Annotated in this window: 61 protein-coding genes and 1 tRNA gene (1 of these 62 only partly in view); 39 read left to right on the forward strand and 23 right to left on the reverse strand. The window is 63.4% G+C overall.

The window, feature by feature from the left end:
• Positions 1-123 precede the first annotated feature (123 nt).
• From PV760_RS17960 to PV760_RS17970, 3 genes are all read right to left on the reverse strand, one after another.
• A complete protein-coding gene (locus PV760_RS17960; RefSeq protein WP_018780095.1) occupies positions 124-957 on the reverse strand; it encodes an alpha/beta fold hydrolase in 834 nt (277 codons plus the stop codon).
• 64 nt (positions 958-1,021) lie between these two features.
• Positions 1,022-1,876, reverse strand: coding sequence for an alpha/beta fold hydrolase (locus PV760_RS17965; RefSeq protein ID WP_018780096.1), 855 nt, complete (start codon positions 1,874-1,876; stop codon positions 1,022-1,024).
• A 9-nt stretch (positions 1,877-1,885) separates the two neighbouring features.
• Entirely contained in the window at positions 1,886-2,782 is an 897-nt protein-coding gene (locus tag PV760_RS17970; RefSeq protein WP_018780097.1) for an alpha/beta fold hydrolase, read from the reverse strand.
• Positions 2,783-2,858: 76 nt separating this feature from the next.
• On the opposite strand from PV760_RS17970, the gene lysS reads away from it, so the two are divergent.
• From lysS to PV760_RS18045, 15 genes are all read left to right on the forward strand, one after another.
• Positions 2,859-4,388 (forward strand): lysine--tRNA ligase, encoded by a 1,530-nt coding sequence (gene lysS, locus PV760_RS17975; protein WP_039239172.1) that lies wholly within the window; start codon positions 2,859-2,861, stop codon positions 4,386-4,388.
• Between the two features lie 2 nt (positions 4,389-4,390).
• Positions 4,391-4,564: a hypothetical protein gene (locus PV760_RS17980; RefSeq protein ID WP_018780099.1), complete on the forward strand. Its 174-nt coding sequence runs from the start codon at positions 4,391-4,393 to the stop codon at positions 4,562-4,564.
• Between the two features lie 129 nt (positions 4,565-4,693).
• Positions 4,694-5,017, forward strand: coding sequence for a histone-like nucleoid-structuring protein Lsr2 (locus PV760_RS17985; protein WP_018780100.1), 324 nt, complete (start codon positions 4,694-4,696; stop codon positions 5,015-5,017).
• 358 nt (positions 5,018-5,375) lie between these two features.
• Positions 5,376-7,868, forward strand: a complete 2,493-nt coding sequence (locus tag PV760_RS17990) for an ATP-dependent Clp protease ATP-binding subunit (protein ID WP_018780101.1) — start codon at positions 5,376-5,378, stop codon at positions 7,866-7,868.
• A gap of 80 nt (positions 7,869-7,948) precedes the next feature.
• Positions 7,949-9,187 carry a glycosyltransferase gene (locus PV760_RS17995; RefSeq protein WP_354628375.1) on the forward strand — a complete coding sequence of 413 codons (1,239 nt, stop codon included), beginning with the start codon at positions 7,949-7,951 and terminating at the stop codon, positions 9,185-9,187.
• Between the two features lie 84 nt (positions 9,188-9,271).
• Positions 9,272-11,374 carry a S9 family peptidase gene (locus PV760_RS18000; protein WP_354628402.1) on the forward strand — a complete coding sequence of 701 codons (2,103 nt, stop codon included), beginning with the start codon at positions 9,272-9,274 and terminating at the stop codon, positions 11,372-11,374.
• A 273-nt stretch (positions 11,375-11,647) separates the two neighbouring features.
• Positions 11,648-12,157, forward strand: coding sequence for an amino-acid N-acetyltransferase (locus PV760_RS18005; RefSeq protein ID WP_055973749.1), 510 nt, complete (start codon positions 11,648-11,650; stop codon positions 12,155-12,157).
• A gap of 191 nt (positions 12,158-12,348) precedes the next feature.
• On the forward strand, positions 12,349-13,794 hold the full coding sequence (locus tag PV760_RS18010) for an FAD-binding oxidoreductase (RefSeq protein ID WP_018780105.1): 1,446 nt from the start codon (positions 12,349-12,351) through the stop codon (positions 13,792-13,794).
• Positions 13,795-13,808: 14 nt separating this feature from the next.
• Complete coding sequence (locus PV760_RS18015; RefSeq protein ID WP_018780106.1) at positions 13,809-13,997, forward strand: hypothetical protein; 189 nt, start codon at positions 13,809-13,811, stop codon at positions 13,995-13,997.
• 147 nt (positions 13,998-14,144) lie between these two features.
• Entirely contained in the window at positions 14,145-15,146 is a 1,002-nt protein-coding gene (gene dhaK / locus PV760_RS18020) for a dihydroxyacetone kinase subunit DhaK (RefSeq protein ID WP_018780107.1), read from the forward strand.
• Between the two features lie 2 nt (positions 15,147-15,148).
• The gene (gene dhaL / locus PV760_RS18025; RefSeq protein WP_039239179.1) at positions 15,149-15,811 is read left to right on the forward strand and encodes a dihydroxyacetone kinase subunit DhaL; all 663 of its coding nucleotides are present in this window, start codon (positions 15,149-15,151) and stop codon (positions 15,809-15,811) included.
• Positions 15,808-16,506, forward strand: a complete 699-nt coding sequence (gene dhaM, locus PV760_RS18030) for a dihydroxyacetone kinase phosphoryl donor subunit DhaM (protein ID WP_354628376.1) — start codon at positions 15,808-15,810, stop codon at positions 16,504-16,506. Before dhaL ends, dhaM begins: the two co-directional genes overlap by 4 nt.
• An 89-nt stretch (positions 16,507-16,595) precedes the next feature.
• Positions 16,596-16,772 carry a CsbD family protein gene (locus tag PV760_RS18035; protein WP_018780110.1) on the forward strand — a complete coding sequence of 59 codons (177 nt, stop codon included), beginning with the start codon at positions 16,596-16,598 and terminating at the stop codon, positions 16,770-16,772.
• A 91-nt stretch (positions 16,773-16,863) separates the two neighbouring features.
• Entirely contained in the window at positions 16,864-17,124 is a 261-nt protein-coding gene (locus PV760_RS18040) for a DUF4235 domain-containing protein (protein ID WP_018780111.1), read from the forward strand.
• 2 nt (positions 17,125-17,126) lie between these two features.
• Complete coding sequence (locus PV760_RS18045) at positions 17,127-17,486, forward strand: VOC family protein (protein WP_039239183.1); 360 nt, start codon at positions 17,127-17,129, stop codon at positions 17,484-17,486.
• Here PV760_RS18045 and PV760_RS18050 read toward each other — a convergent pair.
• Positions 17,483-17,995 carry a VOC family protein gene (locus tag PV760_RS18050; RefSeq protein WP_018780113.1) on the reverse strand — a complete coding sequence of 171 codons (513 nt, stop codon included), beginning with the start codon at positions 17,993-17,995 and terminating at the stop codon, positions 17,483-17,485. The two genes, PV760_RS18045 and PV760_RS18050, sit on opposite strands and share 4 nt — an antisense overlap.
• A gap of 166 nt (positions 17,996-18,161) precedes the next feature.
• Here PV760_RS18050 and PV760_RS18055 point away from each other — a divergent pair, with 166 nt between their 5' ends.
• Complete coding sequence (locus PV760_RS18055) at positions 18,162-18,314, forward strand: hypothetical protein (RefSeq protein ID WP_229778644.1); 153 nt, start codon at positions 18,162-18,164, stop codon at positions 18,312-18,314.
• 30 nt (positions 18,315-18,344) lie between these two features.
• On the opposite strand, the gene PV760_RS18060 is transcribed toward PV760_RS18055, so the two are convergent.
• The gene (locus PV760_RS18060) at positions 18,345-19,076 is read right to left on the reverse strand and encodes a GAF and ANTAR domain-containing protein (protein ID WP_354628377.1); all 732 of its coding nucleotides are present in this window, start codon (positions 19,074-19,076) and stop codon (positions 18,345-18,347) included.
• A 262-nt stretch (positions 19,077-19,338) separates the two neighbouring features.
• Here PV760_RS18060 and PV760_RS18065 point away from each other — a divergent pair, with 262 nt between their 5' ends.
• On the forward strand, positions 19,339-20,145 hold the full coding sequence (locus tag PV760_RS18065) for a helix-turn-helix domain-containing protein (RefSeq protein ID WP_354628378.1): 807 nt from the start codon (positions 19,339-19,341) through the stop codon (positions 20,143-20,145).
• On the opposite strand, the gene dctA is transcribed toward PV760_RS18065, so the two are convergent.
• The 3 genes from dctA to PV760_RS18080 all read right to left on the reverse strand — a co-directional run bounded on the left by dctA (position 20,105) and on the right by PV760_RS18080 (position 23,113).
• A complete protein-coding gene (gene dctA, locus PV760_RS18070; protein ID WP_052247086.1) occupies positions 20,105-21,490 on the reverse strand; it encodes a C4-dicarboxylate transporter DctA in 1,386 nt (461 codons plus the stop codon). The genes PV760_RS18065 and dctA overlap by 41 nt on opposite strands.
• 158 nt (positions 21,491-21,648) lie before the next feature.
• Positions 21,649-22,131 (reverse strand): hypothetical protein, encoded by a 483-nt coding sequence (locus tag PV760_RS18075; RefSeq protein ID WP_354628379.1) that lies wholly within the window; start codon positions 22,129-22,131, stop codon positions 21,649-21,651.
• Between the two features lie 31 nt (positions 22,132-22,162).
• Positions 22,163-23,113: an iron-sulfur binding domain-containing protein gene (locus PV760_RS18080; protein WP_018780119.1), complete on the reverse strand. Its 951-nt coding sequence runs from the start codon at positions 23,111-23,113 to the stop codon at positions 22,163-22,165.
• Positions 23,114-23,238: 125 nt separating this feature from the next.
• On the opposite strand from PV760_RS18080, the gene PV760_RS18085 reads away from it, so the two are divergent.
• Complete coding sequence (locus PV760_RS18085; RefSeq protein ID WP_354628380.1) at positions 23,239-23,940, forward strand: hypothetical protein; 702 nt, start codon at positions 23,239-23,241, stop codon at positions 23,938-23,940.
• A 35-nt stretch (positions 23,941-23,975) separates the two neighbouring features.
• Here PV760_RS18085 and disA read toward each other — a convergent pair whose 3' ends face one another.
• From disA to PV760_RS18125, 8 genes are all read right to left on the reverse strand, one after another.
• On the reverse strand, positions 23,976-25,052 hold the full coding sequence (disA, locus tag PV760_RS18090) for a DNA integrity scanning diadenylate cyclase DisA (protein ID WP_018780121.1): 1,077 nt from the start codon (positions 25,050-25,052) through the stop codon (positions 23,976-23,978).
• 304 nt (positions 25,053-25,356) lie between these two features.
• A complete protein-coding gene (locus tag PV760_RS18095; RefSeq protein ID WP_018780122.1) occupies positions 25,357-25,980 on the reverse strand; it encodes a Pr6Pr family membrane protein in 624 nt (207 codons plus the stop codon).
• Positions 25,981-26,033: 53 nt separating this feature from the next.
• On the reverse strand, positions 26,034-27,407 hold the full coding sequence (gene radA, locus PV760_RS18100) for a DNA repair protein RadA (protein WP_018780123.1): 1,374 nt from the start codon (positions 27,405-27,407) through the stop codon (positions 26,034-26,036).
• A gap of 137 nt (positions 27,408-27,544) precedes the next feature.
• Positions 27,545-28,207 (reverse strand): PIN domain-containing protein, encoded by a 663-nt coding sequence (locus PV760_RS18105; RefSeq protein WP_189076357.1) that lies wholly within the window; start codon positions 28,205-28,207, stop codon positions 27,545-27,547.
• A gap of 3 nt (positions 28,208-28,210) precedes the next feature.
• On the reverse strand, positions 28,211-29,041 hold the full coding sequence (locus PV760_RS18110; protein WP_354628381.1) for an ImmA/IrrE family metallo-endopeptidase: 831 nt from the start codon (positions 29,039-29,041) through the stop codon (positions 28,211-28,213).
• Positions 29,038-29,385: a helix-turn-helix domain-containing protein gene (locus tag PV760_RS18115; protein ID WP_179128450.1), complete on the reverse strand. Its 348-nt coding sequence runs from the start codon at positions 29,383-29,385 to the stop codon at positions 29,038-29,040. Before PV760_RS18115 ends, PV760_RS18110 begins: the two co-directional genes overlap by 4 nt.
• Positions 29,386-29,507: 122 nt before the next feature.
• Positions 29,508-30,215, reverse strand: coding sequence for a phosphatase PAP2 family protein (locus tag PV760_RS18120; protein ID WP_354628382.1), 708 nt, complete (start codon positions 30,213-30,215; stop codon positions 29,508-29,510).
• 53 nt (positions 30,216-30,268) lie between these two features.
• Entirely contained in the window at positions 30,269-31,396 is a 1,128-nt protein-coding gene (locus PV760_RS18125; RefSeq protein ID WP_018780125.1) for an FUSC family protein, read from the reverse strand.
• A 249-nt stretch (positions 31,397-31,645) separates the two neighbouring features.
• On the opposite strand from PV760_RS18125, the gene pstS reads away from it, so the two are divergent.
• The 8 genes from pstS (at position 31,646) to PV760_RS18165 (ending at position 39,161) form a co-directional block, all read left to right on the forward strand.
• Positions 31,646-32,767 carry a phosphate ABC transporter substrate-binding protein PstS gene (gene pstS, locus PV760_RS18130; RefSeq protein WP_354628383.1) on the forward strand — a complete coding sequence of 374 codons (1,122 nt, stop codon included), beginning with the start codon at positions 31,646-31,648 and terminating at the stop codon, positions 32,765-32,767.
• 136 nt (positions 32,768-32,903) lie between these two features.
• A complete protein-coding gene (pstC, locus tag PV760_RS18135) occupies positions 32,904-33,836 on the forward strand; it encodes a phosphate ABC transporter permease subunit PstC (protein ID WP_018780127.1) in 933 nt (310 codons plus the stop codon).
• Positions 33,837-34,940 carry a phosphate ABC transporter permease PstA gene (gene pstA / locus PV760_RS18140; RefSeq protein ID WP_354628384.1) on the forward strand — a complete coding sequence of 368 codons (1,104 nt, stop codon included), beginning with the start codon at positions 33,837-33,839 and terminating at the stop codon, positions 34,938-34,940.
• Positions 34,941-35,003: 63 nt separating this feature from the next.
• On the forward strand, positions 35,004-35,783 hold the full coding sequence (gene pstB, locus PV760_RS18145) for a phosphate ABC transporter ATP-binding protein PstB (protein ID WP_039239203.1): 780 nt from the start codon (positions 35,004-35,006) through the stop codon (positions 35,781-35,783).
• A 498-nt stretch (positions 35,784-36,281) separates the two neighbouring features.
• A complete protein-coding gene (locus PV760_RS18150) occupies positions 36,282-37,364 on the forward strand; it encodes a hypothetical protein (RefSeq protein ID WP_354628385.1) in 1,083 nt (360 codons plus the stop codon).
• 31 nt (positions 37,365-37,395) lie between these two features.
• Positions 37,396-37,608, forward strand: a complete 213-nt coding sequence (locus PV760_RS18155; protein ID WP_018780130.1) for a hypothetical protein — start codon at positions 37,396-37,398, stop codon at positions 37,606-37,608.
• A gap of 171 nt (positions 37,609-37,779) precedes the next feature.
• The gene (locus tag PV760_RS18160; RefSeq protein ID WP_018779706.1) at positions 37,780-38,286 is read left to right on the forward strand and encodes an RNA polymerase sigma factor; all 507 of its coding nucleotides are present in this window, start codon (positions 37,780-37,782) and stop codon (positions 38,284-38,286) included.
• 2 nt (positions 38,287-38,288) lie between these two features.
• Complete coding sequence (locus PV760_RS18165) at positions 38,289-39,161, forward strand: hypothetical protein (RefSeq protein ID WP_354628386.1); 873 nt, start codon at positions 38,289-38,291, stop codon at positions 39,159-39,161.
• A gap of 99 nt (positions 39,162-39,260) precedes the next feature.
• Here the strand turns inward: PV760_RS18165 and PV760_RS18170 are convergent, their stop codons facing one another.
• Together PV760_RS18170 and PV760_RS18175 are read right to left on the reverse strand one after the other, a co-directional pair.
• Positions 39,261-40,277 carry an inorganic phosphate transporter gene (locus PV760_RS18170; protein WP_018780234.1) on the reverse strand — a complete coding sequence of 339 codons (1,017 nt, stop codon included), beginning with the start codon at positions 40,275-40,277 and terminating at the stop codon, positions 39,261-39,263.
• 1 nt (position 40,278) lies between these two features.
• Positions 40,279-40,896 (reverse strand): DUF47 domain-containing protein, encoded by a 618-nt coding sequence (locus tag PV760_RS18175; protein ID WP_018780233.1) that lies wholly within the window; start codon positions 40,894-40,896, stop codon positions 40,279-40,281.
• Positions 40,897-41,093: 197 nt separating this feature from the next.
• On the opposite strand from PV760_RS18175, the gene PV760_RS18180 reads away from it, so the two are divergent.
• The gene (locus PV760_RS18180; protein WP_018780232.1) at positions 41,094-41,819 is read left to right on the forward strand and encodes a hypothetical protein; all 726 of its coding nucleotides are present in this window, start codon (positions 41,094-41,096) and stop codon (positions 41,817-41,819) included.
• Between the two features lie 234 nt (positions 41,820-42,053).
• Here PV760_RS18180 and PV760_RS18185 read toward each other — a convergent pair whose 3' ends face one another.
• A complete protein-coding gene (locus PV760_RS18185) occupies positions 42,054-42,713 on the reverse strand; it encodes a hypothetical protein (protein ID WP_018780231.1) in 660 nt (219 codons plus the stop codon).
• Between the two features lie 235 nt (positions 42,714-42,948).
• On the opposite strand from PV760_RS18185, the gene PV760_RS18190 reads away from it, so the two are divergent.
• A tRNA-Lys gene (locus tag PV760_RS18190) sits at positions 42,949-43,021 on the forward strand.
• Positions 43,022-43,143: 122 nt separating this feature from the next.
• On the opposite strand, the gene PV760_RS18195 is transcribed toward PV760_RS18190, so the two are convergent.
• A complete protein-coding gene (locus PV760_RS18195; RefSeq protein WP_354628387.1) occupies positions 43,144-43,749 on the reverse strand; it encodes a class I SAM-dependent methyltransferase in 606 nt (201 codons plus the stop codon).
• Between the two features lie 181 nt (positions 43,750-43,930).
• On the opposite strand from PV760_RS18195, the gene arfA reads away from it, so the two are divergent.
• Complete coding sequence (gene arfA, locus PV760_RS18200) at positions 43,931-45,454, forward strand: arabinosylfuranosidase ArfA (protein ID WP_354628388.1); 1,524 nt, start codon at positions 43,931-43,933, stop codon at positions 45,452-45,454.
• A 69-nt stretch (positions 45,455-45,523) separates the two neighbouring features.
• Here the strand turns inward: arfA and PV760_RS18205 are convergent, their stop codons facing one another.
• Positions 45,524-45,889 carry a hypothetical protein gene (locus tag PV760_RS18205; protein WP_018780228.1) on the reverse strand — a complete coding sequence of 122 codons (366 nt, stop codon included), beginning with the start codon at positions 45,887-45,889 and terminating at the stop codon, positions 45,524-45,526.
• Between the two features lie 181 nt (positions 45,890-46,070).
• Between PV760_RS18205 and PV760_RS18210 the strand changes: the two genes are divergently transcribed.
• On the forward strand, positions 46,071-47,075 hold the full coding sequence (locus PV760_RS18210) for a LacI family DNA-binding transcriptional regulator (protein WP_354628389.1): 1,005 nt from the start codon (positions 46,071-46,073) through the stop codon (positions 47,073-47,075).
• Positions 47,076-47,093: 18 nt separating this feature from the next.
• Entirely contained in the window at positions 47,094-48,194 is a 1,101-nt protein-coding gene (locus tag PV760_RS18215) for a D-TA family PLP-dependent enzyme (RefSeq protein WP_354628390.1), read from the forward strand.
• On the opposite strand, the gene PV760_RS18220 is transcribed toward PV760_RS18215, so the two are convergent.
• A complete protein-coding gene (locus PV760_RS18220; RefSeq protein WP_055973678.1) occupies positions 48,191-48,712 on the reverse strand; it encodes a flavin reductase family protein in 522 nt (173 codons plus the stop codon). The two genes, PV760_RS18215 and PV760_RS18220, sit on opposite strands and share 4 nt — an antisense overlap.
• 196 nt (positions 48,713-48,908) lie before the next feature.
• Here PV760_RS18220 and PV760_RS18225 point away from each other — a divergent pair, with 196 nt between their 5' ends.
• The 8 genes from PV760_RS18225 (at position 48,909) to PV760_RS18260 (ending at position 55,477) form a co-directional block, all read left to right on the forward strand.
• Positions 48,909-49,211, forward strand: a complete 303-nt coding sequence (locus PV760_RS18225; protein WP_018780224.1) for an urease subunit gamma — start codon at positions 48,909-48,911, stop codon at positions 49,209-49,211.
• An 8-nt stretch (positions 49,212-49,219) separates the two neighbouring features.
• A complete protein-coding gene (locus tag PV760_RS18230) occupies positions 49,220-49,588 on the forward strand; it encodes an urease subunit beta (RefSeq protein ID WP_018780223.1) in 369 nt (122 codons plus the stop codon).
• Positions 49,585-51,315, forward strand: coding sequence for an urease subunit alpha (gene ureC, locus PV760_RS18235; RefSeq protein ID WP_354628391.1), 1,731 nt, complete (start codon positions 49,585-49,587; stop codon positions 51,313-51,315). Before PV760_RS18230 ends, ureC begins: the two co-directional genes overlap by 4 nt.
• A 7-nt stretch (positions 51,316-51,322) precedes the next feature.
• Complete coding sequence (gene ureE / locus PV760_RS18240) at positions 51,323-51,799, forward strand: urease accessory protein UreE (RefSeq protein ID WP_354628392.1); 477 nt, start codon at positions 51,323-51,325, stop codon at positions 51,797-51,799.
• A gap of 198 nt (positions 51,800-51,997) precedes the next feature.
• Positions 51,998-52,669 carry an urease accessory protein UreF gene (locus tag PV760_RS18245; protein ID WP_275777357.1) on the forward strand — a complete coding sequence of 224 codons (672 nt, stop codon included), beginning with the start codon at positions 51,998-52,000 and terminating at the stop codon, positions 52,667-52,669.
• Between the two features lie 21 nt (positions 52,670-52,690).
• Entirely contained in the window at positions 52,691-53,308 is a 618-nt protein-coding gene (ureG, locus tag PV760_RS18250) for an urease accessory protein UreG (protein WP_354628393.1), read from the forward strand.
• A gap of 202 nt (positions 53,309-53,510) precedes the next feature.
• Positions 53,511-54,431 carry an urease accessory protein UreD gene (locus PV760_RS18255; protein WP_354628394.1) on the forward strand — a complete coding sequence of 307 codons (921 nt, stop codon included), beginning with the start codon at positions 53,511-53,513 and terminating at the stop codon, positions 54,429-54,431.
• Positions 54,431-55,477 carry a HoxN/HupN/NixA family nickel/cobalt transporter gene (locus tag PV760_RS18260; RefSeq protein WP_354628395.1) on the forward strand — a complete coding sequence of 349 codons (1,047 nt, stop codon included), beginning with the start codon at positions 54,431-54,433 and terminating at the stop codon, positions 55,475-55,477. Before PV760_RS18255 ends, PV760_RS18260 begins: the two co-directional genes overlap by 1 nt.
• On the opposite strand, the gene PV760_RS18265 is transcribed toward PV760_RS18260, so the two are convergent.
• On the reverse strand, positions 55,474-55,911 hold the 3' portion of the coding sequence (locus PV760_RS18265; protein ID WP_354628396.1) for a serine hydrolase domain-containing protein. The gene runs 540 nt beyond the window's last position; only the last 438 of its 978 coding nucleotides appear in the window; its start codon lies off the right edge, out of view — the gene reads right to left on this strand; the stop codon is at positions 55,474-55,476. The two genes, PV760_RS18260 and PV760_RS18265, sit on opposite strands and share 4 nt — an antisense overlap.

Below are 55,911 nucleotides of genomic sequence, written 5' to 3' on the forward strand. Positions count from 1 at the left end.
GGTGTGGGAGAGTAGGACACCGCCGGACAACCATTAACGAAGAGCCCCAACCACGGTTGGGGCTCTTCCATTTAACACACCAGCCAGGCCCAAACGGGGCTGCAGCCGGATCGCCCGCTGAAACTAGCCGGAGAAGAACTCGGACAATTCCGAGATCAGCTTGTCCGGGGCTTTGTTGGGGCCGTCGTGCCCGAAGCCGGGAAGGATGGTGTAGCTGGACCCGGACAGGACATCGTGGATCTGTCCGCAGGCAACACCGAAGTAGGCGGGGCTCTTTTCACCCACCACGATCAAGGTCTCCAGCGGCAGTGCCAGGAACGGCTCGGCGGGCATGTCGGCCGCAATGACGGCCTTGATTTCGCGGACGCCACAGGTCATGAGCTCCCGCATCTGCTTGCCGACAGGGGTGCCGGCGGCCAGCTTGTTGGCCAGCGTCAGCATCGAGAGCGGCATCCGCGCGAAAGCGCCGCCTGTCTCAACTCCCTTGATGAGGACGGCGAGGGCGCGGTCGTAGTCTCCCGCCGCCGTCGCGCGTTCATAATCGGGCGTCCAGTCGGCTTTGACGCTGTGGTTGACCGACACGGCGGGATCATAGACGGCCAGCCGCTCCACCGGGAGCGTGCGTGCTGCATGCAGCGCCACCGCACCGCCGAAGCTATGGCCGAACACGTCGGTGCTGGACGTGTGCTCCATAACCGTTTGAAGGTCCCGGATATCGGCTTCCAACGTGTAGTCCTCGGCTTGGGGCGATGAGTCGCCCCTGCCACGCCGATTGAACGTGTGGACCGGCCGGCCGAGCGCCTCACTGAGCTTCTGGGCGAAACGCGTGTAATCGGAGGCGGTCACCATGGAGGCAGGAACGACGACTACGCCGGAGCCTGCCGCTGCCAGGTCACCACCTGTGGTGAGGAGTTCGAGGTGTCCGCCGTCGTGGGTCATGATGATGTCGCGCGTCATGTCTTGAGCCTAGCCGAGCCACCCGACAGCCGGCCGCATGGCAACCCCGTATGTGGATACCGAATCAGCTCTTGAAGTACTCCGAGATATCCGAAACCAGTTCATTCACTGCCGCGGGGACTGAGCCATGGAAGCCTTTGGGGGAGACTTCCAACGTGCTCCCTGGGACGGCCCTGTTCAACCTGGCTGCGGCGACTTTGTAGAACTGCGGGCTTTTCTTGCCCACCATGAAATGGGTGTTCGACGGCAGCACAGCGAAGTCCCGGGGCGTGTCAGCGTCCTCGAAGGCGGCCTTCAGCTCGCCGACACCGGAGGGCAGGAGTTCCCGGAAGACCTTGTTCACCTTGGTACGTGAAACCACTGCCATGAGTCCTGCCAGGATGGGCTCGGGTACTCGGGCCAAGGCTGTTCCGGGCTCCATTCCACGCCGCATCCGTGCCATCGCGCGGTTGATGTCGCCCTTGTCCACAGCGTCCGCGAAGCCGGGCAGCCAATCCAGGTCCATGCTTCCATCGATGTTGACGGCGGCATCGTAGACAGCGAGTTTGCCGGGTTCGTGGCCGGTCCCGGCGAAGTCCTGTGCGGCATTCAGCGCGACGGATCCGCCCAGGCTGTGGCCAAGGATGTTCCGTGCACCGGTGGCGTCCATAACGGTGCGGACATCCTCTACTTCCGTCGCCATGGAGTAGTTGTGCGGCTGCCCTGTGGACTTTCCCCGGCCACGACGGTCGTAGACGTCCACGGCCCAGCCGTCACCCAGGCCCTTGGCCAAAGCGATGGAGAACGGCCGGTAGATGAGGGCCGTCAGAAACGCGCCCCCGATCAGCACCACCCTGCGCTCCCCGGGCGCCTCTTCGGCGCCGTAGCTGTACAAGGCGAGCCTGCCGCCGTCGTGTGTCCTGATCCCGCGTTCCTTCACCGGAACATCTTAGGTGGCTTCTGCCTGTCCTACGGGGAGGTGGTTCCCCGAGAGGAACCGGGCCACCCGTGCGGCAAGCCGCCGTCCCGGGCGCAGCGGGCCTTCGTGGAATTGCAGCGGTACCTGCGCGAACGCGATCGCGGGCACCGCGCCGGCCAGCGCCCGGGCGGTTTCGGCGAAGTATGACGGACTCCAGCCGCCGCTGAGCATGAGGGTTGGAGTGGAGATTTTTGTGAAGTCCCCAATGTGCGCGTCAGCGTCAAGGACCGCCCGCATTTCCACGACGGCGGTGGGCAGCAGGGAACGCATCTCCAGTCCCAGCCTGGTTTGGGCGGACAGCACACTCAAAGTCCGCAGGGCCCGCATCGGAAGATAGGAAATCGGGCCGGCCGTTCCCAACCCCTGTACAAGGTGTGCCCAGGCCTGGTCCAATTGGCCCGCGGTGACTGCTTCCTCCAGCTCCGGCCGCCACCGGCTGCTCAGGTTGCCGGACAACGACACCGCGGCGTCGTAGGTGACCAGCCGGTTGATGGTGGTCCGCCGCGCGGCCTGGAGCGCCACGAACCCACCGTAGCTGTGCGCTACGACGTCGGTGGATCCGCTCTTTTCCATGACTGCCTGGAGGTCCGCGATCTCAGTGTCGACGGAATAGCCCGGGGGCTGCGGGGCCGAATGGCCACGGCCGCGGCGGTTGTAGCTGTGGACCGGGCGGCCCAGCATCACGCTGAGGGTACGCGCGAACGGCCAGTACAGGGCATCGGTCACCAGGGTGCCGTGGACAAGCACGACGCCGGCCGTTTCCGCGGGCGCTTTGGAACCGGGGATTGTGGCAGCCGACGCGGGCCTGAAGCTGTGCACCTCAAGGTGCCCGCCGCCGTCGTTCGTTTCAACTGTCCATGTCTCCACCGTCCGAGTCTATGCTTTTCACCGTCGGGCGAAGTCCGGAAATGAAGGTCCGCAATCACCGGTAAACTTAAGGACTGTGACTTCCGCAAACACCCCAGCCCTGAACACCTCCGCAGAGCCCGTCGACGCCAGCGAGCAAATGCGCATCCGCATGGAGAAGCGCGCCAAGCTGATCGAGCGGGGCACAGAGGCTTATCCGGTGGGTGTCGAACGGACCCATTCCCTCGGCGAAATCCGCGAGAAATACGGGCACCTCCAGGCCGACGAGACCACCGGAGACGTCGTAGGCATCACCGGCCGCGTGGTCTTTGTGCGCAACACCGGCAAGCTCTGCTTCGCCACCCTCCAGGAAGGCGGCGTGGACGGCAAGGGCGTGCGCGTGCAGGCCATGCTGAGCCTCGCGAACGTAGGCGAAGAAGCACTGGCCGATTGGAAGGCCCTGGTCGACCTCGGCGACCACGTATTCATCAAGGGAGAGGTCATCTCCTCCCGCCGCGGCGAGCTGTCCGTGATGGCCGATTCCTGGTCCATGGCTTCCAAGGCCCTGCGCCCGCTTCCCGTGCTGCACGCAGAGTTGAACGAAGAAACCCGCGTCCGCCAGCGCTACGTGGACCTCATGGTCCGTGACGAAGCCCGCGAGATGGTTTACAAGCGTGCCGCCATCACCCGTTCGGTCCGCGACACTCTTGACCGCCACGGATACGTGGAGGTGGAAACCCCCATCCTGCAGCTGGTCCACGGCGGCGCCACGGCCCGTCCGTTCGAAACGCACATGAATGCATTCGACCAGAAAATGACCCTCCGCATTGCCACGGAGCTTTTCCTTAAGCGCGCAGTGGTGGGCGGAATTGATCGTGTTTACGACATGGGCAGGGTCTTCCGCAACGAGGGCGTGGACTCCACCCACAGTCCGGAATTCACCACGCTTGAATGCTACGAGGCATGGGCTGACCAGTTCGTCATGGCCGATCGCATGAAGGAAATCATCCTGAATGTGGCAGATGTTGTGGGTACCCGCACCATCCAGACCGAAGCCGGGGAAATAAACCTCGACGGCGAGTGGGCCTGGCTTGCGGTATACCCCGGTATTTCCGAAGCAGTGGGCGTGGAAATTACGCCGGATACCACCGTGGAGGAGTTGTTGGCGATTGCCGCCAAGCACGACGTCAAGGTGGACCCGAAATGGGATGCCGAGAAGATCGTGGTGGAACTCTTCGGCGAAATCGTCGAGCCCACGCTCCTTAACCCGACTTTTGTCTATGACTACCCGCCGTCGGCCCAGCCCCTGGCCCGCCCGCACCGCGAGGATGGCCGCCTGATTGAGGCCTGGGACCTCATTATTGGCGGAATGGAGCGCGGTACTGCATTCTCCGAGTTGATTGACCCTGTTATCCAGCGCGAACGCCTTACGGAGCAATCCCGCAGGTCTGCCGCCGGTGATGAAGAAGCCATGCAGCTGGACGAGGACTTCCTCCGCGCACTCGAATATGGCGCGCCGCCCATGGGTGGAATCGGACTTGGCATCGACCGCCTGGTCATGTTGTTCACCGGTGCCGGAATCCGCGAAACCATTCTTTTCCCCTTGTTGAAACCTGAAGGGCACTGATCATGGAGTACATCGCAGTCCTGGCGCCGTCAGTGGTGGTCGGTTTGATTTTCTGGTTCGCCATGAAGTCGATCTTCAATGCGGACAAATCCGAGCGCCAAGCGGAAGCCCGCGCCCAGGAGGAGGCCAATTTGAGAAATCAGGGTCCGGCTCCGGAAGGTCCAGCGGCTAAATAAGCCCGCAATTGGCTTCCGCTAACGGAGGAATCCAATTGTGCTTTGACGTGCATGCTTGCCGTGACAGATAATCAAGAAAGAAACCCGGGGAATTTCTGATTATCCAACCCTCCGAATGAGAGGCAACTCATGGCACAGAAAGTAAAAATCATCCTCGTCGATGACCTGGATGAAGGGGCCGCGGACGAAACTGTCCGCTTTGGCCTGGACGGCGTGAGCTACGAGATGGACCTGTCCACCGCTAACGCAGCTTCCCTCCGGAAGGCCCTGGAACCATACGTAGCCAAGGCCCGGAAGACTTCCGGTCGTGCAACGCGGGGCCGCGCTACTGCAGCCCGTAACCAGGATTCCGCGCAGATCCGGCAATGGGCCCGTGACAACGGTTACACGGTCAACAGCCGTGGTCGTATTCAGGCAGAAATTCAGGAAGCTTACCAAAAGGCCAATTCCTGATTCATCACTTCAATGCCCCGGCAGATGCTGCCGGGGCATTCGTTGTTTAAGCGGGGTTTGTTTAGGCTCCGGCGAGCCCATGGCTGGGAATATTCTGTGAATCCCCTGCCCGGGTGGAAAGGCTCCTTAGAGCCCATTTTTGATTCACCGCGATTCCAGGGGGCCCGGGTCCGAAAACCCACAGCCCGGGTTCCTCCTGCGGGCAGGGCGGCAGGGTGTCACCGCCGGCGCTTCCGGTCAAGGCTGCCAACTGGATTTATTCCGCAACGACGTCATGTTTCCCCTGTGGCGAACACGCTCCAAAAGTGTTGCCCGGGCACGTAGCATCAAAGTACGTCGTAGCTAGGAGTGTGGCGAAATGTTTGAGAGATTTACGGACCGTGCCCGTCGCGTGGTCGTCCTTGCCCAAGAAGAGGCACGGATGCTCAACCACAATTACATCGGTACCGAGCACATCCTCTTGGGTCTGATCCACGAGGGTGAAGGCGTTGCAGCCAAGGCGCTCGAGTCCCTGAGCATTTCGCTCGATGGCGTTCGCGAGCAGGTGCAGGAGATCATCGGCCAGGGCCAGCAGGCCCCGTCCGGTCACATCCCCTTCACGCCGCGCGCCAAGAAGGTGCTTGAGCTTTCGCTCCGCGAGGCACTGCAGCTCGGCCACAACTACATCGGTACTGAGCACATCCTGCTCGGCCTCATTCGCGAAGGCGAAGGCGTTGCCGCGCAGGTGCTGGTCAAGCTTGGTGCAGACCTCAACCGGGTCCGCCAGCAGGTCATCCAGCTGCTCTCCGGCTACCAGGGCAAGGAGACCGCAGGCAGCGGCTCCGGCCAGGGCCAGCCCGAAGGTACCCCCGCCGGCTCAGTGGTGCTGGACCAGTTCGGCCGCAACCTGACGCAGGCTGCCCGCGAAAACAAGCTCGATCCTGTGATCGGCCGCGAGCAGGAGATGGAACGCGTCATGCAGGTCCTCTCCCGCCGCACCAAGAACAACCCCGTGCTGATCGGTGAGCCGGGCGTCGGCAAGACCGCCGTCGTCGAAGGCCTCGCCCAGGCGATCGTCCGCGGCGATGTCCCGGAGACCATCAAGGACAAGCAGCTCTACACGCTGGACCTTGGCTCACTGGTTGCCGGCTCCCGCTACCGCGGTGACTTCGAAGAGCGCCTGAAGAAGGTCCTCAAGGAAATCCGCACCCGCGGCGACATCATCCTGTTCATCGACGAGATCCACACCCTCGTTGGTGCAGGTGCTGCCGAAGGCGCCATTGATGCTGCGTCCATCCTGAAGCCGATGCTTGCCCGTGGCGAACTCCAGACCATTGGTGCCACCACCCTGGACGAGTACCGTAAGCACATCGAGAAGGACGCCGCTCTTGAGCGCCGCTTCCAGCCGATCCAGGTCAAGGAACCCTCCGTCGCGCACGCGATCGAGATCCTCAAGGGCCTTCGCGACCGTTACGAGGCACACCACCGCGTCACGATCACCGACGGCGCCCTCGCCTCAGCCGCGCAGCTGGCCGAACGCTACATTTCGGACCGCTTCCTGCCGGACAAGGCGATCGACCTCATCGATGAAGCCGGTGCACGCCTGCGCATCCGTCGGATGACGGCTCCGCCGGAGCTCAAGGCCATGGACGAGCGCATTGCCGAAGTGAAGATGGAGAAGGAATCCGCCATCGACGCCCAGGACTTTGAGGGTGCTGCCTCACTGCGCGACAAGGAGCAGAAGCTCATTGCCGAGCGCGCGGAGAAGGAACGCAACTGGAAGTCCGGCGGCATGGACGACATTTCCGAGGTTGACGAAGACCTGATTGCCGAAGTTCTTGCGAACTCCACCGGCATCCCTGTCTTCAAGCTCACCGAGGAAGAGTCCTCTCGACTGCTCAAGATGGAAGACGAACTGCACAAGCGCGTCGTCGGCCAGGATGAGGCCATCAAGGCTCTGTCGCAGGCCATCCGCCGCACCCGTGCAGGCCTGAAGGACCCCAAGCGTCCCGGTGGCTCGTTCATCTTCGCCGGCCCGACCGGCGTCGGAAAGACCGAACTCGCCAAGGCTCTTGCCGAGTTCCTGTTCGGTGAAGAGGACGCCCTCATCACGCTGGACATGTCCGAGTACTCCGAGAAGCACACGGTTTCGCGTCTCTTCGGTGCTCCTCCGGGCTACGTCGGCTACGAAGAAGGCGGCCAGCTCACCGAGAAGGTCCGCAGGCGTCCGTTCTCCGTGGTCCTGTTCGATGAAGTAGAGAAGGCCCACGCGGACCTCTTCAACTCCCTGCTGCAGATTCTGGAAGACGGCCGCTTGACCGACTCCCAGGGCCGCGTGGTGGACTTCAAGAACACCGTGATCATCATGACCACCAACCTTGGTACCCGCGACATCTCCAAGAGCGTGGCCACGGGCTTCCAGTCCGGCACGGACACCCAGACGGGCTACAACCGGATGCGTGCCCGGGTCACGGAAGAGCTCAAGCAGCACTTCCGCCCCGAGTTCCTCAACCGCGTTGACGACGTCGTGGTGTTCCCGCAGCTGACCCAGGACGAGATCATCGAGATCGTGGACCTGTTCGTCACCCGCCTGGAGCGCCGCCTCAAGGACAAGGACATGGGCATCGAGCTCACGCCCGCAGCCAAGGTACTTTTGGCCACGCGTGGTTACGATCCCGCCATGGGTGCCCGACCGCTGCGCCGGACCATCCAGCGCGAGATCGAGGACCAGCTGTCCGAGAAGATCCTGTTCGGTGAGATCCACTCCGGCGACATCGTCGTGGTGGATGTGGATGGCGAAGGTGACGACGCCAAGTTCACGTTCGAAGGGAACGCCAAGCCGCGCATCCCGGAGATCGCTCCCACCGCGTAAGGCACATAGCCTCACAGCACAAAGCCCCGCCCGCTCCGCAAGGAGCAGGCGGGGCTTTGTGCAATCCGAGAAAGGAATTCATGCGCGTTTTGATGGTGGCTCCGGGCACGCGGGGTGACGTTGCCCCCATGGCCGGGCTAGGTAACCGCTTGCAGGGCCTGGGCTTCGAGGTTGCGATTGCGGCCAACCCTGCCTATGCGCCTTTGGTGGTGGATTCGGGGTGCGAATTCAGGCTCCTGCCCGGTGACCTGGCGGCTTTGATCAGCCACCCGGCCCCGGGTGCAAAGGCCCCGGGTGCAAATACCCCGGGTGCAAAGGCCCAGGGTGCAAGCGTGCTCGATTTCTGGAGAAACCTCCGGGAGTACATGGACGATGCCGCCACCGGCACTCTCGCGGCGGCCGAGGCTGGGGCCGACGTGATTCTGGCCAATTCGGTGGCGCCCTACGCGTATGACGTTGCGGAGGCATTCGGCATTCCCGCCCTCGGGGCACACCTGCAGCCGACCGAACCAAGCGCCGCCTATCCGCCTGTGCTGATGAACTCGGCACGCAGTCTTGGTTCGCTGGGGAACAGGATCATTGGTGAGCGCGCATCCGCTGGCCCGGCGCCCTATGACGCCCCCAGCGCCCGCCTTCGAAAGGCGCTGGGGCTGAAAAAGGAAAGCCGTGCGGCCGGAGAGCGGAGGCGGAGGAAGGCGTCGGCCACTGTCCTGCACGGCGTCAGCCCGACCGTTCTCCCGAGGCCCGCCGATTGGCATCCCGGCTTGGTGATGGCCGGATACTGGTGGCCCGCCGTCAAACAGGATTGGCAACCGCCTGCTGGCCTGGTGGATTTCCTGGCCGACGGTCCGCCGCCTGTTTTCGTGGGCTTTGGCAGCAGTGCGCACATTGACCCGGAGTTCATCCTCGAAGCCACGCGCCGCGCCGGGGTGAGGGCTGTGGTGCAGGGCGTGGAGGATTCCCTGGGTCCGGACGCGATCGGCATCGGAAGTGTTCCGCATGAGTGGTTGTTCCCGCGCATGGCTGCCGTGGTTCATCACGCAGGGGCGGGAACCACCGCCGCCGGCTTGCGTGCCGGTATGCCGACCGTGGGCGTGCCCGTTTACACGGACCAGCCTCTCTGGGCTTCCCGGGTGGCCGCCCTCGGTGCCGGACCCGGGCCAATCCCGTACAAGAAGCTCACTGCAGAACGGCTCGGAGAGGCCATCAATCTAGCCGTGAACACCCCGTCGTATGCACAGCGGGCGGAGGAACTCGCGGCGCGCATAGCTACCGAAGATGGAACCGTCGCAGTAGTCGAGGCTTTGCGGCGCCTCTGAGACCTTGGGGAATATCTGAAAGTACTGTTTCACTCTGAGTGAAAACATGTGTGATCAGGAGCACATTTCGTGTTGAATCAGAGCATGGACTCTGCTGACACTCATGCCTCGGGCGAACAGCCCGAAACACCGTTCCACGATCTGGACCACTACCTCTCCATTCCACGGGTTGCCGGCCTCACCCTAAGCCCGGACGGCAAGCGCCTTGTCACCACCGTGACGACGCTGAACGGCAAGGCGACAGAATTCGCTACGGCCCTCTGGGAGCTCGACCCCAGCGGCCGGAACCACGCACGCCGCATCACCCGAAGCGCCAAAGGTGAGGCCGGCGCCGTCTTCGCCGCCAATGGCGACCTGTACTTCACCTCGGCGCGCCCGGATCCGGAAAGCCCGGACGCCGACCCCGTCAACGCACTATGGCTGCTCCCCGCGGACGGAGGAGAAGCCCGCGTGGTGCACTCCCGGGCCGGCGGGATCAGTTCCGTCATGGCCGCGAAGGACGCAGACGCGACCTTCGTCAATGCCGAGGTCCTGGCCGGTTCCACGGACGAGGACAACGACGAAGAACGCCGCAAGGCCCGCAAGGATAAAAAAGTTTCCGCCATTCTGCACACGGGCTACCCCGTACGCTACTGGGATGCCGACCTCGGTCCCGCAGAGCCGCGGCTCTTCGCTGTGGAGCCGGGCGAGGCGAAGGAGCCCGGCAAACCTTCCACCGTGGATGCCAGCGCGCCGCTCACGCTTCGCAACTTGACGCCCGGCGTCGGCGGTTCGCTGCGCGAGGCCAAAACCGTGGTGAGTCCCGACGGCAAGACCATCTACACAAGCATGACCAAAGCGCTTGCGAAAGCAGACAGCCGCGAGGTGCTCGCCGCCGTCGACGTCGCCACGGGCGCCATCAAGGTGCTGCTGGACCATGAGGGCATGAGCTACTTCCCTGGGCCGGTCGGCCCGGACAACCGCACGCTGGTGGTGGAGAGCGAAAGCGACACGACGCCCACGCAGGCGCCCCAGGTAAAGCTTCACCTGCTGAACGTTGCGGGCGGAGAAACCACTGATCTGGAGCCCCTCGCCCACCAGTGGGACCGATGGGCAACTGCGCTCGCCTGGCTGCCGGACGGCTCTGCCATCCTTGCCAAAGCGGACGACGACGGCGCGTCGCCGATTTTCAGGATCAACGTCGCCGACGGTGGCGTTACCCAGGTGACGAAGGACGGTGCGGCGTACACCGACGTCGTGGTGTCACCCGACGGAACCACAGCGTATGCGTTGCGCAGCTCGTACGGGTTCCCGCCCGAGGCCGTGCGGATCGACCTCGCCACCGGAGAGGTGGTCCGGCTGCCGGCGCCGGCGGAACGTCCCGCCTACAAGGGCAGGCTGGAGCGTGTGGAGACGACGGCGGAAGACGGCTCACGCGTGCCCGCTTATCTGGCGCTCCCGGACAAGGCCTCCGCAGACAGCCCCGCACCGCTGCTCCTGTGGATCCATGGTGGCCCCCTGGGCTCGTGGAATGCCTGGACCTGGCGCTGGAACCCGTGGCTGTTGGTTGCCAAGGGCTACGCCGTCCTGCTGCCGGATCCCGCCCTGTCCACGGGCTACGGGCAGGAATTCATCCAGCGCGGCTGGGGTGAATGGGGAAAGAAGCCCTTCACGGACCTGATGGCCATCACTGACGCAGTGGTGGCCAGGCAGGACATTGACGAAACAAGGACTGCGGCCATGGGTGGCTCGTTCGGCGGCTACATGGCCAACTGGGTGGCCGGCCAGACGGATCGGTTCAAGGCGATCGTCACCCACGCCAGCCTGTGGGCGCTGGACCAGTTCGGTCCCACCACCGATGCGGCCCAGTACTGGCTGAAGGAAATGACCGTGGAGATGGCCATGGCCAATTCCCCGCACCTGAACGTGGGCAACATCAAAACGCCCATGCTGGTGATCCATGGAGACAAGGATTACCGGGTGCCGATCGGTGAAGGCCTGCGTCTTTGGTACGAGCTCCTGTCCTCCTCCCAGCTGCCCGCTGATGAGAATGGCCAGAGCCCGCACCGCTTCCTGTACTTCCCGGACGAAAACCACTGGGTGCTGCAGCCGCAGCACGCGAAGGTCTGGTACGGCGTGGTGGAACACTTCCTGGCCAAGCAGGTGCTGGGTGAGGACGTTGCGCCGCCGGAGGAGCTGGGAGTCTGATGCAGGCCGGCAGCTTGGCGGATCAGCTTCCGCACAACCGCCGGATGCCGGGGGCATAGGCGTCGGGAATCTCCAGTATTCCGCCGTGCTGCCAGATGCGCTTGCGGTCGTGGCCTGGCGTTGGATGAACTTTGCGAACTGGAAGCCGATTCCGTGCGTAAGAGGATTGCTGTCGTACCAACTCTTAGGCCAATAAGTCTCGGCACAGGACCGCGGCGCCCACGTTTGTGGTCACGAAGCCCCCACTTCCGCGCACCTCGTTAGGATGGGGGAGTGAATTCGTCCTTCAGCCTTCGCCCTGCCCGCACCAGCGATGTGGCAGCCATCAAGAGGTTGGTGGCACCCTTGGCCGAGGAGCGGATCCTGATGGCCAAGGAGACTGTGGCTTACTACGAGAGTCTCCAGGAATTCCGGATTGCCGAGTCCGATGCCGGCGAGGTCATCGGCTGCGGAGCCCTGCACGTGATGTGGGAGGATCTGGCAGAGATCCGCACTCTGGCCGCAGCTGACTCCTGGCGTGGCCGCGGCGTGGGTCATGTGCTGGTGGAGAACCTGCTGGAAGAGGCGAAGGCGCTGGGTGTCAGCCGGGTGTTCTGCCTGACCTTTGAAGTGGAATTCTTCAAGCGCCATGGATTCGAAGTCATGGCGGACCAGTCGGCCGTTGACCCGCAGGTCTACTCCGAGCTGCTGCGCTCGCATGACGAAGGTGTGGCAGAATTCCTGGACCTCGCCCGGGTCAAGCCCAATACCCTGGGTAACACCCGCATGATCAAGCAGCTTTAGGACGTACGCGGCACTTCCCGAAAAAATCCAGGCGAAAAGATCCACAAAAAAAGTCCACGCAACTTAGCGTGCAATCAACCCTGCCCGATTATGGGTGATTTATTAACTCTTCTCATATATCCAGTTGATGGATAAACTGGTCAAGGCTTGCTGGGGAAGCTTCCACCACTCGGTCAATTTGAGAGAAGATCATGCAGTCCCACGCGTCCTTTTCAGATGTTTCAGAACTCCAACTCAGCGTGCGCGGTCCAGTGTTCACGCCTGCCGATCCCGGCTTCGCCGCAGAGGTAGCGGCCTTTAATTTGTCCACCCAGCACCAACCGGATCTTGCCTTCGGCGCCCTCGACGCAGAGGACGTTGCGGCGGCGGTCCGTTGGGCTGCAGAACGCAGGATGCCCGTTTCCGTACAGTCCACCGGGCACGGCGCAACCAATGCCATTGAAGGCGGGCTGCTGATCAGCACCCGCCGCATGCTGGAACTCAGTATCGATCCCATCGAGAAGACGGCCCGCGTGGGTGCGGGCGTCCGCTGGAGGGCGGTGGTGGACCACGCCGCGACCTTCGGATTGATGGGACTCTGCGGTTCCACCACCGACGTCGGCGTGGTGGGTTACACGCTGGGCGGCGGCTTGCCGATCCTCGGCCGCAAGTACGGTTTCGCCTCGGACCACGTCATTGCCTTTGAGCTCGTCACCGCCGATGGCACCCAGCGCAGGGTGACCAAGGACGAGAACTCCGAACTCTTCTACCTCTTGCGCGGAGGCAAGGGGAATCTCGGCATCGTCACTGCCATGGAATTCCATTTGTTCCCAAGTTCGGACCTCTTTGCCGGCGGCCTCTACTACGACGGCGCCCATGCAGCCGCCGTCTTGCAGCAGTTCAGCGAATGGGTACCGGAGCTGCCACCGGAAGCATCGGCGTCGTTGGCGTTCCTGCGGCTGCCGGATATGGACATCGTCCCCGAGCCCCTGCGCGGCAAGTTCGTCGTGCACCTTCGCTACGCCTACCAAGGCGATGCCGCTGTGGCCACGCAGCTCCTGGAGCCAATGCGCAAGAGCGCTCCGTTCATGATGGACGGAACGGGCCCCCTGGAATCCACCCAAATGGACATGGTCCATCAGGATCCGGAGCAGCCAGTGCCCGTGCGGGAACGGGGCTTCCTGCTGGACCGCCTGGACCAGGGCGCCAAGGATGCCATCCTGCGGCACTTCGGTCCCGACGTCCCAAGCCCCGTGCTGATGGCCGAAATCCGGCTCCTGGGTGGGGCTTTGGCTGTCTGCGCTGACGGGGAAGACATGGTGGGAGCCCGCGACGCCGCGTTCAGTTTCTTCATGGCGGGCATGGCTGTCCCGCCTTTGGCGGAGCTGCTTCCGGGCGTGTTCGACGCCGTTCGCGAGGACCTGCGCGACGCCTCCAGCGGCGGGACGTTCGTCAACCTGCACGGACACTTCGTGGACGCCGAGGACCGGGAGCGTCCGTGGGGACCAAGCGTCCGTGAGCGCCTCCGCAAGGCCAAGGCCGAATTGGATCCGCACAACATGTTCAGCTTTGGGCACGTCGTAGGGCTGCCGGTCATCGACCAGACCGTCCTGCTGGAAGACGTTGCCACCGGCGGCGACGCCGTTCTGAACAGCTGAAGGGGATGCGGACAATGGACCATAGGGTCACGTTCCCGGATTTCTCCGCCTTCCAGATCGACCTCCCCCACGGGCCGTGGCCGCATGAAGTCCACTGGACCGGCGACAGGAATTCGGACCCGGACCTCTACTCGGCGTTCTGGCCCGAGTTCAATCCCAGGCCGGAGGCGGACGGAGTGACGGCTCCGCCCACCAAGGACTAGGGGCTCGTCATCGACAGCGGCAGGGACAGCTATCAGGGCTGTTCCTGCCGCTATTTAAGTACTGTTTCCCACCCGGTAAGGCCTACCGGGGCCCCGGTTGCCGGTAGTAGGGTCAGAGCACCAGCCACAGCACGCCAGGAGCATCCAATGAAAAAGCTCATCAATGATCCACGCGCCGTGGTGGACGAGTCCGTTGACGGGTTCGGCATGGCGCATGCCGACATCGTGGACGTCCACCCCGACCCCAAGTTCGTCGTCCGGAAAGGTGCACCGGTTGCGGGCAAAGTTGCCCTCGTCTCCGGCGGTGGCAGCGGCCACGAGCCCCTCCACGCAGGCTTCGTCGGACTCGGCATGCTCGACGCCGCTGTCCCCGGCGCTGTCTTCACCTCACCAACACCGGACCAGATCATTCCGGCGACTGTCGCCGTCGACTCGGGTGCCGGCGTCGTACACATCGTGAAGAACTACACCGGCGACGTCCTGAACTTTGAAACCGCAGCCGAAATGGCCCAGGCCGAAGGTGTGCGCGTCCGGTCGGTGCTGGTCAACGACGACGTTGCCGTGGAGGACTCGCTGTACACGGCCGGGCGCCGCGGTGTTGGCGGAACCGTCCTGGTGGAGAAGATCGCGGGAGCTTCCGCGCAACGCGGAGACGACCTCGACGCCGTGACGGCCATCGCCGAGAGGGTAGTTGCCAACGTCCGTACCATGGGCGTCGCCCTGTCCGGTTGCACGGTGCCCCACGCGGGAACGCCGAGCTTCGAACTGGCCGATGACGAGATCGAGATCGGCATCGGCATCCACGGGGAGCCCGGCCGGCACAGGATCGCCATGGAAAGCGCCGACGCCATCACGGACCGCTTGCTTGAACCTGTGTTGGAGGACCTTTCCCTGGCCTCCGGCGACAAGGTGTTGTTGTTCGTCAACGGCATGGGCGGGACGCCGCTGAGTGAGTTGTACATCGTCTACCGGCGGGCGGCGCACGTCCTCGCCGAGCGTGGTGCCACCGTGGAGCGCTCCTTGGTGGGCAACTATGTGACGTCCCTGGAAATGCAGGGCTGTTCCGTCTCGGTGCTGCGCCTTGACGATGAAATGACCAGGCTCTGGGACGCCCCTGTTCATACCGCCGCCCTGCGATGGGGAGCCTGAGCATGGGCCTTGACGTCAAATGGGCGCAGGAATGGTTGAGGCTGTCCGCGAAAGCGATGGCGGAGCACAGGGTGGAGCTGATTGAGCTGGACCGGCCCATTGGCGACTCCGACCACGGCGAAAACATGGACCGCGGCTTCCAGGCCGTGCTGCAGAAGCTCGATGAAAGCCCGCCAGAAACCGCCGGAGCTGCGTTGAAGGCTGCGGCCATGGCTCTCATGTCCAAGGTGGGCGGTGCTGCCGGCCCGCTCTATGGCACCGCGTACCTGCGTGCGGCCACCTCGCTGGGTGAGGCCACCGACGTCGATCCCGACGCGCTCGCAGCGGCCCTCATCGCTGCGCGGGATGGCATCGTGGCACGCGGCAAGGCAGAAGTTGGCGACAAGACAATGATCGATGCCTGGACTCCTGCCGTGGAGGCAGCAAGTAAGGCTGCGGCCAGCGGCCTGGAAGCATTGGCTGTGCTGGAAGCTGCCGCGGACGCAGCGGAGGCCGGGGCCAAGGCAACGGACCCTCTGGTGGCGCGTAAAGGCCGGGCAAGCTACCTGGGCGACCGCAGTGCCGGTCATCGTGATCCCGGCGCGGCGTCAACCGCGCTGCTGCTGCGGGCAGCCGCTGAAGCGGCGGCCGGTCCAGTCGACGGCGCGGGAGCAGGCGACGGATGACGGTTGGGATCGTGGTTGTTTCGCACAGCAGCAAGATCGCTGAAGGGGCCGTTGAACTCGCCGCCCAGATGGCGCCCGACGTCGAGCTCGTCGCCGCCGGGGGCACTGACGACGACCGGATCGGGACCAGCCTGGAGAAGGTGCTGGCCGCCGTCGAACAGTCCCTGGTGGATTCCGGTGGTGACGGTGTGGTGGTGCTGACGGACCTCGGCTCGGCGGTAATGACGGCTGAGTCGGCAATGGAGTTCGCCAGCAATCCGGACGCCGTCCAGCTGGCGGATGCGCCGCTGGTGGAAGGGCTCGTGGCGGCTGCAGTCGCTGCGCAAGGAGGTGCCGGCGTCGACGATGTGCGCAAGGCCGCCGAGGCGGTCAGCTTTGGCGACGGGGCTGAGCCGGACCGGCGCGACGGGCCGGCCGAAGCCAGCGGCCTGGGCGACCCGGATGCAACCGGCGACTTCGAACTCATCAACCCCCTGGGAATGCACGCGCGTCCGGCGGCAAAGATTGCAGGCGGACTGTCCGGGCTGGACGCGGAGGTGACGGTGAACGGCGCTGACGGCATGTCCATCATGGCGCTCATGGCGCTCGCCGCGGGGCAGGGCTCCAGCCTCCACGTAGAAGCCCGGGGGAAGGATGCTTCGAAGGCCGTCGAGTACGTGGGCCGCCTGGTGAAAGAGGGCTTCGGTGAGCTTTAGTTTGCGCGGATTTTCCGCCAAATATTGCTAAGTATGCTGATTAGTGATGTTGTAGAGGTACAAGGTTCCTACGACGAAAGAGGTGCGACATGGGTGCAGACGACAAGATGGAAAATGCCGGCGAGAAGCTCGGCGGCAAGGCCAAGGAAGCTGCCGGCAAGCTGACTGACGACAAGGGCCTCGAAGCTGAAGGCAAAGGCGACCAGGTCAAGGCAGACCTCAAGGGTGCCGGCGAAAAGGTGAAAGACGCCTTCAAGAAGGACTAGGAATGTGGACGGGGCCGCTGCTGTTGCAGCGGCCCCGTCTTGTTGTGCGAGATACTGCTCCGGCAGTGAGCTGACTTGATGGAGGATCTTCGTGAACATACTGGTAAAGCTGTTTGGACTCGCCGTGAGCCTGGGCGCCGGCGCGCTCGCCAACAAGACGCTGGAAGGCCTCTGGGAGAAGAAAACGGGCAAGCCCGCCCCCAAGGACGGCACGGACCTCAATGACTCTTTGCCTGGTGTCCTGGTGTTCGCCATTGTGTCCGCCGGCGTTGGCGCAGTTGTCCACGTCCTCACCCAACGGGGCACGAAGAGTGCCCTGGCCCGCATGAAAAAGACAGCTGACGAGGTTTAACCATGGCTATAGCTAAATTCCCGAGTGTTGTCATCGATTGTCCCGATGCGGCCGCACTGGCTGCCTTCTACGCCGAACTCTTCGGCTGGGAAGTCGAGGACAAGGGTGACTGGTTCGATATCCGGCCAAGTGACGGCAGCAACTGCATCTCTTTCCAGCAGGTGGACGTGTACCAGGCTCCCGTGTGGCCCGGCCAGACCATCCCGCAGCAAATGCACCTGGACATGATTGTGGAGGACCTGGACAAGGGCGAGGAAGTTGCACTCTCCCTCGGTGCCAGCAAGGCGGATCACCAGCCAGGGGAAACATTCCGGGTGCTCCTTGACCCGGCCGGACACCCGTTCTGCCTCTGCCTTAGCTAACCCTGCCGGGCCGCCCACTGCTCTACCCGGCGGTTGCTCTCCTCCTCGGAGAGGTCCTCAACACGGGTCATGATGGACCAGCGAACGCCGAAGGGGTCCCGGATGCTGGCGTACCGGTCACCTGAAACAAAGGTGGCCAGCGGTTCCCGGACGGTTGCGCCCGCTTGCTCGGCCTTCCTGACCAGGCCGTCCGCGTCGGCGCAGTACAGGCCCAGGGAGTAGCAATCGTCCTCGCCATCCGGAGCCGGTACCAAGTGGTAGTCGGGGTTTGGCTCGCCGAGTTGGAGATGGCCGTGGCCGAAGTCCAACTCCGCGTGGACAACAACACCACCCATCTCCGTCTCGCCCACCACACGGGCTCCGAAGACATCGCGATAGAACCGTATGGCTTCCCTCGCGTTGGTTACGGCCAGGAACGGCGTGAGGCTGGTCAGGCCGTTGGGTACGCCATGGGTGGTGTACTGGCCGTTGGCTGCAGTGGTTGATTCTGTGCTTGTTGTGTCGGTCATGGCTACGACGCTACGCGCCGGCCGGGCAGCGACGCTTGCAGATTCGCGACAGCTTCACGTGTGGGGGCCGGCAGGACGGAACCGACGATCGATACGCGCGGACCTAGGGGGAACAGTGATGAACGATCCAAGGCAATCAGCTCGGAATCTTCTTGAACTGGATATCGTGACGATTGAGCGGTTATGGATCCGGTATTGGGCAGAAGGTGGAAGCGCCGACCTCCTGGAGCTGGATGCCTACGTGCATGAAGCCCTCAGGCCCCCCGCCTTCGAGCTCACTCTTCTTGGATGGGCCACGGAGAGGCTGCAGGGCGGCTGAGGACGCCGTTCACGGCGGGTCCAGTCCTGGCTATGGTCGGCGGCCGGCAACGCCGTTGACAAGGGCCCGGGCCAATTCATGCAGTTTTTGGTTCCGGTCGTTGGAAGCCTTCTTCAGGATCTGGAATGCTTCATCCGGGGTGCACCTGTTCTGCGAAATAATCACGCCGCAGGCAGTGTCGATGACCGACCGGGTTTCCATGGCGGCGTCAAGGTTCTCCGCTGTTTCGTTCAGGGTGGTTATCCGGATTGCTACCCGCAAGGCCTTGCCTGCGATTCCCGCGAAGGTCAGCGTGTCAGCAACGGCCTCGCGGGTAAATGTTCCGGGCTTGGGAGCAAAGAAGTTCAGGACAGCGGCAGAGTCATGCTCCAGCTCCATCGGCACGCCAAGAGTGCTCCGCATTCCGACGGCGGCCAGCTCCTGGCAGTATTTGTCCCACTGCGGCGAGGACAACGCGTCATCGAGAAGGACGGGGCGCCCGCTCTCCAGGGCGTCGATGCAGGGACCTTGCTCCAGCGACTGCTCGATCCGGTCCAGCAGCATCGCCTGTTCGCTGCTGCCTCCAATCGTCGCAGTACGTTTGCGTCGGCCCAACGTCACCGCACACTCAATTGCTGTTCCTGTGGACCGGGACGCTACCGCCGCGCCCAGTTCGGTAAGCCCGTTCAGGAACGCCCTGATGTCTTCCGCACTGGCAATCAGATCAGCCAGCTTGTTGGCGTCATCCGACCAGTCCTCCGCGGCCCCGGAACGCACAAACACCACCCGCCCTTCGCAAACAAGAACAAAGCACCAGGGGCCTCCCTGCTGAAGCCCGGGACACTCCGGTGCGGGAGAGTCGTGGGATGCAAAGCACCCAGGCCGCCGCTTGGTACCAAAGTTCCGGCAATAATCTAGCAGCAATTCCGGTCTTGAGGGACGGGACTCTGGCGCTCCACCGCGGCAGTAACACTGGTGGCCCCTGCAGTCGGCAACCGGGGGCGGTATATTCGTCGCTGACGGCAGCACACCGAACGGAGGTCCTGTGGAGAGCTCCTTCAAGGGCGTCCTCTATCCGGCGCGGTTGCCCACCTTCCATCGCCTTCCGGCGCCCGAGGAGGTGTCCCATCTGGTGCAGTGGTTCTGGATCCCCGAATGGGATATCGAGCCCGGCCGGGCCTCCCGGCAGCACCTGATCGCCTACCCCGCCTCCAATCTGGTGGTGCAAAGCGGAGCTGCGGGGTTTTCGGGACCCACAACCCGGGCGGCATTCCGGGACCTCACCGGCAAGGGTTGGGCCGTTGGCGCCCTGCTGCGCCCGGCTGCGGTCCCGCTCTTCACCGACGATCCCGGGACTATGCGCGACCAGGAAGTGGCCTTGCCACTGGAAGACCTTGTCTCCGCTGTCTCAGCAGCGATGGAGCCGCCTACCGGAAAGGCTCAGCCCGACGGCGGCACCCGCCGTGAGCGTGCGGCGGCTGCTTTCGCTCGCTGGCTGGCTTCCCAGGACGTGGTCCCGTCCGAAGAGGCGTTGCTCGCCAACCGGATGGTGGACGTCATCGCATCCGAGCCGGACGTGCTCCTGATTGAGGATGCAGCACGCCGCCTGGCAGTATCGCCGAGGACCCTGCAAAGACTTGCCAGGAAGTACGTTGGCCTGAGCCCCTCGGCCCTTATCCGGCGTCGCAGGCTGCAGGATGCCGCCGAGCGCGCAAGGTCCGATCCAACAGCGGACCTTGCCGCGATCGCCGTCGAACTTGGTTACGCAGACCATGCGCACCTGACGAACGACTTCCGGAAATATCTGGGCTTTACGCCGAGTACGTATCGGAGGTCAGCCGGGGAGTCGTGAGTGCCGGGACGGAAGGTTCAGCGGCGGTTTCACTGACCTCTGTATTGGTTGTTTCGCCGCGGAATGCCGCCAGCATGGCCTCGCGATCGAACTGCCCCTCCCACTTGGAGACGACGAACGTGGCAACACAATTGCCCAGGAGGTTGACCACGACGCGCATGGAGTCCATCAGCCGGTCGGCACCCAGAAGCAGGGCCACTCCCGCTACCGGGAAGATCCCCAGGGCGCCTGCCGTCGCCGAGAGGGCCAGGAAGGCCGATCCGGGAACGCCGGCCATGCCTTTGGACGTGAGCATCAGGATGCCGAGGGCGGCCAGCTGCTGCCCGAGGTCCAGGTTGTGGCCGAAGGCCTGCGCCAGGAACAGGAGGGAGATTGAGAGGTAGAGCGCGGCGCCGTCGAGGTTGAAGGAGTATCCGGTGGGAACCACCAGGCCTGTTGTCGCCCGGGAGCAGCCGGCGTTGGTCAGCTTGGTCATGATGCGGGGCAGCACCGATTCGGTAGAGGCCGTACCCAGGGCCAGCAGGAACTCTTCGCGGGTGTACTTGATGAACTGCCACAGCGGGACGCGAGGGTAGACCCAGGCGACGACGAACAGCAAGGCTATGAAGACCACGGCTGAGCCATAGCAAGCCGCAATCAGCAGGGCGTAGGTACTGAGCGAGCTGAGACCGTACTGGCCGATGATGAAGGCCATGGCACCGAAAGCCCCCACTGGCGCAACCCGCATGACCCAGCCCATGATCTTGAAGAAGAGCTCCAGGGTGGTCTCCATGACATCGACGACGGGCTTGCACTTCTCGCGCCCGACAACCACGATGGCGGCGCCAAAGAACACAGCGAAGCACAGGACCTGAAGCAATGAGTTGGACGCGAACGCCCCGACCACGCTGGTGGGGATGATTCCGAGCAGGAATTGGCCCGCGTCTTTGGGCGGAGCAGCGGTGGTCTTGGCGTTCACCGCATCCGCTGACAAGGTGGCGGGATCGATGTTCAGGCCTGCACCCGGCTGCACGATGTTGGCTACTACAAGGCCGAATGCCAGCGCGAACAGCGTGGCGGCAGTGAAGTAGATCAGCGCTTTCACTCCTACCCGGCCCACGGCTTTCACGTCACCCACAGCGGAGATACCTGTGACGATAACCAGGAAAATAAGCGGGGCGATGATCATTTTGATGAGCTGGATGAAGCCGTCGCCCAGTGGGCGGAGAGCGGAACCAAGGTCCGGCCAGAGATAGCCGATGGCGATCCCCAACACCACGGCCACCAGGATCTGGAAGAACAAGGATTTGTACAAGGGCTTCTTTGCCGCGGGGCTCACAGCCGTGGCGGATGTTGGAATCTTCACAATGGCGCCTATCTATGCAAACGGCCGCGCAAGGTCACGGTCCGGGATCACATAAGACGCTATGGAAGGCTTGTTTCCGGAATGCTAATTCCAAGGTCCCGCTATGTTTAATATCGGAAGCAAGTTTCCACAATGCGGAAACTCAATTTGAATCCGACTCAGCGTTGCCGCAGCCCCGCCGCATCCAGCCACACGCCGGCCGCAATGACCCTTCCGCACTTCTCGCCGTACGGGTAGTCGCCCTTCGGTGTGAACTCCAGTGTGCGGGTGGGCAGCGGGGCGCCGGTCTTGGAAGTGCCGTTCACCGTCACTTCGAGGGGAGACTCACTCAGGGCCGGCAACTCGAGGAAGCCCTGCAGGGTGCCATCCGGAGATGAGGTAGCCGAGCACACCCCGTCCGGCGTGCAGCTTTCGTCCGCTGTCACGGCGCCTGGGTTTAGCATGATGTCCTTCTCCGTGCACGCGGCGTCCTGGCAGGCCTTCAGCCGCAGGGAGCCGACCTGGTCCGCGTACCCGGCAACCACAGTGAGGGACACTCCCGCCACATGGCCAATCGCCGGGCAGGCGACCGGCTCGGCAACGCAGCCGGTCAGCAGGGCCACGGCCCCCGCCAGCGTGAAAGCCACTCCGATGCTCCCCATGCTTCAGAGTAGGACGGCGGTGGCCGCACCGCTACGCCGGAAGCCGCAACCCGTCGTCGTGCATCTCCGCCAGGCCGTCGGCCAACAGCCCGTCCAGTGCCCGCTCAAGCTGCTCAGGTGCCGAGTTCAGCCGGTGCAGGGCGGCCAGCGGAATGCCGATGCCCGAGGCCTCGAATCCAAGGTCCGCGGGCGCCCGCTCAAACATGTCGCGCGGAACGGGGTGTGACGCTTCGCGCAGGACGGCCATCACGGCGCCGCGAACCTGGCGGTCGGTGCCGTGCCAGGACTGCCCCTTGGGCGTGTACGACGGCGGCGGCTCACCGGCCGCGAGCCACGCGCAGCTGGAGCGGACGGGACAGTCCGCGCATTTGGGATTGCGGGCCGTGCAGACCATCGCTCCCAACTCCATGACGGAGGCGTTCCAACGGACGGACATGGCCTGGTCGTCGGGGAGGAGCGAGTCGGCGAGGCGCATTTCCGCCGCAGTGAGCGCTGGAGCCGGCAGGGCATTCCCCGAGATGAGCCGTGCGTGGACACGCCGGATGTTGGTGTCCACCACGGTCTCCCGCCGTCCGAAGGCAAAAGCGGCGACGGCGGCAGCTGTGTAGCTGCCAACACCCGGCAGCCCAAGGAGCTCCGGATAAGTATCGGGAACCTTGCCGTCATGCTGCTCACGGATGGCGACGGCGGCAGCGTGCAGCCGGAGCGCGCGGCGCGGATAACCCAGGCGCCCCCAGTGGCGGACCGCCTCACCGGAGGGCTCCGCGGCCAGCCGGGCGGGGGTGGGCCAGCGCTCCATCCAGTCGAGCCACACGGGCAGGACCCGGACCACGGGGGTTTGCTGGAGCATGACTTCGCTGACCAGAATGCCCCACGGGCTGCAGTCGGGCTCGCGCCATGGGAGGTCCCTGGCTGTCCGGGAAAACCACTGGTCCAGGGCGTCGTGGAGGCCGGCGAGCTGGACGGAATCGGGAAGTGTCATACTGCCATCCACTGTAGTGGAACGGCCGCGCGCACCCGCCCATGGCCGACGTCACACAGCCCCGGATTGCTGCCCTGCGGCGTGTAGGTTAGGTGCCCTGACAACCGCGAGCCTAGCCTAGAAGCATGGCCTCCAACGGTAAGCAGCAGTCGACCGCGCGCTCAACAGCGCCGGCGAAGGGTGCTGCCCGCGGCTCCTCCGGAACCCCGGCGAAAAAGAGGCGTCCCAGCCCTGCCGTGTACCGCCGTCGTCGGCAGGTTGTTTTCGGCGGCCTGCTGCTGGTGATTGCCCTGGTGGTTGTGGGGGTGCTGGCTGTCGCCGGGACTTTCGCCGGGAGTCCTGAGCCGCAAGCGGTGTCCACCTCCGAACCCGCGCAAGCGCCTACGCAGGGGAGCGCAGCGTCCACGACGCCGTCGCCGTCGGCTTCGCCCAGTCCCGTATGCGACTTCAACCTGATGACCGTCGCCGCGAAAACCGACAAGCCCGCCTACGGTGCGGAAGAAAAGCCGCTGCTCACCATGACAATCACCAACGGCGGCACTGCACCTTGCGAAGTCAACGTGGGCACGTCCCAGATGGAATACGTGGTGATGAGCGGATCCGACCGCATTTTCTCCTCCAAGGACTGCCAGACCGGCGGGGAGGACCTGGTGAAGACCATCCAACCGGGCAAGAGCGAGACTGCGAACTTCCCCTGGCAGCGGAACAGGTCGCTGGAAGGCTGCGGCGTGATCGACGCCAAACCCGGCGCCGGGGGCGCCTACTACACATTTGAGGCGCGGCTGGGAAACAAGGCCAGTCCCAAAGCGGTTTTCCAGCTGAGCTGACACCCGCCGGAAAGCGTCCGACGGCGGCCGGCGGCTTAGAGGAACCGGTCCAGCAGGCTCGCCTCGGCCATGCGGCTCAAACCTTCGCGGACCGTACGGGCACGCTGATCGCCGATGCCGTCCACGGTCATGAGATCGTCAATAGTGGCAGCCATCAGGTTCTGCAGCCCGCCGAAGTAGTCCACCAGACGGTCGGCGACAGCCTTGGGCACGGACTTCAAACCGGACAGCAAACGGTAGCCGCGCGGCTGGACCACCGCGTCCAACTGCTCAACGCCACCGGCAAACCCGATGATGTGGGCGATGCGGCTGAGGTCGATCAATTCCGTGGGTCCGAGGTTGAGCAGCGCCTGCACGGCTTCCTCGATCTCCTCGGGTGTGGTGTTGGGGTCCGAGTAATCCCGGATGATCACTTCACTGCCAGGTCCGCGGCCCACAGTGAGTTCCTCAACCTGCAGGGACAACAAGCGGCCGTCTTCGCCAAGTTCCAGGACGTACTGGGCAATTTCCTCAGAGATGCGCCGGACCATTTCCTGGCGCTGCAGGGTCACGGCAACATCCCTGACCGTGACCAAAGCCTCGATCTCCAAGGCTGAAAGCGAACTGGTGACCTGGTCCAACCTGGCGCTGTAACGCTCCAGGGTCGCCAGTGCCTGGTTGGCGCGGGCCAGGACCTTCTCCGACCCTTCCAGGACGTGGCGCAGGCCGTTCACGTACAATGCGATGATCTGCATGGATTGACTCACCGAGATGACGGGAACACCTGTTTGAATCGCGACGCGTTCGGCCGTGCGGTGCCGGGTACCGGATTCCTGGGTTTCGATGCTCGAGTCCGGGACCAGTTGCACGGCGGCGCGGACGATGTTGCTGGCGTCCTTGTCGCAGATGATGGCCCCATCCATCTTTGCCAGCTCGCGAAGCCGTGTGGGGGAGAAATCGATGCCGATGTCGAATCCACCCGAGCAGATGGAATCGATGGTGCGGTCATATCCCAGCACGATCAAAGCGCCGGTCCGCCCGCGGAGGATGCGCTCCAGGCCGTCACGCAACGGAGTTCCGGGTGCGACTCTGGCCAGGGTCGCCTTGAGCGACTCTTCCGGGCTCCGGGCCATAGGGTTTCCCTTCGAAGGTGCAAGCCCATGGCTCGCAGACATGCTGAATGCGGTGTCAGTTGGCGCATCCGAAAAATGGCCTTGTGACGACAAGCTCAATGATAGGGCTTCATCGCACCCTTAACCGCACCAGCAAGCCCCAAAGTGGGCCATTTCGTTATGTTCGGCAGTGCTCCGGAGGTGGGTTTTCGACGACGCCCGGCAGGCGCACTTTACGAACGAGGCCCGTTGACGTGGGCTCATATAACAAGTTGGTGTATTTATTGCCCGGCTGAGACCGATGCTGCCCGTTCATCCATGGACCTCAGTAATCAACCTGTCGCTTGAGCTTGTTTCCCAGCCACAGCATCGCAAGGCTCACTACGAGGAAGCCGACTGATATGGCCAGAGCGAAGACCACGACACCCGTCCAGCCACCAGCACGTGCCGGATCGATGAACCAGTAGGGGTACCAGTTCACAAAGGCTCCCCGGATCAGGCTGTAGACCAGGTAACCGATGGGGTAGAGAAGCCAATACCAGATGTGCTTGGGCTTGAGGGTGGTCCGGGGCGGCTGGAACAGCCAATCCGCCACCATCACCACAGGCATCAGGTAGTGGACCACGAAGTTCACCCACGGGAGCAGGGACCCGAGGTCCTCGCCCGCAAGCAGGGCACCGAACACCAGCCCCACCACCGCCATGGCGATGGTGGCGGTCCCGCGGGTCACGTCGTCGGCCTCCGAGGGGCGTTTCCGGATCAGGACCCGGTAGCCGCTGATGAGGAGCACCAACGCAGCAAAGATGTTGGACAGATTGGTGAAGTAGCTGAAGAAGTTCCAGAGGTCGTAGCCCATGCCCAAATGAACCGTCAGCTGTGTACCCACCGCTATCAAGGTCAAAAGGCCAAAGAAGAAGCGTCCCCCGACAAGCACATTTCTCTTGGTCATGGGCCAATCCTTGCCCAAAGGAAGTCGGTGGGTGGCCCGACACCCCGAAAGTGTTAAGTGATCAGCAGTTCCAGTGCCTCTGCAAGGTGCCCCACCTCGCGCACGGAGAAGCCATCCGGGATGACCCCGGCCCCGGCAGGACTCGCCGGAACGATCGCGTGGGTGAACCCGAGCCGGTGGGCCTCCTGGATGCGCTGGTTGATCCCGGGAACAGGGCGGACCTCGCCCGCCAGGCCCACTTCGCCGAACGCAATGAGCCGCTGGGGGAGGGCCTTCCTCGATTTTGCCGACGCAACGGCCAGCGCCACCGCCAGGTCCGTGGCGGGCTCCGTAAGTTTCACGCCGCCCACCGTTGCCACGTAGGAATCGTCCTTATGGAGCATGCAGCCCGCACGTTGCTGCAGGACTGCCAGCAGCATTGCCACTCGGGAGCTTTCCAGGCCGCTGGTGGCGCGGCGTGGTTGGGAGTTGGGGCTCTCGGCAAGGAGCGACTGGACCTCGGCGAGCAAAGGCCGGCGGCCTTCCATGGTGACCGTGATGCACGTCCCGGACACGGGCTCACGGGTGCGTGAAACGAACAGTCCGCTGGGATCAGCCAGTCCTTCGATGCCTGTTTCGTTGAGGTCGAAACACCCGACATCGTCCGTGGCGCCGTACCGGTTCTTGACGGCCCGCAGCAGGCGGAGACGCGAATGGCGCTCGCCTTCGAACTGGCACACGACGTCCACCAAGTGCTCCAGCAAACGCGGACCGGCGATGGTGCCTTCCTTGGTCACATGGCCCACCAGCAATGTGGTCATGTTGCGCTTTTTGGCCGCGGCAATGATGGAGGCCGCAACCTCGCGTACCTGCGAAACACCGCCGGCGCTGCCCTCCACATCCGCGCTGCTCAACGTTTGCACGGAGTCAACAATCAGCAGCTTGGGCTCAAGCTTCTCCACCTGGCCCAGCGCCTGCCCGAGGTCGGTCTCCGCTGACAAGTAAAGGGTGTGGGCGACGGCGTCGATCCGCTCAGCGCGCAGCTTCACCTGGGCTGCCGACTCCTCGCCCGTGATGTAAAGGACGTCCTGCCCGGTCCGCGCGAACTTGGCCGCGACGTCCAGCAGCAGCGTGGATTTTCCGACGCCGGGTTCCCCGGCGAGCAGGATCACGGCACCAGGAACAAGCCCGCCTCCCAGGACGCGGTCCAGTTCGTCCACTCCGGTGGGCAGGAACGCGGCGGTGGTCCCGTCGACCTCGGCGATGCGGCGGGCCGGCTCCAAAACTGTGGCGGCCGCCGTCGTGCGCGCAACAGTGGCGCCGTATTCCTCGACGGTTCCCCAGGCCTGGCACTCACCGCAGCGCCCCACCCACTTGATGGCTGTCCAGCCGCATTCTGCGCACTTGTAGGCGGGTGTCTTGGATGCGCGCGATGTCTTTGAAGCCATGCGTTCCAGACTAGTCGTGGGGACTGACAGTATTGGCCGGGACCGACAGTACGGCCTTAAGTGCAATTCGCACTCTTTAACGCGCCTTCGACCCTTGGAGATCTATTGCTGCGCGGGCGATTTGTATGTGTGGGCTGTCACGGCTCTGAGAGTGCCGCGGTTTCATCGGCGCCTACGTCGCTCATTGACGTTGGTTTCTGCGCCCAAAGCGGTTTGCCCAAAAGGTGAGTCTGGTCGATGTGAATCAGACCGGCATCGAATTGCCGTAGTGCGTTGTAGACCTTCCTCATTTCGCCGCGATCCGCAATCAGCCCGCGTCTCACCGCGCTACTGAGGATCCAAGGCGTGTCAATGATTTTGAGTCCAAACTTGCTGGCCAACTGCTGGCCTCTGTACTCGTCGATCACCACATATACGTCTTCCCCGCGGTCTTTCCGCACCATTGCGTGGGCGATCACGAGAACCTCGCCTAAATCGCGACCCTCCATGAGCCTCTGAGCGAGCGGCATTCCCGTTAGTTTTACGACTGCCTCTGAAAGTGCGTTCAGGTCCTCTTCTGAGACATGGGAGTCCAGGATCCCAATATGGTCGTGGCTGACAAGCCAGTGCCAGTTTGGAACGGTGGCGGGCGGAAAGTCGCGGCGGTTAGATCCGCGATTGGTGATTTCACCATCCACTACGTCGGGGACATGCAGTTGATTGGAACCCCGTCGGAGCACTTCGAGGAGCAATGCGTGCTTGGCGGCCGCGCAGAAAGTGATGCAGGGTCCTGCATCGAGGATTGTAATCTGTGCGGCCATCGCTCAGTCTCCGAAAGCGTCGAGGTCGGCCCATGCGACGTCGATAATTTCAGGATGAATGCCTGCCTCTTCGAGCTCGCGGAGCAGTTGGTCTGTGTCTACGCCGCTGAGTGCGGCCAAACCTTGGACTGAAACCAGGTTGCGAATATACCCCTCCGTGGCATTCTCAACCAGGCGCTGCGGTGGTCTTGGGGTGAGGCTTTCGGCGGCCATGGCTCTGTAGTCGCCGATCCAGCCGAACCGAAGTGCCAGCGAATGTGCAGTCTGAGGCCACCACTGTGTTTTCTGCGTAGTTGTGATCCAGCCTTCTGAGTGCATTTGGATGAGTGCGAAGTTCGGGGAGACCTGATAGTGCCGCACAACGGACGAAACGTCACGGAGCCGGGCGCTACCCTTATCGACATTCAAATCTTCAAGGAAAGCTGAGACTCCCCCAACCGGAGCCAAGAGGTGGCGCGAAAAGGTGTCGGCTCTGATCTCTTCGGGCCTTCTGGCTGAGGGGTCATGTGGTAGTCCGGCCTCGTTGTCTTTGAAGACGATATGTCCCAGCTCATGGCCAAGGGACGATCTTTGGCGACCCGGAACACCGGTCGTTGCAACACCAATCACAGATTTTTCGCGAACCGGATCTGTCAACACCATGCCATCCATGCCTGCCGGCATTTCCAGAATCGCTACATCGACTCCCGGAGCAACAAGGCCAATGAGTTCGTGAAGGTCGGCTATGGGTCCGAGGCCCAGTCCCAGGCTATTCCTGATGCCTTCAGCTGCGAGATAGGCCTCCCGCTCGCTTGGTCCGATGCTGTGCGGAATTGGAGCGCGCTCTGGCGTCATGCGCCGATGCCGTGACTGGCCAGGTACGCGTCCATTTCCAGGAACTGGGTGAGCTTCCTTTTCACTTCCGCGGCATCGGCTGTAGGAAGATTTGCTCGGCTGGCCACGAGCACACGATCGCGGACTGGGTTCTCAGCGAGAAGTGCCTCCGCCGGGCAGCCCAAAGCCCAAGCAATCGAAATTATCTCGTCCATCCTCGGCCTCCGGAGGCCGCTTTCAATGCGCGCCAGCGTGGACTGTGAGATGCCCGTCTCTGCCTCGAGGTCCCGCTGGGTCCGCCCGGCTTCTGCTCGTCGGGCGGCAATTCGTTGTCCTAAGTCAGCCGTCGCCACGGGAACCCCCACTGAATCAATTTTCGAAAACTTGATTCAAGTCTAGCGCATTTGACACCCCGAGGCATCCCGATGGCTCACGGCGCATGTCGTTTCGGGCCCCGTATCGAGATTCGGGAAACAACCTCCTCGATTCAAGCGGCCCGTCCGTAGCGCACCGCGTCAACGAACACTGCCAGGCCAAACACGCCCAGTGCCACACCCATCGACGCCACCACGTCGGTGAGCCAGTGGTAGCCAAGGTAGAGCCGGCTGTAGGCGACCAGCAGCGTCAGCAGGGCGGCCCCTGCGTAGGCGGCCACCGCCGTCGTGCGTGTTCCTGAACGGGACACCAGCAAGTAGGCCAGGACAAGCGTGAAGACCGCGGCGCCGAGCGTGTGGCCGGAGGGGAAGGACAGGGCGTCATCGGGGCCCAGGAGGAAGTCCGACGACGACGGCCGCGACCGGGAAACGTCCAGCTTGATGACCGCCGCGAGCACCACGGAAAGCACCATCGCGCCCATCAGGATGGCCGGACGCCACAGTTCCTTCTTCCATACGGCCCATGCCACGGCGACCAGGCCGCCGATGATGGACATCATGGTGGGTGAGGTGGCTTCCGAGACGCCGGCCAGGAAGGCCGTAGCCAAAGCGTTGCGGGAATCGACAACCACCGAGTGAACGGCTCCGTCGAGCGTCGCCAGGCCGCTCGAGGACAACACGGAAGCGAACATCAACCAGAAGACCACGTCCCCGGCAACAAACAACCCGCCCGCCCACAGGAACAGGACCCGCTGCCGTACCCGAAGTGCAGGGGCAGGTTTTGGGCGCAGGGCCAGACGCGCAGAAGGTGCAGAAAGCATCGGCCCATTATCCACAGAGTAAATGGGACTTGGCTGGGAACGCCGGGCGAAAGCTACAGCGCGGGCAGTACCGCCCGGGCTTCCTCAGGTTCCATCCCACTGGCCTCAAGCAGGTCCACCATGAGCGGCCGGAACAGCATCACCACGGTTTCGCCTTCGAGCCTCTGGACGTCAAGCATCTTCGGGTGCAGCCGGGCGGCGATGTCCGAGAGGTCGTTCCTGGCCCGCCGCAGATGCACCCTGCGCGTTCCTTCGCTCTGCTCGGACAGCCCGATGGTCATCTCGTCGATGGCGGCCGCAGTTTCCTGCAGGACCTCCGAGATGCTCTCGATCGCCTCGTCGGACAAAGCCGCGTGGTTGATGGCACTGGTGAGGCGGCGTGCGAACACCCGGCTGTTGCGCAGTGCGAGGTCGATGTACTCCAGCGAATGCTCCAGGCCGGCGAGTTCATCGCGGTGCCGGCGATGCGCCGGGGCCAGCGTCGCCACCTCGCCGGAAGCCCGCAGCGTTTGCCGCATCCGATCCACCAAAGGCTGGCAGTTGCGGCCACGGATCAGGGCGTGCCAGGCAGTGGTGGAGTCGCTTTCGATCATGGCCGTGGCACACTCACGAAGAACCTCGGCGAGCTCGTGCAGAATCTTCTGGATGTCCTTCCGCGGTTCCCGGCGTGGATCCTTGGGCACCAGGATGGTCACCAGCAGCGCAAACACGCCACCCACCACGGCGTCCAGGCTGCGCGTAAAAGGCCCGCCGGCCGGCGCCGGAAGCAACACCACCAGAAGCGACTGCAGCCCCAGCTGCGTGGTGAAAATAGTCCCGCTGTCCAGGAACCTGGCCAACAGGATCGAGAAGAGAAGTACGACGGCGGCCTGCCAGATCCCGGCGCCCAGCCAGTGAAGCAGCAAATCACCAACCACGATGCCCAGTGTGCAGCCCAGGCCTACCTCTATCACCCGGCGCAGCCGGGGATCGCGTGAGAAACCCAAGGCAATCAGGGAAGACGTTGCGGCGAACAGAGGCCCTTGGTGGCCCAACACGTATTCGGCGAAAGCGTAGGCGCCAACCGCGCACACCGTCATTTGGATGGCCGGCGTCAACGAGTTCCGGCTCCGGACCAAGCCGGTCCTGACTCTGGCCCGCAGAAACCTCTTGCTTGCGTTCAGTCCCTTAGCGGCAGCCATGTCCTTCAGTCTATTTCCCCGCCCGCCATCTGCCAGGGAGCGACGAGCGCAACCGGGGAACCACTCAAGGTGGCGCGCGCCACATAACCCAATGGTCCGCCGTCGTTCACCTTCCGTTCACCTGCCACCGCAGATCCCGTTACCTGCGCTCCTTACCTTCAGTAAAGGAACAAAAAGGTCCACAGCTCGCGCACGCCGAAATCTCCGTTCGGAACGCATCTGAGAAATCCCTGGAAGGGGCACATCCAAGTGAAGGCAACTCGCTTCGGCCGCAACGCGGCAATCGCGGTCATCGCAGCAGGCGCACTCGCGCTCACCGCTTGCGGTTCTGACAACGCAACCGGCACCACTGGCGGCACCCAGTCCGCAGCAGCCGGCACCAAGGTAACCGGCACCCTGACCGGTATCGGCGCCTCCTCCACCGGCGCAGCAATGGACGCTTGGAAGGCCGGTTTCGCCTCCGCAAAGCAGGGCGCCACTGTCCAGTACTCCCCGGACGGTTCCGGCGCGGGCCGCAAGGCAATCATCGACGGCTCGGCACAGTTCGCCGGCTCGGATGCCTACCTGAAGGATGACGAGCTCGAGGCTTCCAAGGCCAAGTGCGGCCCCGAGGGTGCCATCAACATCCCGGTCTACATCTCCCCGATCGCCGTCGCCTTCAACATCCCTGACGTCAAGGAACTGAAGCTCGACGCCGCAACGGTCGCCAAGATCTTCCGCGGCGAAATCGCCAACTGGAACGATCCCGCCATCGCAGCCCTCAATGCAGGCGTCACCCTCCCGGACCTCAAGGTCACCCCGGTGAACCGCTCCGATGACTCCGGCACCACCACCAACTTCACCGACTACCTCGCAGCCGCTGCTCCCGAGGTCTGGACCGACAAGGCTGCCGGCGTATGGCCCGCATCCCTGAAGGGCGAAAACGCCAAGGGAACCTCCGGCGTCGTCAAGACCGTCACCGACACCCCGGGTGCCGTGACCTACGCCGATGACTCCGCAGTTTCCGGCAAGCTGGGCACCGCCTCCATCAAGGTAGGCGAAGAGTTCGTCAAGATCTCGGCCGACGCTGCTGCCAAGGCTGTCGAAGCAGGCAAGCCCGTTGACGGCCGCGCCAGCAACGACGTTGCCATCAAGCTGGACCGCAAGACCACCGCATCGGGTGCCTACCCGGTAGTCCTCGTCTCGTACCACGTTGTCTGCACCACCTACGAGACCAAGGAAGTTGCTGACCTGGTCAAGGCCTTCGAAACCTACGTAGTTTCGGATGAGGGACAGAAGACCGCTGCCGACGCCGCGAAGTCCGCACCGCTCTCCAAGACCCTGCAGGACAAGGCAAAGACCGCCATCGAATCCATCAAGGCCAAGGCCTAAGGTTCCCGGCGGGTTCGCTGAACCCGGCTGAACACTGAAGTTCCCTGTCCCGCACGGAGTGGCCGCAGAGCCGCCCGGGCGGGGCAGGGAACTTAGCCATGTATGACCAGTTCACTCCAGACTGAAGGATCGTGAAGTGACCACCAACTCCCTGACAACCTCCCAAGGCGCAGGACGCGCCGGGGACAAGGTTTTCTCCGGGGCCGCAATGGCCGCAGGGTGCCTTATTCTTGCGGTTCTCTTCGGAGTCGCGTTGTTCCTCGTGGTGCAGGCGATCCCCGCGCTCACCGCACCGCCCGCAGACATCCAGGGCGGACACGGCTTCTTCGCCTACATCGCCCCGATCGTAGTGGGCACGTTGATCGCCGCCGTGATCGCATTGGTCATCGCCACCCCCGTGGCAATCGGCGTTGCCCTGTTCATCTCGCACTACGCCCCGCGCAGGCTCGCCGCCGGCCTGGGCTACGTGGTGGACCTCCTGGCCGCCATCCCTTCCGTTGTTTACGGCGCTTGGGGCGCGGCTTTCCTGGCCAAGGAAATCTCGCCCGCCTATGACTGGCTGGCCACCTACCTCGGCTGGATCCCGATCTTCGAAGGTCCCGCTTCGGCCACCGGCAAGACCATCCTCACCGCCGGCATTGTCCTGTCCGTCATGGTCCTTCCCATCATCACCTCCCTGTCCCGCGAAATCTTCCTGCAGACCCCCAAGCTGCACGAAGAAGCAGCACTGGCACTGGGAGCCACCCGCTGGGAAATGATCAAGATGGCCGTGCTGCCGTTCGGTCGCCCCGGCATCATCAGCGCCATCATGCTCGGGCTTGGCCGGGCCCTGGGGGAGACCATGGCTGTTGCCCTGGTGCTGTCCTCGGGCGTCCTCACAGCGAGCCTCATCCAGTCCGGCAACCAGACCATTGCCGCGGAGATCGCCCTGAACTTCCCCGAAGCCAGCGGCCTGAAGGTCAACACCCTGATCGCTGCCGGCCTGGTGCTCTTCGTCATCACCCTCGGCGTGAACATGATCGCCCGCTGGATCATCACACGGCACAAAGAATTCTCGGGAGCCAACTAAATGACCGCCACAGTAGCCCGCAAGCGCTCCGCTCTCACCAAGGGCCAACTGCCAAAGTTCGCGCCCTACATCGTGCTGGCCGTCGCACTCGTCGTCGCAGCGGCCATCATGGCACTGATCGGCTTCAACGCCTTCGGCTGGGGCATTGTCGCCGCGATCCTCTTCGCTGTCGGCCTGGTTTCCTGGAGCGGTGCTGTTGAAGGCGCCCGCAAGGCCAAGGACAAGCTGGCCACCTGCCTGGTGGTGGGTGCGTTCCTGATCGCGCTCCTGCCCTTGATTTCGGTGATCGTCACGGTGCTGATCAACGGCATCCCGGGGCTCATCACACCCGGATTCCTGGGCACCTCCATGAACGGTGTCACCGGCGCATTCGACAACAAGGCGGCAGAAGAAAGCGCCCCCGTGCTGGGCGGCATCTACCACGCCCTGATGGGCACCATCCAGATCACCCTCCTGGCCACTGTCATCTCGGTGCCGGTGGGCCTGCTCACCTCGATCTACCTCGTGGAATACGGCAACGACCGTCCGCTGGCCCGCGCCATCACGTTCTTTGTGGATGTCATGACAGGCATTCCCTCGATCGTGGCCGGCCTCTTCGCGGCAGCGTTCTTCTTCGCCATCGTCGGCCCGGGCACCAAGACCGGTGCGGTGGCCGCCGTCGCGCTTTCCGTCCTGATGATCCCGGTGGTGGTTCGCTCCAGCGAGGAAATGCTGAAGATCGTCCCGAACGAGCTCCGCGAGGCCTCCTACGCGCTGGGCGTGCGCAAGTGGCGCACCATCACCAAAGTGGTCATCCCGACGGCGATCTCCGGTATCGCTTCCGGCGTCACCTTGGCGATCGCCCGAGTGATCGGTGAAACCGCCCCCATCCTGGTGACCGCCGGGTTCGCCACCACCATCAACAACAACGTGTTCGGCGGTTGGATGGCCTCGCTGCCCACGTTCATCTACACGCAGATCCTCAACCCGACGTCGCCGTCCAACCCTGGTCCCTCGGACCAGCGTGCTTGGGGCGCCGCGCTGGTGCTGATCATCCTGGTGATGCTCCTGAACCTCGGAGCCCGCCTCATCGCCCGCATGTTCGCGCCCAAGACGGGCCGCTAGCCGGGTCTGCCGGGCCGCCCGGCACTCAAAACTTCCAGAACCCCCAAGGAACAAAGGAACACCATGTCCAAGCGCATCGACGTCAAAGACCTGAATGTCTACTACGGCAATTTCCTGGCCGTCGAGGACGTCAACATCAACATCCAAGCCAAGTCCGTCACGGCTTTCATTGGCCCTTCCGGCTGCGGCAAGTCCACCTTCCTCCGCACGCTGAACCGCATGCACGAGGTCCTTCCCGGCGCCCGCGTCGAGGGCGAGGTGCTCCTGGACGGCGACAACCTTTACGGTCCCGGCGTTGACCCCGTGACCGTTCGCACCCAGGTGGGCATGGTCTTCCAGCGCCCCAACCCGTTCCCCACCATGTCCATCCGCGACAACGTGCTGGCGGGCGTGAAGCTGAACAACAAGAAGATCTCCAAGGGAGCAGCCGATGCCCTCGTTGAGAAGTCCCTTGTTGGTGCCAACCTTTGGAACGAGGTCAAGGACCGCCTGGACAAGCCGGGGTCCGGTCTTTCCGGTGGCCAGCAGCAGCGTCTGTGCATCGCCCGCGCCATCGCCGTTGAGCCTCAGGTGATCCTCATGGATGAGCCCTGCTCCGCCCTTGACCCCATCTCCACGCTGGCCGTCGAAGACCTCATCAACGAGCTCAAGGACCAGTACACCGTCGTGATCGTGACCCACAATATGCAGCAGGCCGCCCGCGTGTCCGACAAGACCGCGTTCTTCAACATCGCAGGCACCGGCAAGCCCGGCAAGCTGATCGAGTTCGCCGATACCACCAGCATCTTCAACAACCCGTCCCAGAAGGCCACGGAAGACTACGTGTCCGGTCGCTTCGGATAAGGGTTCCGCGGGTTCCGGCTTTCTATGGGGGGAGTCGGCACAGAACGACGGCGGCCGTCGCCTTGGGGGTACGGCCGCCGTCGTTTTTTGTTGCCCAACTGAGGGGGCAGATATCGACCCAATGACTGCTCACTGCGTCGTTGTCCGTCCAAGTGGGGTTACAGGCGTGTGAGCGGGGAGAGCGCAGGCTCTAGGATGAACGCCGCTATTGCGGTGACCAGTGGCAGGTCAGGAGTGCGGGCCTGAGGCATTAGACGACAATGCAGTGATTTTTGCTGGTGGTGTAATTATTCGTCCCGAACCGGAAACAACATGTACGAGCAGGCCATTCTGCTCAGTTGTTCCAGGGGGGAAGGACCCAGACCAATGAAGTACCACCGATCCCGCTTTGCCAAGTCCGCCACTCTGGCATCGCTTGCGCTGGCACTGACACTTACAGCCTGCATACCTGCAAACCCGCCGGGTATTTCCACCGCTCGGGGAGTATCAGAACGCCCTATGCCCGCCACCCAGCCTCTCGCCGTAGTTATTGATCAGATACTGCCGGCGCCTGAATCCAGCGCCACTAATCGGCTGGAAAACCCGGTCCTGCTCGAAGTGCCATCATCGGTCATGGTCCCCGCGGCTACCGTTGCACCATCCCAGGAACAGTCAGGTACCGTGCCAGCAGCGGCGCCCGTTCCTGCTGCTGCCCCACCAATCGCTACTGCCCCACAGGCGACCGCTCCGCCAGCCGCACCACCAGCGACCGCGCCCGCCGGCCCAGCTGCGGGCGCCTGCACCCCTGACAACATCGATATCCGGCGGAACGACCAAGTCCAGGCGATCAAGCCGATCCCGGCCAATGAGCAGCAGTACTACACCGTCCTTGGGTGCGCCGAAGGCTGGCTCGCATACTCCATTTCAGATGAGGGGATCAGGGCCATCGGCCTCGACGGTGGCAACGTTTATTTCAACTTTGCCACGCTCCAAAGCAACGGCCGATACCTGACCGATTTCACACAGTTGTGGACCAGCGTCCATAACTGGGACTTTCTCGCCTATGACGTCCAAAACGGGAAATACGCAACCGTGCAAGAGGGTATGGATGCCCAGTTTGCCACTTATGGCATTCCTGTCCGACTCAGGACGCAGCTTGTCGGCCCCGGCCCCGCGACCCCAGCACCCGGTGGTCCCACCGCGGGCGCGTGCACCCCTGACAACATCGATATCCGGCGGAACGACCAAGTCCGGGCGATTAAGCCCATCCCGGCCAATGAGCTGCAGTACTACACGGTCCTTGGGTGCGCCGAAGGCTGGCTTGCGTACTCCATTTCAGATGAGGGGATCAGGGCCATCGGCCTCGACGGTGGCAACGCCTGGTACAACGTTGCCACGCTCCAAAGCAACGGCCGATACCTGACTGACTTCACACAGTTGTGGACCAGCGTCCATAACTGGGAATTCCTTGCCTTTGACGTACGGGACGGAAAATACGCCACCGTGCAAGAGGCTATGGACGCCCAGTTCGCCACAAACGGCATCCCAGTCCGGCTGAGGGAACAACTTGTTGGTCCCGGCCCAGCAACCGGCGCTCCGTAACCACCTCCACTCCAAGCGCAAGAAATTAACCATGGAATTCATAGACGCCCACTCAGTGGTGATCTTCGGCGTACTGCTCGTTCATCTCATCGGCGTGATCGTCGTCGCCGTTTCGACAGTTGTCCTGGTAGCCGCGATGTTCGTCGTCGTCCCGGTCGTGCATGCCTGCAGAAGCGTGTGGTCGGCCCGTCACGCAGGCAAGCAGAGACCCAGCGGCGACGACTTGGCCGCGCAGCGGCTCTAGAAGAGATACCCGGCACGCTCATTGGGGGATTTTGCCGGGTATCTCTTCATTTAAGAGGGCTACCGGAACAGATGCTTAAACTTTTTCTACGGTTATGTAAGAAACAACGATTCCCGGGACACTTAGTGGTTGACACATCACATCGCACTAGTCCGGGGGAACAGAACAAGGATGTTGGCTACCAGAGAGCAGAAACTGATTGCTCTTCACGCTGAACACTTCAGCCGCATCTACCAGTACATCGCGTACCGGATCAACGACCGCGAACGGGCCGAGGAACTGGCCAATGACGTGTTCCGAATCGTGTGGGAAAAACAACCGCCCGAGCCGCCCGGTCTCGGATGGCTGATAGCCACAGCCAGGAATGTACTGGGCAATGAGTACAAAGGCAGGAGTCGTCGCGATCAACTCATGCAGCGCCTGGCCGAAGAAGCGCGGGTCCAGGCCGTTACTACCAGCGATGACGAGCAGCAGGCCACCGTTGCGGAGATCCTCTCCAGGCTCAAGGACCGCGATCGGGAAATCCTGATGCTCTCCTACTGGGATGACCTCACCACCGCGGAACTGGCTGAAAGCCTTGGGTGTACAGCCTCCGCTGCCGCGGTCAGGCTCCACCGGGCCCGGAAAGCGTTCGCGAAAGCCGCACCACAACACCTCATGACAGAACGGGAAGTCTAACCATGGACCGCATCGAACAACTCATGAAAAACGCAAAACCAAACGTCCCCGAACCCGGCACCACCCCCGGTGTCCTGCCGAGCCGGTCCCATGTCTTCTCCGATGATCCCAACGTCGTTTCTCTCGCCGACCGCAAACCTCGGCGTAAAGGGTGGGCGGCCACCACAGGTGTGGTTCTCGCTGCGGCAGCTGTCATCGGGGCGGTCGTCGTAGCCGGCAACCTCGTCCCGCAATCGGCGCCGGCACCAGCCACTACCGACACCCCCACTGTCACGGCCACCCCTACGCCAACGCCCACCGCGTCGCCAACGCTTACCCCTTCCGCGACGGCAAGCCCCACACCGACAACCACCCCAACCGAAACCCCGGCATGGACCCCTTCTCCGACCTCGACCACGGTTATCACCCCGATCCCGGCGCCGACCACGGCACCACCAGCGACCGCGCCCGCCGGCCCAGCTGCGGGCGCCTGCACCCCTGACAACATCGATATCCGGCGGAACGACCAAGTCCAGGCGATCAAGCCGATCCCGGCCAATGAGCAGCAGTACTACACCGTCCTTGGGTGCACAGAAGGCTGGCTCGCATACTCCATTTCAGATGAGGGGATCAGGGCCATCGGCCTCGACGGTGGCAACGTTTATTTCAACTTTGCCACGCTCCAAAGCAACGGCCGATACCTGACCGATTTCACACAGTTGTGGACCAGCGTCCATAACTGGGACTTTCTCGCCTATGACGTCCAAAACGGGAAATACGCAACCGTGCAAGAGGGTATGGATGCCCAGTTTGCCACTTATGGCATTCCTGTCCGACTCAGGACGCAGCTTGTCGGCCCCGGCCCTACAGCCCCAACGGGAACCGGCACACCATGACCGCCTCTGATCTGGACCTAACGACCGGCATTGGGCCCGGAAACGGCAGTCTCGTACTAGCCGTTGCAAGATCCGCGTCGTTGTCCTTCCCAGTTGGGGTTACAGGCGTGTGAGCGGGGAGAGCGCAAGCTCCAGGATGAACGCAGCTACTGCGGTGACCAGTGGCGTTGCTACCCAGAACAGCAGGATCCTTCGGACCAGGCGCCGGTTGACGGTGTGGAAGCGTTGGTTGACGCCGCCGCCCAGCACCGAGGCCGTGAGTGTGTGCGTGGTGGAAAGCGGCAGCTGAAATCCGATCGCGCCGATAAACAGCATCACCGACGTCAGGGTCTGGGCCACGAATCCACGCAGCGGATCAACCCGGATGAGCTTGTGCCCCAACGTGTGGGAGATCCGCCAGCCGCCCAACAGGGTTCCCGCCGTGAGCATGACGGCGGTGAGGAGCAGGATCCACAGAGGGACGTCGTCCCCGCCCGAGAACCCGGCAGCCACGATTGCCAGAAGAATGACCGCGGCCGTTCGCTGCCCGTCCTGGAGGCCGTGGCCGAACGCAACAGCCGCGCTGGAAACGGCCTGCGCACGCCGGAAGCGCCTGTTGACGACGTTCGGCTGCGTGTAGCGGGCGGCCCACGTCACCGGCCACACCAGAAGGTAAGCCGCCCCGAAGGCTATCAACGGCGACAGCACCAGGGGGAGGACCACCTGTGTGACAACGATGCCGTCCACGCCCCCGATGGAGTTTCCGCCCACCAGGATGCTCGCGCTGCCTGCGCCGATCAGGCCGCCCACCAGCGAGTTCGTGGAAGACAAAGGAATGCCACGCCACCACGCATAAACTCCCCACAGTATTGATGCCGCCAAGGCTGAGGCGAGCATGGTGAGGCCGCTGGTGCCATCGGGCAGGGTGATCCATGACTGCGTGAAGGCGAGGACGAACGTGCCGCTGAGCATGGCGCCCACGAAGTTGAAGACGGCAGCCAGGAGCACGGCGATGGACGGCGTAAGGGCACGGGTCCGGGTGGAAAGCGCGACGGCGTTGGAGACATCCCGGAAGCCGTTGAGGAATGCGAACCCGGCAGCCAAGGCAACTACCAGGACCAGGGCGGCGATGGTCACGTCATGATTCCTTGACGATGATGCTGCCTACCTGCGTGGCGACCTTCCGCATGTCTTTGGTCACTTCCACCAACTGGTTGGCGATGTCCCGGTGCCGCGCGTACTGCGCGGACTTCATGTCCTTGAGCATCTCGGCCACCCAGATCCGATGGGTGCGTTCTGCACGCTTGGTGAGCCGGAGGATTTCAATCCAGTAGTCCTCGAGTTCATCAAGGTCCTCGAGCTTCCGCATGGCGTCCACCGTCAGCTCGGCCTGCCGGCTGATGATCTCCAGCTGGTCGGCGGCGCGTTTGGGGAGCCGGTCCAGCTTGTAGATCGCGACGAGGTCGCCGGCGGCATCCAGCTTCTCCATGGCCTCGTTGAGGTGGCGCGACAAGGTGTACATGTCCTCGCGCGGGAGGGGGTTCACGAAACTGGTGCGCATGTGCGTCAGGAGTGCGAAGTGCAGGTCCAGGGATTTCGACTCATGCTCGTGCAGTTCCTCGGCAAGGCGGTCGTGCTCGCCGGCGGGGGCGCCGAGAATCTCGGACAGGGTTCCGGTGGCTGCCACGATGACGCCGGCCATCTGTGCGAGCAGTACGAGCCCGGCAGGTTCCTGGGGGAAAAGGCGCAGCTTCATGTCGCTTCCGGGCTGGGGACGGGTGGGCGCAGGCCGCTTGACTTGACGCGACCCGTTTCGCTCCCAACTTTACCGGTCCGGCGGCGAGCTGCGGGATGCGCGCGGGAACGTTGCGGGAAGTTGTCCCCATCGCGAGGTGCTGCACATCCATGCAACACTTGGCAAGGCAAATATTTAATCCAATCAATGGGGGAATTATGCGTTTCAACAATGTTGTGAAGATCACCGGCTTGGCGGCTGCCGGGATGCTCGCCTTGAGTGCCTGTGGACCCGCTGCGTCGAGCCCGACGCCGGCTGGCTCCGAATCGTCGTCCTCGTCGTCGTCCGCTTCGCCTTCAGCGTCGTCGTCGTCCTCTGCTTCTTCTGCTGCCTCCGAAGGCACTTCCTCGGGAGACTATAAGGTTGCCGCCTGGGCGCTTCCCATCTCGGACGCCGGCGAGAAGCTGGGCAGCATGAAGGGTGACAGCTTCTCCGTGGATGTCTTCCAGGTGGCCACGGACGTCGCATCCAAGGACAGCATGTTCGTGGACAAGGAAACCAAGGAGAACCTGCTGAAGAAGGGCGCTCCGATTGTTTACGTGAACTACGTGGTCACCAACACCTCTTCGGCGGATATCCCCCTGAGCCACTCGCTGGTGACGCCTTCTGCGAAGTACACGGACTGGAAGTACCTTGGCGGCATGCCGTCCGATTCCAGCAGCGACGGTTTCAAGAAGCACGGCCTCACCAGCTCAGGCATCAAGCTGAAGGAAAAGGACCCGTTCGTGCTGAAGCCGGGTGAGTCGTTCAACATCGCCGAGAACTTCGCCTACACCGCAGGCAAGGAAACTGAGATCAAGGCCACCATGACGCCGCAGGACGCGGCCGGCGACTTGGATCACGACAAGAAGGAAACCGCCGAAACTACGGTCACTTTGAAGTAGTTCCTGCCGCGTTTGCCCGGGCCCGTTTCAGGACAGGCCCGGGCAGACTGCGTTCGGGCATAAAAATGGTGCCGAACCGGATACGCCTCTCGGCGGTAGGCCGCTCGAAGCGGCTATAAGTTGAAGCCCGGGGGTTTCGCGGTTCGACACCAGTTTTAGTTTTCCCCGTCTGGCTGGCTAAGTCAACATTGACAGTCCGGGCCGGGCGTGGGTAAGTTTCGCCCTTCTGCTGCGTTAGTCCAGCTCTCCAAGCCGCCACGCGTTTGCGGCATGTTCGAGGTCTTCCGCGGTTTTCACCAGCTGGTGGGAGTTGCGGGTGAGCTTGCTCGCGTGGCCCTCATTGGTGTGTTCGGCGCCGTCGGCAAGTGTCGCCTGGCCGAGTGCCACCACACGGCAGAACGCAGCCGAACGTTCCAGCGCGACGTCGAACTCGCCGTCGAAGGCGCCCGACAAAATCGCGTCAGCCATGGTCTTCATCTCGTCGGCTCCCGGCGGCTCAGCCGCCCCTGCCACCACGTTCGAAACCTGCGCGGTATCGCGCCCGGCGCGGAAGTACACGGAGATGCGCTCCGGGTTCTGGATGGTTGCGGCGCGGAGGGCATACAGCCGCCAGAGGGCGCCCGGCAGGCTTCGGGCAGGGCTTTCAGCCCACATCTCGGCGATGGCTTCGAGGCCTTGCTCATCGGCCAGCTTCACCAGCCTGCGGGTGACTTTGGGGTCGTCGCTGTCGCGGCCGCGCTTCACCAGCGCCTGGGCAGCCAGGTGCGCTGCCTCGGAAACGCGTGCCGGGTCTGCCCCACCGGCGAACGGTTCGAAATCGATGGGGGCGAAGGGCTTGGGCTTGTGGTGCCTGTTTGCTCCGCCGTACGCACGTGATCCTGGCTGTTCGCTCATGAGTTCACCGTACTCCTGTGCTCTGGTGGGGTCGAGTAACGGTTCCTCGGGCCGCTGTTGCCGGGGCGGGCCTTCGCTACCCGCTTTGCCGCCGCCCTGAGACGGACACACCGCAGCTGCCGCGCGTCGTCGTCGACCTCCCGCACAAAGAAGGTGACGACGCCGCAGCGCGCCTTCGGTTCCATACCTGCCTTGACCTTGGGGTACAGTATTTATGGCTGTTTCAACAGCTGGAGGGCCTTTAGCTCAGTTGGTAGAGCATCGGACTTTTAATCCGTGGGTCGTGGGTTCGATCCCCACAGGGCCCACCCTCCAAAACAGGCCGGAGACGCTGAGTCTCCGGCCTGTTTTTTGTTGTCCGCCCACGGACTGGCGGGCTCTTTGTATGTCCGCCGCACAGCCGTGAACGGCGCAAAGGTCAGCGTGGGCGTCAGGATTTCGCCCGCCGAGCAACGATGGCGGCGTGCGGACGGACTCCGGGATCTGCGCGGGAGTGTGTGCTGGTCACGGTAAAGCCCGCATCCTGGAGCCGGGCGGCCATCTCCTCCGTGGGCCAAAAATAGGCGGGCGTCACGGCGTGCGGGAAGCCCTCCAGGGTGACTCCCTCGAAGAATCCCAGCAGGAGACCGCCGTCGGGCCTGAGGCATCGGGCAAATTCGTCCAGGACCGCGCCGATGTCTTCAGGGGGAGTGTGAATCAGGGAGTACCAGGCGAGGATCCCGGCGAGTGACTGGTCCGGTGTCGGCAGATCCTTGAGGTCACCCAGTGTGAAGGGGATTTCCGTGTAGCGCTGCCGGGCGGTCTCGATGAACTCAGGCACCAGGTCCACGCCCTCGGCATCCACGCCAATCGAGTGCATGAAGTGCGTCCACTGGCCTGGGCCGCAGCCGGCGTCGAGGACTTTCCCGTCAAGGCTGCCGGCCCAGTCCTGGACAAGCGCGCGATCGTCGGTGTTGGTGCTGCTGATGGACCCGAACAGCGAGGTGTACTCGGCCGCGCGGGCGGAATAGGCGGACGCAGTGATCCCGGATGACATGGACTCCAGCCTAGGCCGCTCCCAACCCGCTCGGTGCGAATTCCCGATGCAGAACGGCGCAAGCGCCGCGCAAAGCAAAGAAAGTCCTTGACTCGGCATCGATACATCGACAGCATGGTTCTATAACGTTGTAAATTGACTCGTAAGCCCCCGAACAACCCAGCAGACAAGGACCCATGCCTTGGGAGACCAGAACAACACCGCCAAAATCACCATCGACCCCGCATTTGTCATCGGTCCGGTCCGGAGAAAAACCTTTGGGGCCTTCGTCGAGCACCTGGGCCGCTGTGTTTACACAGGAATCTTCGAACCGGAGCACCCGCAGGCTGACGAGGACGGATTCCGTACCGACGTCCTGGAGCTCACCAGGGAACTCGGCGTCTCCACCGTCCGCTACCCCGGAGGGAATTTCGTTTCGGGCTACCGCTGGGAGGATGGGGTGGGTCCCAAGGAAGACCGCCCTACCCGCCTGGATCTCGCCTGGCACTCCAGCGACCCCAACCTGGTGGGCGTGGACGAGTTCGCCAAATGGTCCGAAAAGGCCGGGGTCGAGCCCATGATGGCAGTGAACCTGGGCACCAGGGGAACGCAGGAAGCCCTGGACCTGCTGGAATACTCCAACATCAAGGGCGGTACGGCCCTGTCCGAACAGCGCAAGGCCAATGGCGCTGTCGAGCCCCACAACATCAACATGTGGTGCTTGGGCAACGAGATGGATGGTTTCTGGCAGATCGGCCACAAAACGGCCGCAGAGTACGCCCGGGTTGCGGCTGAAACAGCCCGGGCCATGCGCATGGTGAACCCGGACCTGGAACTGGTGGCGTGTGGAAGTTCCGGCCCGGACCTGCCCACATTCGGCGAATGGGAGCGTGTGGTCCTCAACGAAACCTACGAACTCGTGGACCTGATCTCAGCCCACCAGTACTTCGAGGACTTCGGCGATCTGCAGGAACACCTGACCGCCGGGCACAGGATGGAGGCCTTCATCAAGGACCTGGTGTCCCACATCGACCACGTGAAATCCGCAACGAAATCCGGTAAGCAGGTCAACATTTCCTTCGACGAGTGGAACGTCTGGCACATGTCCCGGGACGAATCGAAGGCACCCGCCGGTGATGACTGGCCCGTCGCCCCGGTACTGCTGGAGGACCGCTACACAGTGGCGGACGCCGTAGTGGTGGGTGACCTCCTGATAACGCTGCTTCGCAACACGGACCGCGTCCATTCAGCCAGCCTTGCTCAACTGGTCAACGTGATCGCGCCCATCATGACCGAGCCCGGTGGCCGTGCCTGGAAGCAGACAACGTTCCACCCGTTCGCACTCACGTCGCAGCATGCCTCGGGCGATGTGCTGAACCTCGCCGTCGAATCGCCGCAGCTGGGCAGCGAAAAGACGCCCGCCTTCAGCGCGTTGTCAGCGGTGGCAACGCATGACGCCGATGCCAAGGAGGCCGTCGTCTTCGCCGTGAACCGTTCGGCGACTGACGCGCTGACCCTGGACGCCGCCGTCGGAAGCCTCAACGCGCAGAAGGTTATCGAGGCCATCACGTACACGAACAAGGACCCGTACTGGCAGGCGACGGCGGACGATTCGACGTCGGTCCTGCCGTCCGAAAACGTCAGCGTCAAGCTCGACGGCGGCCGCCTCACCGCCGGGCTTCCGCCCGTGAGCTGGACCATGATCAGGCTGTCCCTGGAGTCCTAGGGCAACACAGGAATCCTAGGGCAACACTGGGCGGCCAGGGCAACACAGGGCGTCCGGAACAGCGGGAAACTAGGCGATCTGCTGCGTACCGTCGTGGAACATTGGGTACGCGGAAATGGGTGTGACGGTGGCTGGTTCCGGTGCCTGCGCTGCGGGCTCCGGAGCCGGCTCGTCGACGGTCACGATCTCCATGGACTCCATGTCCAGCAGCCGCCGGCTTCCGGTGTGGTCATTGAGCCAGAAGAGGTCCGTTCCTGCCACTGTCTTGACCACGGTGCCCCGGTGGTAGAGCCGTCCGTTGTGCCATGCCTCGACGTAGCTGCCCGGGCTCAACGGGTGCGGTTCCTCCTGGCTGCCCGGCATGGTTCCGAATGCCTGCGCCAGGCTTGCCTGTGTCTTCAGGGCCTGGAACAAGTCCCTGTTTGCGATGCTCATGTCTGCTCCCCTCGGCTGTCGCCTTCCATTCGCCCCAGCATTGCGCATGTTTGTTGCATGGGCGTTGCAAGGGGATGAGCGATGTGTGACGGAACAAGAGGCATTGCACTCGTGGTCGGTCAAAGCCCGGAAGCCGCTCCATCTGCAACGATGTATGAAAACGCAACGAAGGAGCCCCTGCATGGCCGTCACCATGAACGACGTCGCACGCGCCGCCGGAGTCTCGTTGAAGACGGTCTCCAACGTCATCAACAACTACGAGTTCATCCGCCCTGCCACCAAGCAACGCGTCCTTGATGCGATCGAGGAACTCGGCTACGAAACCAACCTCACAGCCCGCAGCCTCCGGTCCGGCAAGACCAGCATGCTCGGCCTGGTCCTGGCAGACCTCTCCATCCCGTACTACGCGGAACTGGCATCGGACATCATGAAGGCGGCGTGGGCCCGCGGTTACCGGGTGCTGGTGGAGCAGTCCGGCAACGAGGCAGAACACGAGAAGGCGGCACTCCAAGGGCAGTTCCGCAGCCTCACCGACGGCCTCCTGTTCATCCCGCTCGCGCTCGACGCCGAGCAGATCATCGCCGCTGCCGGCAAGAAGCCGTTGGTCCTCCTGGGCGAATTCGTGCAGGACCCGCGCCTGGACATGGTCCTCATCCGGAACTACGAGGCCGCCGCGGCGGTGACCTCGCACCTGTTGGCGGGTGGTCGCCGTCGTATAGCTGTCCTGGGCGCCGACGACGGCGACACAACCGGCAGTGCCGGCCTGCGCCTCAGCGGCTACAAGGCTGCGCTCGCTGACGCCGGGGTGGAGTACGACCCCGCCCTGGTGGTGCGGTGCGAGTGGCGGCGGGACGGGGGCGCTGAGGCGGTGGCGAAGCTGTTGGATGCGGGCGCGGAATTCGATGCCGTTTTCGGCCTCAACGACGTTATTGCTTTGGGAGCGCTCCACGAACTCCTGCTTCGCGGCCGGAAAGTTCCCGGGGAGATTGCCGTAGCCGGTTTTGATGACATTGAGGAGGCCCGGTTTGCCTCGCCGTCGCTGACAACGGTGGCGCCCGGTCGTACGGAAATCGCGGAGCGCGCCGTCGAACTTCTGATCGAGCGGATCGAAAGCAACCTGGCCGCTCCCGCCGTGCAGCAGCCGGAGGCGGCGTTCGAGCTGCGGGTCAGGCAGTCCGCGCCGTAGGCCGTTAGTGTTTGAGGAATGAACGTGATTCCCGCTGAAGTCGTCACCCCTGCCGTCATGATCGATGCCGACATCCTTGACCGGAATATCCAGCGGATGGCTGCCGCCATGCTCAGCAGAGGACTCAATCTCCGCCCGCACGTGAAGACGCACAAAACGTTGGAAATCGCGCGCAAGCAGCTTGCGGCGGGCGCCATTGGAATCACGGTGGCGACTATCGGCGAGGCTGAAGTCTTCGCGGCGGATGGAGTCAAGGACATCTTCATCGCCTACCCGCTCTGGGTCGAAGCCTCCCACGCGGACCGTCTTCGGGCCCTGACGGCCGCATGCCGCCTTGCTGTCGGCGTCGATTCAGCGGAAAGCGCGACGGCGATGGGGCACCACCTCGGAGCCGACGCGGCGAGCGTGGAGGTGCTGATCGAAGTGGACAGCGGACACCATCGCAGCGGCGTGCTGCCTGACGAAGTGGTGGATGTTGCCAAGGCCGCGGCTGCAGCCGGACTGAGCGTTCAGGGCGTCTTCACGTTCCCCGGACACAGCTACAAGCCGGGCATGCCGACCGGCGCGGCAAGCAACGAGAATGAGGCGCTCGGCCTGGCCGCGACGGCCCTGACGTCCGCAGGTTTCGAGGTGACCACCATCAGCGGCGGTTCCACGCCCACTGCATTGATTGACGGTGAAACTGTGGCGACCGAGCTTCGTCCAGGCGTCTACGTTTTCGGCGACGCCCAGCAACTGGAACTCGAACGGTGTGCCTGGGAGGACATCTCCCTGACCGTGGCAGCAACTGTGGTCAGCCGCCACGAGGCAGCCGGCGGAAATGTGCGCCGGGTTGTGGTGGACGCGGGCAGCAAGGTCCTGGGCAGTGACCGTCCGGATTGGGCCACCGGATACGGCCGACTCCCGGAGTACCCCGAAGCGAAGGTAACCGCATTGTCCGAGCACCACGCCACGGTCGTTTGGCCGGACTCGTCGGATCTTCCGGCTCTGGGCACGAGGCTCAGGGTGATTCCGAACCACGTGTGCCTGGCGATGAACCTCGTGGACGAGGTCACGGTGGTGCGCGATGGGTCCGTCGTGGAGACGTGGACCGTGGCGGCGCGGGGGCGCAACAACTAGCCCATGGCCTGCGCGGTCTCGAGCAGCGTGTGGAACTCGCGGTTGTGGTAAACCAACGGGGCTGAGGCGCCGGGGTTCGCCCTGATGTCCAGGACCGTCGCGGCCAGAAGCACAGAGCCTCCCAGCGGTGCCCGGTGGATGATGTCGCAGCGCAGCGCCCACTGGGCTTCCCGGAGGAGGGGCTCGCCGGTAGGCAGCAACTCCCAGTCCATGTCCTGTGTGAAGCGCGGGGCTGCGGGGTCTGCGAACGTGCGCGCCAGTTCCAACTGGCCGGCACCCACAAGGTGCACCACGATTGACTGCGCGGCCGCGATAACCGACGCCGACCGGCCGCCGGTGACTGAGAACGCGAGCGTTGGCGGATCCACCGCGACGGATGCCACCGAAGACGCCGTGAGCCCTACAGCGCCCTCGGGACCGGAGGCAGTGACGATCGCGACTCCCGCCGGGTGCGCGCGGAACGCGGACCTGAAGAGCTCGCCGACGGCCGGGGACGGCAGGGGATTGTGGTGGGTCATCGCTATGCCTTTGGTGGAACTTGCTCGGAATGACGCCGCTGGGCGCACAGTATCCGATGCTAGAACCTCAACAATAGTTGAGGTCATTTCGGGCCTATTCGACCCCCGCCTGAGACGGATTGGAAACGTGCCTGAAACTTCCGCTCCCTACGCTGGTCACATCAGTCCCAGCTGTGCCCAGCCACAAGGAGATGCCGTGCACCTTTTGCCCCGTGAGCAGGAAAAACTCATGATCGTGGTGGCCGCCGACCTTGCACGGCGCCGACAAGGCCGAGGGCTCAAGCTGAACTACCCCGAAGCTGTGGCTGTCATCAGCTATGAGCTCATTGAGGGCGCCCGCGACGGCAAAACCGTGGCCGAACTCATGAGCTACGGAACCACCCTCCTCAGCCGGGACGACGTAATGGAAGGCGTGCCGGAGATGATCCATGACGTCCAGATCGAAGCCACCTTCCCTGACGGCACCAAGCTCGTCACCGTCCACAACCCCATCCGTTAGGAGCCCCCATGATCCCCGGTGAATACAGGCTCCAGCCAGGTTCCATCGCCTGCAACAGCGGCCGCGAGGCGATCGCCGTCGAGGTAGTGAACCGCGGCGACCGGCCGGTGCAGATCGGTTCGCACTATCACTTCGCCGAAGCGAACCGCGCCTTGGAATTCGACCGCGACGCCGCGTACGGCCGCCGCCTGGATATCCCGGCGGGCACCGCCGCGCGTTTCGAACCCGGGGACAGGAAAACGGTCCGGCTGATTGAACTCGCCGGGTCACGCGAAGTGTTCGGCCTCAGCAACGCAGTCAACGGAAAGCTCGACGGCGGCACTGACGTTGCCGGTGAACCCCGCCCGGGCGTCGCAGCGGAAAGGGACCACCAGTGAGCTTCGAGATTTCCCGCAAGCAATACTCCGAACTGTACGGACCCACCACCGGGGATGCCATCCGTCTGGCGGACACCGAACTGTTCCTTGAGATCGAGAAGGACTTCACGGTCCACGGCGAAGAAGTAGTGTTCGGCGGTGGAAAAGTAATCCGCGACGGCATGGGCCAAAACGGCCAACTGACCCGCGTCGAAGACATCCCGGACACCGTGATCACCAACGTGGTGGTCCTGGATTACACCGGGATCTACAAAGCCGACGTCGCGCTCAAAGACGGGCATATTTTCAAGATCGGCAAGGCCGGGAACCCGCAGATCACTGACGGCGTGGACATCGTGATCGGCGCCAGCACGGAGATCATCGCCGGCGAACGGAAGATCCTCACAGCCGGCGGCATCGACACCCACATCCACTTCATCTCCCCGGAACAGGTTCCGGCGGCCCTGTGCAACGGCATCACCACGATGGTTGGAGGTGGCACGGGTCCGGCCGAAGGAACCAAAGCCACCACCATCACCCCCGGAGCCTGGCACATCTCGCGGATGCTCCAGGCCGCCGAAGGGCTCCCCGTGAACATCGGCCTGTTCGGCAAGGGCCACGCGTCCGCCGTCGAGCCCCTCGCAGAGCAGATCCGGGCAGGTGCCGTAGGACTGAAAGTCCACGAGGACTGGGGCTCCACCACCTCATCCATTGACATGTCGCTGCGCGTCGCCGACGAATACGACATCCAGGTGGCCATCCACACCGACACCCTCAACGAGTGCGGCTTCGTCGAAGACACCATTCGGGCGATCGACGGCCGGGTCATCCACACCTTCCACACCGAAGGCGCAGGCGGCGGCCACGCCCCGGACATCATCAAAATCGCCGGGCTGCCCAACGTCCTTCCCGCCTCCACCAACCCCACGCTGCCGTACACGCGCAACACCATCGAAGAGCACTTGGACATGCTCATGGTCTGCCACCACCTCAACCCGGACATTCCCGAAGACGTGGCCTTCGCCGACTCCCGGATCCGGGCCGAAACGATCGCCGCCGAAGACGTCCTGCACGACCTCGGCATCTTCGCCATCACGTCATCGGACTCCCAGGCCATGGGCCGGGTAGGCGAAGTAGTGACGCGTACCTGGCAGGTAGCCGATGCCATGAAACGGCAACGGGGAGTGCTGACGGATCCAACCGGGACCACCCACGGCTCCGCCGGCTCCGACAACTTCCGCCTCAAACGCTACGTCGCCAAATACACCATCAACGCGGCCATCGCCCAAGGAATGTCAGACGTGATCGGTTCCGTCGAAGAAGGCAAATTCGCGGACCTCGTCCTTTGGGACCCCGCGTTCTTCGGCGTGAAACCCGAACTCGTCATCAAAGGCGGCCAGATCGCCTACGCGCTGATGGGAGACTCCAACGCTTCCATCCCCACGCCCCAACCCCGCACCATGCGGCCCATGTTCGCCACCTACGGGAAGGCGCTCCAGCAAACGTCCATCACCTTCCTGTCCCAGGCAGCCATCGACGCCGGAGTGCCCGCCGAACTCGGCCTCGAACGCATCATCAAGCCTGTGTCCGGCATCCGCAACCTCACAAAAGCGGACCTGAAATACAACGGCGAAACCCCGGACATCGCCGTCGACCCCGAAACCTACAAGGTGACGGTCGACGGCGAAGAAGTCACCTCCCAGCCCTCCGACGTCCTGCCGATGGCGCAGCGCTACTTCCTCTTCTAGGAGCCCGATGATCATCGAACAAATTCTGGGCAACGTCCACGAACAGCCCGCAGGCAGCTATGCGGGCAGGCACACGGAAAAAGTCGCCCTCCCCAGCAGCCTCCTCGTCAAAAGGATCCAACGGGTCACCACCGACCACGGCAAGGAACTCGGCATCCGTCTGCCCAGCGGCTCCGGCGACCTCCGCGACGGTGACATCCTGGCAGTCGACGACCACAACGTCATCGTCATCTCCGTGCTGCCAACGGACGTCCTGGTGATAGCGCCAAGGAGCATCCACGAAATGGGTGTGGTTGCGCACTCGCTCGGCAACCGGCACCTGCAGGCGCAATTCTTTGATGCTGCGTCCGAATATGAAGCCGAAGTCATGGTGTGCCAGTACGACCACACCGTCGAGGACTATCTGAAGAGCGTCGGCGTCCCCTACGACAGGCAAGAGCGGGTCATGCCGGTGCCCTTCCGCCATGCTGAGCACTCGCACTAAAGTCATGCGCCCCGGCAGGTTGGGTGCGTGCGCTTTCGCTTCGCTGGGAAGGGGGCCGTGCCCGTCCCCAGCCGCTCCCAACCTTCGCAAGCTCAGGTCGGGGCCCTCGCGGCAGTGGGCCCCCCGCGTGGCCCGCCACGCCGCGGCCCCCTTCCCAGCTCCGCTCCAGCGCACAGTTCGCACCGCCGGGGGTGCGCTTTGAGTGCGACATATCAGCTGGCTCTTCAACAGTTGACCGACTCGGCTTTGCCGACGGGCGCTTTTGCTCATTCTTTGGGGTTTGAGAGCTATATCGAGCGGGGGCTTGTGGGGGATGAGGTCACTTTCGGTACTTGGTTGAGCGCTTTTGTGGGGCAGCAGTTGGTTTATTCGGATGGGTTGGCTCTGCGTTTCCTTTATGAGGGGGTGGATGTGGGCTTGTTGGATTCTGTTCTTACCGGGCAGCTGTTGGCTCGGGAGGTTCGGGAGGCTTCTTTGAAGATGGGCGGACGGTTGCTTGAGATTGGCGGGGAGGTGTTTCCGTCAGGGGAGTTGGAGGCTTATCGGGGGCTCGTTCGTGAGGGGGGTGCCATGGGGCATCAGCCTTTGGCTTTTGGGGTTATTGCGCGGTCGCTCGGCGTTCCTTTTGAAGCGGCGCTTTCCGCTTATTTGTTTGCCACGGTTACTTCGTTGACGCAGAACGCCGTGCGCGCCATACCGCTCGGGCAGAACGCCGGGCAGCGGGTACTTCGCCAAGCACACGACGCCGTTGCTGCCGCCGGCCGGGATGTAGCACAGCTGTGCTGGGACGACTTTGGGGCCGTCAGCCCCGGACTGGAAATTTCACAAATGCGGCACGAACGGCAACGCGCCCGCATGTTCATGAGCTAGTTAGTGCAAAGGACAGAACACATGACTGAACCCATCAAAATCGGAATCGGCGGACCCGTCGGAGCAGGCAAGACACAGCTCGTGGAACGCATCACCCGCCACATGAGCCGAGACATCTCCATGGCCGCCATCACCAACGACATCTACACCATCGAAGACGCCAAAATCCTCGCCGCCAACGGCATCCTCCCCGAGGACCGGATCATCGGCGTCGAAACCGGCGGTTGCCCCCACACCGCCATCCGCGAAGACACCTCCATGAACACTGCGGCCATCGAAGAACTCAAAGCCCGGCACCCGGAGCTCCAGGTCATCTTCGTCGAATCCGGCGGCGACAACCTCTCCGCCACCTTCAGCCCCGAACTCGTCGACTTCTCCATCTACATCATCGACGTCGCCCAAGGCGAGAAGATCCCGCGCAAAGCCGGCCAAGGCATGATCAAGTCCGACCTCTTCATCATCAACAAAACGGACCTGGCACCCCACGTCGGAGCAGACCTCTCCGTCATGGAGCGGGACTCCAAGGAATTCCGCGGCAACAAACCGTTCTGCTTCACGAACCTCAAGACGGATGAAGGACTCGAGGACGTCCTGAACTGGATCCGACGCGACGTCCTGATGCTCGACTTGGCCCAATGAACCGATGCGAGTTGGCGGTTAAGTCACCTTGGGCGGCGCCCGCGGATGAAGGGGGCCGTGCCCGCTCCGCGATGCCCGCCACGCCGCGGCCCCCTTCATCCGCGTTCGCGGATCGCCCCACCCGCATTGCCACGACAAAAGGCCAGTTCCTTATCCCCGGCTCCGCCGCTTCGGTGGTTACGACACCACGCGAGATGCGCGGATGAACACGACGACGCAGGTCGATTTCGGCTCAGACGTTGTGGGGAACCTGGGGCCCGGCTCCACGTTGGCTTTCCCGGAGCGCCCTGTGCGGGGGCGGTTGGAGTTGGGCGTTAGTGTGCGGAGTGGGCGGTCCGTTGCTTCGCGGCAGTTTCATGAGGGCGCTTTGAGGGTGCTCAGGCCGCATTACTTGGATGGGTCCGGGCAGGTTTGCTACGTCATGGTCAATCCCGGCGGGGCGTATCTGGGGGCGGATGTGTTCGTCATTGACGTGGAGGTTGAGGCGGGGGCTGATCTGTTGTTGACCACGCAGTCGGCCACCAAGGTGTACCGGACTCCGGGGTCGTTCGCTGAGCAGCGGATGAGTATCAAACTGGGGGAGGGGGCGCGGCTGGAGTTGGTGCCCGATCAGTTGATCGCCTATCGAGAGGCGAGCTATCGGCAGAATTCGCGCATCAGTCTCCACCCGGCGTCGTGCCTTGTCATGGCTGAGGTGGTCACGCCGGGGTGGTCCCCGGACGGGGCATCCTTCAAGTTCGAAGAAGTGAGACTGCGGAACGAGATCCACGTCCGAACGGGGGAGCACCACGAACTGCTGGCCCTGGATAATCTCCTGATCCGGCCGCCCCTGGGGGATGTGACCGGGATGGGGTTCATGGAGGGTTTCAGCCACCTGGGATCGTTGGTGGTAGTGGATCCGCGGGTGGATCAGGAGCTTGCTGATGAACTGGCCCGAATTGCCAGGGATTTTGACGCGTATACCGGAGTTTCTTTGACCGCGACTATTGCCGGGACCACCGGGCTTGTGCTGCGATCGTTGTCGAACAGCACCGAGGAACTCAACACATTGCTGGGTGCTTGTACGGGCGTTCTGCGCGACCGTTGGTACGGACAGGCGCCCTTGAACCTGAGGAAGTACTGATGACTGCGCTGACCGAATTCGCCACCATGTACCGGGAGCGGGAAACGTTGTCCCTGCGGACCCGGCTGCTGTTCACTTTTGGTGCCGTGGCCGCTTTGCACGTTGCCGCCGTCGTGCTTTTGTTGTTTGGTTCCGCCGGTGGCGCCCAGCCGCTGGCGCTCGGGTTGGTGATTACCGCGTACGTGGCCGGCATCAAGCACAGCTACGACTGGGACCACATCGCGGCGATCGACAACTCCACCCGCAAATTCGTGGCGCAGCACAAGGACCCCGTGAGCGTGGGATTCGCGTTCAGCCTGGGGCACAGCTCCGTGGTGATCCTCGCGGGAGTGCTGGTAGTGGCCGGGGCGACGCTGATCGGCCAGTTCATGGAAGACGGCACCACGGGCAACAAGATCCTGGGCCTCATCGGCGCCGGTGTGTCCGGGTTGTTCCTGCTGACCATGGGACTGTTCAACGGCTCCGCGTTTGTTCGCGCCACGCAGGCATACCGGAAAGTCCAGGCCGGCGGGGACGTGCGCCCCGAAGACCTGGAAGCAAAAGGCCTGGTGGCCCGGCTGCTCGCCAAGCCCTTGTCGAAGGTGGAGCGGCCGCGGAACATTTACGTGATCGGCTTCCTGTTCGGCTTGGGCTTCGACACCGCCACCACCATCGGGCTGCTGGTCCTCACGACGACGGCGTCACTCGCCGGAGTCTCGCCGCTGGCCTTGATGGCCCTCCCGCTCGCGTTCACAGCAGCCATGACCCTGTGCGATTCCGCCAACGGCGTGGCCATGATGAAGATGTACAAAACCGCCATCCGTAACCCGCAACGCAAGCTCGGTTTCAACGCTGTCATCACGGGCATTTCGGCCGTCTCGGCGCTGTTCATCTCCGTGATCACCCTCGGTGGCTTCATCAACGCCGCCTTCGGGCTCGAGGACCCTCTGACAACGTGGCTCGGAGAGATCGACCTCGGCGACGCAGGCCTGATCCTGGTGGGCCTGTTCGTGCTGGTGTGGGCCGTGTCCGCCTGGCGTGGCCGGGGCGTCAGGGCCGGGTCCTAGGAAACGGCCACGGCGTTGAACAGCTCGGTGGTGTCCACGCCGAGATCCGGGGTGTCCAGTACGTTGGTCAGAAACACGACGCAACGGTCCTGTTCGGGGAGCATCCACCACTCCGTGCCGGCCCACCCGGGATGGCCGTAGATTCCCTGTGCCAGCAGCTCAGACTCGTTGGCGGGCAGCTGGAATCCCAGCCCGGTGTGGCGGAGGGGCTTGGGCCGGGTGGTGATGTGGGAAAACTCAGTGGTCCGTGGACGGCGCATCGCAGCCAGCGTGGCGGGGCGAACGGCCTTCCCGGTCTGCCCCAGAAGCTCGGAACCCAGGTTGAGCAGGTCCGTTGCCGTACCGAACAGCCCCGCACCCGGATGCCTCTTCCGATACATGGCATCCACGTTCAAACCCGCAGCCTCGGTGCCGTGGATTTTGTGCGGTTTGCA

Source organism: Paenarthrobacter sp. CC6 (assembly GCF_040560085.1).
GTDB classification, from domain to species: Bacteria; Actinomycetota; Actinomycetes; order Actinomycetales; family Micrococcaceae; genus Arthrobacter; species Arthrobacter nicotinovorans.

Excerpts from the sequence above, each read along its gene's own strand:
- dhaK (WP_018780107.1), top strand. The coding sequence starts at position 14,145 with ATGAAAAAGCTCATCAATGATCCACGCGCCGTGGTGGACGAGTCCGTT.
- PV760_RS18035 (WP_018780110.1), top strand. The coding sequence starts at position 16,596 with ATGGGTGCAGACGACAAGATGGAAAATGCCGGCGAGAAGCTCGGCGGC.
- dhaL (WP_039239179.1), top strand. The coding sequence starts at position 15,149 with ATGGGCCTTGACGTCAAATGGGCGCAGGAATGGTTGAGGCTGTCCGCG.
- PV760_RS18045 (WP_039239183.1), top strand. The coding sequence starts at position 17,127 with ATGGCTATAGCTAAATTCCCGAGTGTTGTCATCGATTGTCCCGATGCG.
- PV760_RS18180 (WP_018780232.1), top strand. The coding sequence starts at position 41,094 with ATGCGTTTCAACAATGTTGTGAAGATCACCGGCTTGGCGGCTGCCGGG.
- PV760_RS18150 (WP_354628385.1), top strand. The coding sequence starts at position 36,282 with ATGCCCGCCACCCAGCCTCTCGCCGTAGTTATTGATCAGATACTGCCG.
- PV760_RS18195 (WP_354628387.1), bottom strand. The coding sequence starts at position 43,749 with ATGTCATCCGGGATCACTGCGTCCGCCTATTCCGCCCGCGCGGCCGAG.
- disA (WP_018780121.1), bottom strand. The coding sequence starts at position 25,052 with ATGGCCCGGAGCCCGGAAGAGTCGCTCAAGGCGACCCTGGCCAGAGTC.
- PV760_RS18050 (WP_018780113.1), bottom strand. The coding sequence starts at position 17,995 with ATGACCGACACAACAAGCACAGAATCAACCACTGCAGCCAACGGCCAG.
- PV760_RS18085 (WP_354628380.1), top strand. The coding sequence starts at position 23,239 with ATGGCCTCCAACGGTAAGCAGCAGTCGACCGCGCGCTCAACAGCGCCG.
- PV760_RS18095 (WP_018780122.1), bottom strand. The coding sequence starts at position 25,980 with ATGACCAAGAGAAATGTGCTTGTCGGGGGACGCTTCTTCTTTGGCCTT.
- PV760_RS18230 (WP_018780223.1), top strand. The coding sequence starts at position 49,220 with ATGATCCCCGGTGAATACAGGCTCCAGCCAGGTTCCATCGCCTGCAAC.
- PV760_RS17960 (WP_018780095.1), bottom strand. The coding sequence starts at position 957 with ATGACGCGCGACATCATCATGACCCACGACGGCGGACACCTCGAACTC.
- PV760_RS18000 (WP_354628402.1), top strand. The coding sequence starts at position 9,272 with ATGGACTCTGCTGACACTCATGCCTCGGGCGAACAGCCCGAAACACCG.
- PV760_RS17985 (WP_018780100.1), top strand. The coding sequence starts at position 4,694 with ATGGCACAGAAAGTAAAAATCATCCTCGTCGATGACCTGGATGAAGGG.
- PV760_RS18175 (WP_018780233.1), bottom strand. The coding sequence starts at position 40,896 with ATGAAGCTGCGCCTTTTCCCCCAGGAACCTGCCGGGCTCGTACTGCTC.
- PV760_RS18155 (WP_018780130.1), top strand. The coding sequence starts at position 37,396 with ATGGAATTCATAGACGCCCACTCAGTGGTGATCTTCGGCGTACTGCTC.
- PV760_RS18210 (WP_354628389.1), top strand. The coding sequence starts at position 46,071 with ATGGCCGTCACCATGAACGACGTCGCACGCGCCGCCGGAGTCTCGTTG.
- dhaM (WP_354628376.1), top strand. The coding sequence starts at position 15,808 with ATGACGGTTGGGATCGTGGTTGTTTCGCACAGCAGCAAGATCGCTGAA.
- PV760_RS18015 (WP_018780106.1), top strand. The coding sequence starts at position 13,809 with ATGGACCATAGGGTCACGTTCCCGGATTTCTCCGCCTTCCAGATCGAC.
- PV760_RS17980 (WP_018780099.1), top strand. The coding sequence starts at position 4,391 with ATGGAGTACATCGCAGTCCTGGCGCCGTCAGTGGTGGTCGGTTTGATT.
- PV760_RS18220 (WP_055973678.1), bottom strand. The coding sequence starts at position 48,712 with ATGACCCACCACAATCCCCTGCCGTCCCCGGCCGTCGGCGAGCTCTTC.
- PV760_RS18205 (WP_018780228.1), bottom strand. The coding sequence starts at position 45,889 with ATGAGCATCGCAAACAGGGACTTGTTCCAGGCCCTGAAGACACAGGCA.
- PV760_RS17990 (WP_018780101.1), top strand. The coding sequence starts at position 5,376 with ATGTTTGAGAGATTTACGGACCGTGCCCGTCGCGTGGTCGTCCTTGCC.
- PV760_RS18165 (WP_354628386.1), top strand. The coding sequence starts at position 38,289 with ATGGACCGCATCGAACAACTCATGAAAAACGCAAAACCAAACGTCCCC.
- PV760_RS17995 (WP_354628375.1), top strand. The coding sequence starts at position 7,949 with ATGCGCGTTTTGATGGTGGCTCCGGGCACGCGGGGTGACGTTGCCCCC.
- PV760_RS18215 (WP_354628390.1), top strand. The coding sequence starts at position 47,094 with ATGAACGTGATTCCCGCTGAAGTCGTCACCCCTGCCGTCATGATCGAT.
- radA (WP_018780123.1), bottom strand. The coding sequence starts at position 27,407 with ATGGCTTCAAAGACATCGCGCGCATCCAAGACACCCGCCTACAAGTGC.
- pstB (WP_039239203.1), top strand. The coding sequence starts at position 35,004 with ATGTCCAAGCGCATCGACGTCAAAGACCTGAATGTCTACTACGGCAAT.
- PV760_RS18185 (WP_018780231.1), bottom strand. The coding sequence starts at position 42,713 with ATGAGCGAACAGCCAGGATCACGTGCGTACGGCGGAGCAAACAGGCAC.
- PV760_RS18105 (WP_189076357.1), bottom strand. The coding sequence starts at position 28,207 with ATGGCCGCACAGATTACAATCCTCGATGCAGGACCCTGCATCACTTTC.
- ureG (WP_354628393.1), top strand. The coding sequence starts at position 52,691 with ATGACTGAACCCATCAAAATCGGAATCGGCGGACCCGTCGGAGCAGGC.
- PV760_RS18075 (WP_354628379.1), bottom strand. The coding sequence starts at position 22,131 with ATGGGGAGCATCGGAGTGGCTTTCACGCTGGCGGGGGCCGTGGCCCTG.
- PV760_RS18080 (WP_018780119.1), bottom strand. The coding sequence starts at position 23,113 with ATGACACTTCCCGATTCCGTCCAGCTCGCCGGCCTCCACGACGCCCTG.
- PV760_RS18125 (WP_018780125.1), bottom strand. The coding sequence starts at position 31,396 with ATGGCTGCCGCTAAGGGACTGAACGCAAGCAAGAGGTTTCTGCGGGCC.
- PV760_RS18120 (WP_354628382.1), bottom strand. The coding sequence starts at position 30,215 with ATGCTTTCTGCACCTTCTGCGCGTCTGGCCCTGCGCCCAAAACCTGCC.
- PV760_RS18010 (WP_018780105.1), top strand. The coding sequence starts at position 12,349 with ATGCAGTCCCACGCGTCCTTTTCAGATGTTTCAGAACTCCAACTCAGC.
- PV760_RS18110 (WP_354628381.1), bottom strand. The coding sequence starts at position 29,041 with ATGACGCCAGAGCGCGCTCCAATTCCGCACAGCATCGGACCAAGCGAG.
- PV760_RS18260 (WP_354628395.1), top strand. The coding sequence starts at position 54,431 with ATGACTGCGCTGACCGAATTCGCCACCATGTACCGGGAGCGGGAAACG.
- PV760_RS18255 (WP_354628394.1), top strand. The coding sequence starts at position 53,511 with ATGAACACGACGACGCAGGTCGATTTCGGCTCAGACGTTGTGGGGAAC.
- ureE (WP_354628392.1), top strand. The coding sequence starts at position 51,323 with ATGATCATCGAACAAATTCTGGGCAACGTCCACGAACAGCCCGCAGGC.
- pstA (WP_354628384.1), top strand. The coding sequence starts at position 33,837 with ATGACCGCCACAGTAGCCCGCAAGCGCTCCGCTCTCACCAAGGGCCAA.
- PV760_RS18160 (WP_018779706.1), top strand. The coding sequence starts at position 37,780 with ATGTTGGCTACCAGAGAGCAGAAACTGATTGCTCTTCACGCTGAACAC.